The sequence below is a fragment of the Paralcaligenes sp. KSB-10 genome (assembly GCF_021266465.1).
Taxonomy (GTDB): domain Bacteria; phylum Pseudomonadota; class Gammaproteobacteria; order Burkholderiales; family Burkholderiaceae_B.
Genome location: NZ_CP089848.1, coordinates 1,373,396 through 1,431,066, shown reverse-complemented (window position 1 = coordinate 1,431,066; position 57,671 = coordinate 1,373,396). Strand labels below are relative to the sequence as shown.

Sequence of the window (57,671 nt, the reverse complement as noted above, 5' to 3'; positions counted from 1 at the left end):
ACACATATCGTCGAGTGCGGCCCCGGCAAGGTGCTTAACGGCTTGACCAAGCGGATCGACCGCGACCTGACGGGCCTGGCCATTACGGACCCGGCGTCTCTGCAGGCCGCTTTGGAAATTTTACAGGGGTAAGGGGCTATGCAAGACAAACAACTCGAGGGCAAGCTGGCCCTGGTAACGGGCGCCACGCGTGGCATAGGCAAGGCGATTGCCCTTGAATTGGCCGCCCGCGGCGCATGCGTCGTAGGCACGGCGACTTCGGCGGCGGGCGCTGAATCCATTTCCGAGATGCTGGCGGCGACGGGCGGACGCGGTGTGGTGCTCAATGTGACCGAGCCGTCCGCGTGCGAAGCCTTGATCGACGAGCTGGGCAAGCAGGATGGCGGCGGCCCTCATATCCTGGTGAACAATGCCGGAATTACTCGCGATAACCTGGCCATGCGCATGAAAGACGATGACTGGAACGCCGTTCTCGATACAAATCTTTCGGCGGTATTCCGTTTGTCGCGCGCCGTCATGAAAAGCATGATGAAGGCCCGCTGGGGGCGTATCATCAATATAACGTCGGTAGTCGGCTCCAGCGGCAATCCGGGGCAAGCCAACTATGCGGCGGCCAAGGCCGGGGTAGCGGGCATGGCGCGTGCTTTGGCACGCGAATTGGGCAGCCGCAATATTACCGTCAACTGCGTCGCCCCCGGTTTTATCGAAACCGACATGACCCGGGCGTTGAACGAGACGCAAACCGCGGCCATATTGTCACAAATACCGTTGGGCCGCCTGGGGGCGTCCAGCGATATTGCCAATGCGGTGGCTTTTTTGGCCAGCCCGCAAGCGGGGTATATCACCGGTACTACGCTGCATGTCAATGGCGGTATGTATATGTAATCAGCTGAACGGGGTAAAATCCGTTCAATCGAGAGGTATTGCCGATGGGGTAGCTTGGGCGGTACACGGCCAAATACCTTTTTTATCCGGGAATGCCGTTTTTTTATCATGGCCAGCAACTATAAATTTTTCGTTTGGCTATAATTCGCGGGAATTTTCCCAACTTGGAGATCTGCATGGAAAGCATCGAACAGCGCGTCAAGAAGATCGTCGCTGAACAACTTGGCGTCAACGAAGCCGAGATCAAAAACGAATCTTCCTTCCTTGACGACCTCGGTGCCGATTCGCTCGATATGGTCGAGCTCGTGATGGCACTTGAAGATGAGTTCGAAACCGAAATTCCGGACGAAGAGGCCGAAAAAATCACGACGGTCCAGCAAGCTGTTGACTATATTTCGTCGCATAGCAAGCAATAGTTTTAACTTTCGTGGCGCGGGTTCGATACTTGATCGAACCACGCCAGGGCGGTTTCTAGAGGGTATCCCTGCCGCGGCGCCAAATCCTGGCGCAGGCGGTGGTGTATCCGCTTTGAGCCGCCTTTGTCTTTATATGAGGAGCCATCCTTGAAACGACGTGTCGTCATCACTGGACTTGGCATTATTTCGCCGGTCGGCAACGATGTTGATAATGCCTGGGACAATATCGTCAACGGGCGCTCGGGCATACAGCGTATTTCGCGTTTTGATCCGTCGGCGTTCACTGCCCAGATAGCGGGTGAGGTCAAAGATTTCGACGTTACGCAGGTCATGTCCTCCAAAGAGGCCAAGCAAATGGATACGTTTATCCATTATGGCGTGGCTGCGGGAACCCAAGCCTGGCGCGATTCCGGCCTGGAAGTCACCGAGGCGAATGCCGAACGCATAGGCGTGATCGTCGGCTCGGGCATTGGCGGTTTGCAGCGCATTGAAGAAACCCAGACTGAATACCTCGAGCGCGGCCCTCGCCGGATTTCGCCTTTCTTCGTGCCGGCTTCCCTCATCAATCTGATTTCCGGCCAGTTGTCGATCATGCTGGGCATGAAAGGGCCGAGCTATGCCGTGGTCTCCGCCTGCACGACCGGTCTGCATTCCATAGGCGATGCGGCCCGTCTGATCGAGTATGGCGATGCCGATGTCATGCTGGCCGGCGGGGCCGAATCGACGGTTTCACCTTTGGGTATAGGCGGCTTTGCGGCAATGCGGGCCTTGTCCACGCGCAACGATGATCCCACCACCGCCTCCCGCCCCTGGGACGTCGACCGCGACGGTTTTGTGCTGGGCGAAGGGGCGGGCGTGCTGGTGCTCGAAGAGTACGAGCATGCGCGCAAGCGCGGCGCACGCATTTATGGCGAATTCGCCGGCTATGGCATGAGTTCCGATGCCCATCACATTACTTCGCCTGATCGCGATGGCCCGCGTCGTGGCATTGTCAATGCCTTGCGCAACGGGGGGATCAACCCCGACCAGGTCGATTACGTCAATGCGCATGGCACATCGACGCCGCTGGGCGACAAAAACGAAACCGAGGCGCTCAAGCTGGCCTTTGGCGACTATGCCAAGAAGCTGGTCGTCAACTCCACCAAATCCATGACCGGCCATTTGCTGGGCGCGGCGGGCGGTATTGAGGCGGTCTTCACGACCCTGGCGGTTTATCATCAAATTTCACCTCCAACGATCAATATCTTCAACCAGGACCCGGCTTGCGATCTGGATTACTGCGCCAATCAGGCGCGCGATCTCAAGATCGACGTGGCTTTGTCGAATTCCTTTGGTTTTGGTGGAACGAACGGATCGATGGTGGTTCGACGACTGTAGGCCGGAGCGCATCATGGCCCGCATCAGGCAATGGCCGGCCCAGCGGCGCCCTCGCTGGGTAGCCGTGATTGCTGCGGGAGTCATCCTGGCTGCCGCGCTGGGCCTGGCGCATAGCCTGGCCTTGTTCTTCATGGCGCCCCTGGCGATGGTCGGCGGGTGGATGTTCTGTTTCAATTATTCATCCCGGTCTTGTCCGCCAGATGCGCAATTGCGGCTGGACGACAGCCAGGGCTGGCTGCTCGACAAGGCTGGCGCGCAAAGGCCTTTGCATCTGGCGCATGCCTGGCCGGCTTTCGCGTGGATGAGTTTGCGTTTCAATGACCCGGGGGCTGCCAATCCAAAGGAAACCATGCTGGAGTTAACCGTTTGGAAATCGAGTGTATCGCCCGAGGCGTGGCGCCAGCTGTGTGTGCTGGTAGCCAGGCAAACGGCGATGCCCGAACCGTTGGCGATACAGGAGCCGCGATGAGCGAACGCGACGTCGACGCTGAGCTGGTTGCCCGTGTGCAACAGGGCGATAAACGCGCATTCGATTTGCTGGTCTTGAAGTACCAACGCAAAATCATGCGACTTTTGTCGCGCATGATACGCGACTCGTCCGAGGTCGAAGATGTGGCCCAGGAAGCCTTTATCAAGGCTTATCGCGCCTTGCCGCAGTTTCGCGGCGACAGTGCGTTTTACACCTGGCTTTATCGCATTGCCATCAATACCGCGCGCAATTGGCAGGTGGCCAATGGACGCCGCCCAAGCACCCCAAATGCAATTGAAACGGAAGATGGTGAAACTTTTAGTCAAATCGACAACCTAACCGATATCAGTACACCAGAATCCATGATGGCAAGCCGTCAGATCGTCGAGACAGTCAATGCTGCGATCGATGCCTTGCCCGAGGAATTGCGTACGGCTATCGTTTTGCGTGAAATAGAAGGCATGAGCTACGAAGATATCGCCCAAAGCATGAATTGTCCCATCGGGACTGTGCGTTCGCGCATATTTCGTGCCCGAGAGGCGATTGCAACGCAGTTGCGCCCTGTTTTGGGCACCGACGCCGAACGTCGCTGGTAAGGAGAGAAAAATGCAAGTAGCGGCTACAAACAGGCAGGACCCGGAGCAGCTTTCCTGGGAGTCTTCCGTTTCGGTATGGATCGACGGTGAAGGCAGCGATATCCGCCCCGAAGATCTCGAATCCCCTTACGGACGCCAAGTGTGGGATACCTACCACCTTATCGGCGATGTGTTGCGTAGTGAAGACCTGGCGTTGAAGCCCTCCGATTTCTTTTACGCCCGGCTCTCCAAGGCTATTGATGCGGAGCCTCCCATAGTGGCGCCGTATCGCCGAAAATTCTCCTCGATGCGGCTGGGGCTGTCTGGCCTGGCTGTTGCGGCGGCGGTCGTGTCGGTCGCATGGGTTGCCCTGCCTTACTTTTCGGGTACCGGTTCCGCCCCGAGCCAAGGTGCGACGCAAGTGCTTGCCAGCGCGGGCGACGATGCGGGCTTGCGTGACTATCTCGAAGCACATCGTCAAATTGCCGGGGTCAGCCCGGTGCGGCAGGTTTCGTTCGACGCCGGAGACCAGCAGTAATGGGCACAGCGGTTCATCTTGCCGCCGCCCTGAGCGAAGGGCGCGTCCCCAGAGCGGCCGCCATGGGCCGGATTTCAGGATTTTTAATGGCGGCCGCATGTGCCCTGGCGCAACCCGCCTGGGCCGAAACCTCACCCGCTGCCGACCCGATCGTGACCCTGCTGCAAAAAGTGCAGACTGCGGCCCGTGAAAATGATTACTCGGGCGTATTCACTTACCAGCAGGGTTCCGTGATGCAATCCACGCGAGTGGTCCATGTGATCGACGGCACCGGCGAGCGTGAGCTGCTGGATATGCTCGACGGGCCCGCGCGCGAGTTCGTCAGGCACAACGATACCGTGCAGTGCCTGATCCCCGAAAAGAAATTGGTTATTCTCCAGCGTCGGCGTGGCGATCGTTTCCCGGGCTTGTTATTGGGCGATGGCAAGGAAATTCCCGCGCACTATGAGGCCAGGGTGGGCAAGGATCCGAATCGCGTTGCCGGCCGCGAATGCACGATGCTCGAACTGGTTCCCAAGGACAAAGTGCGCTACGGCTTTCGGTTCTGCATCGATACGGCAAGCAATTTATTGCTCAAGGCCCAGACGCTGGGCTTGCATCATCAAGTGGTTGATCAGGTTTCGTTTACATCCTTGCTCATTGGCCCGGGGATTTCCGCCGACCAACTGGCCTCTCGCTGGAAAACCCAGGATTGGCGTGTGCTGGAATCACCCATGGTTTCCATAGACTTGAAAAAAATGGGCTGGCGTATTCCCGCGCCCGCGGGTTTTCAGACAGTGACGCAGGTGTCCCGCCTCATGAAGGCGGACAGGCAAGTGAATCAATTGGTTTTGTCGGATGGTTTGTCGGCTATTTCGGTATTTATCGAGCCTATGGATCGTGCGCACAAGATAGCCCCACCCAAAGGGGCTGTACATAAGGGAGCAATGAATATTTTTGGCACAAGAATCGGTGATCACTGGCTTACCGCCATTGGTGAAGTGCCGGTCGACACGCTGCGCGATATTGCGCAACATGCCGAGTATGTGCCGTTGATTGCTCCTCGGTAATTTCAGATTTTGTCAAAGGAGTTTTACGATGTTTTCAACACTTGTAGCCGACAGCAAAATTAGACGAATCATGGCATCGGCATCGGTGAGCGTATTACTTGCGTTTGCTGCGTTAGGCGGAGCCCATGCCGAAACGGCCGTCCCAACGATGGGGCTGCCCGACTTTACCTCGGTGGTTTCCAAAACCGAAGGATCTGTGGTCAATATCCGCACAACCGAAGCCGTCCCCATACGGGCGCAAGGTGTGGGGCCCAACAGCAACGATCCCTACGATATGTTCCGCTGGTTCTTTGGCCCCGATTTTCAGATGCCGGGGGCGCCTCCTTCGGCGCGTCATCGGAATACCCCGGCGCCCAAGGGCAAGGAACGTACTGTGCCGCGTGGCGTGGGTTCCGGTTTCTTCATATCCTCGGATGGTTACATTCTCACCAATAACCATGTGGTGGCCGATTCCAATGGTATTTTTGTGACGCTGACCGACGGCAAGGAGTACAAGGCCAAGGTCATAGGCACGGATCCGCGTACCGACGTGGCCCTGATCAAGATCGACGCCAAAAACATGCCGCCGCTGCCTATCGGTGACTCCAACCAGATCAAGAAGGGTCAATGGGTACTGGCCATTGGTTCGCCATTCGGGCTCGACTCCACCGTCACGGCGGGTATTGTCAGTGCCATCAATCGCGATACCGGCGATTACTTGCCCTTCATTCAAACCGATGTGGCGGTCAATCCCGGCAATTCCGGCGGCCCGTTGATCAATCTGGCTGGCCAGGTAATAGGCATCAATTCGCAGATTATTTCGCAAAGTGGCGGCTTCATGGGCATTTCCCTGGCCATTCCCATCGACGAAGTCATGCGAGTGGTCGACCAATTGAAATCTCACGGCAAGGTAACGCGTGGACGTATCGGCGTACAGATCGGCCAGGTGAGCGACGACGTTGCCAAGGCCATAGGCCTGAGCAAGGCGCAGGGCGCCATGGTCAGTAATGTCGAAAGTGGCGGTCCGGCGGCGGAAGCCGGTGTCAAGCCCGGCGATGTGATCACCAAGTTCAATGGCAAGAACATCGCCCACTGGACCGACTTGCCGCGCATCGTGGGTGCGACCCGGCCCGACAGCAAGGTATCCATGGAAGTCTGGCGCAAGGGCAAGACGGTGTCGCTCAACGTCAAGGTCGCCGAACTGACGGCGGCGGCGAGCAAATCCGGCCCCGATGAGCAACAGGCACCCAAGGCAACGCCTACCGATGCCCTGGGCCTGAAGGTTACCGAGGTTCCTGCCGACGTCCGCAAAAAGGAAAAACTGAACGGCGGCGTGCAGGTGACGGAAGTCGAAGAGCCGGCGGCGACGGCAGGCATCAATGTGGGCGATGTGATCCTTACCGTCAATGCCGTCGATGTAACCGGCCCCGAGCAATTTGCCAAGCTGGTTTCGCAGCTGCCCAAAACGCAGGCCTCGGCACTGCTGATTCTGCGGGGCAATGAAACTCAGTGGGTTACCGTCACTCCCGGAAAATAATCCTTAGAAACAGCTAAAATGGCAAGATAGCCGCAAGGAGCGCTACTATGCGCTCCTTTTTTTGTCTGGCCTCCTGTAACATTTATTTCCCGCCTGGCGGGTTTGTCTGGTGTATGGATCATATCCGCAACTTTTCTATTATTGCCCACATCGACCATGGCAAGTCTACCCTTGCCGATCGCCTGATTCATCGTTGCGGGGGCTTGGCGGATCGCGAAATGTCTTCCCAAGTGCTTGATTCCATGGATATCGAACGTGAGCGAGGCATTACCATCAAGGCGCAGACCGTGGCCTTGCACTACAAGGCGCAAAATGGCCGGACCTATGCCCTGAATCTTATCGACACGCCGGGGCACGTCGATTTTTCGTACGAGGTGAGCCGCTCTTTGTCGGCGTGCGAAGGCGCGTTGCTGGTGGTTGACGCCACGCAGGGCGTCGAGGCCCAGACCGTTGCCAATTGCTATACGGCCATCGAACTGGGTGTCGAGGTCATTCCCGTCCTGAATAAAATGGATTTGCCTTCGGCCGACCCCGACGGAGCGCGGCAGGAGGTCGAGGATGTGATCGGCATCGATGCCTCCGAGGCGGTTCTGGCCAGCGCCAAGACAGGCATGGGCATCGACGAGATCCTGGAACAGATTGTCGCCCGGGTGCCCTCTCCCAAGGGAGACCCTGGCCAGCCTTTGCAAGCCCTGATTATCGATTCATGGTTCGATAATTATGTGGGCGTTGTCATGCTGGTCCGGATTGTCAATGGGATCTTGAAGCCCAAAGACAAGTTGTTGCTCATGGCCTCCGGTGCAACGCATCTGTGCGAGCAGGTTGGTGTCTTTACCCCCAAATCCGAGCCGCGCAAAGAACTGTCTGCCGGCGAGGTCGGTTTTGTGATTGCCGGAATCAAACAGCTGGAAGACGCCAAGGTCGGCGATACCGTCACGCTGGCCGGACGTGCCGCTGCCGGGGCGCTGCCCGGTTTCAAAGAGGTCAAGCCACAGGTGTTTGCCGGGCTGTATCCGGTTGAAAGCAGCGAGTACGATCAACTGCGCGACTCGCTCGAAAAGCTGAAGCTGAACGATTCCTCGCTTATGTTCGAGCCCGAGGTTTCCCAGGCCTTGGGGTTTGGCTTTCGCTGCGGCTTTCTCGGCTTGCTGCACATGGAAATCGTGCAGGAACGCCTGGAACGCGAATTCGACATGGATATCATTACCACGGCGCCGTCGGTGGTATACCAGATCGAGCAGCGCGACGGTTCAGTCATATCCATCGAAAGCCCTTCGCGCATGCCGGAAGTGGGCAATATCGTCGAGGTTCGCGAGCCTATCGTCACCGTTACCTTGTTCATGCCGCAGGAATATGTCGGGCCGGTAATGACTTTGTGCACGGTCAAGCGCGGCGCTCAAATCAATATGTCGTATCATGGCCGGCAAGTGCACCTGGTGTACGAAATCCCCCTGGCTGAAATCGTGCTCGACTTTTTCGACAAGCTCAAGTCTGTTTCCCGCGGTTATGCGTCCATGGATTACGAGTTCAAGGAATACCGGGCTTCGGATGTGGTGCGGGTCGATTTGCTGATCAATGGCGACCGCGTCGATGCGCTGTCCATGATTGTGCACCGCGCCAATGCCCGCTATCGAGGCCGTGAAGTCGTCTCGAAGATGCGCGCCCTGATTCCGCGCCAGATGTTCGATATTGCTATCCAGGCGGCCATCGGTGCCGAGGTGATAGCCCGCGAAAACGTCAAGGCCTTGCGCAAGAATGTGTTGGCGAAGTGTTACGGGGGCGATATTTCCCGCAAGAAAAAACTGCTTGAAAAACAAAAAGCTGGCAAGAAACGCATGAAACAGGTTGGCAATGTTGAAATTCCCCAAGAAGCGTTCCTGGCAATTCTGCAGGTCGAGGATAAATAAGAACTCAAGATGAGAGCGAGAAAGGTATGTTTGGTATGAGTTGGGACTTTGCACTGATTTTGTTTGTGCTGTTGGTAATTACCGGCCTGGTCTGGTGTCTGGATTTCTTCGTTTTGCGAGCCCGGCGCCGAGCGGCGGCGCAAGCAGCCGTGGCCAACTCCGACTATGCCTTGGCAGGGGTCGATGCCCAGGAGGCGGCGCGTCTGCGCCAGGAGGCCTACGACAAGGTGAACCGTGCCCCCTGGTGGGTGGAATACTGTGTCAGCTTCTTTCCCGTCATCCTGTTCGTGTTTGCCTTGCGTTCGTTTGTGATCGAACCGTTCCGGATTCCATCGGGTTCCATGCTGCCCACCCTGGAAAATGGCGATCTGATTCTGGTGAACAAATTTCAATATGGCATACGCCTGCCCATCATCGACAAGAAAATCATCAAGATCGGATCGCCCAACCGCGGCGATGTCATGGTTTTTCGTTATCCGGTGGACCCAAGCGTCGATTACATCAAACGCGTGGTTGGCTTGCCCGGCGACGTGGTCTTGTACCAGGATAAAACGCTATCCATCAATGGCAAGGAAGTGGCTCATATGCGCGATGGCGATTATTTCGAGCCTGACCGTTCCGCGTACGTCGGGCGCTACACCGAACAGTTGGGAGCGGTGCAGCACAGCATTTTGCTGAACAAGCAGGCTCCTCAAGACTTTATGCCTATTTCGGATTATCCTTACCGCAAGAACTGCGAATACCTGAGCAACGGCGTGCGTTGCACAGTTCCGCCCGATCACTATTTCATGATGGGTGATAACCGCGACAATAGCCTGGATAGCCGTTATTGGGGCTTTGTGCCCGACCAGAATATTGTGGGACGCGCCTTTTTCATCTGGATGAATTTCAGCGAGCCCAGCCGTATAGGCCGGTTCCACTAATGATCAGTCTCGCCTCTCTAGAATCGGCCCTCGACTATCAGTTTCGCGATATTACCCTGCTTGAGCAGGCTGTCACGCATCGCAGCCATAGTGCGCACCATAATGAACGCCTCGAGTTCCTGGGGGATTCGGTCCTCAATTTTGTCGTAGCCGCGCTACTGTTCAAGCGTTTTTCCAAAATCGACGAAGGCGATTTATCGCGTTCGCGAGCCAATCTCGTCAAGCAGGCCTCCCTGGCCGAGATTGCGCAAAAGCTGTCCTTGTCCCAGTATCTGCGCCTGGGCGAGGGCGAATTGAAAAGCGGCGGGTTTCGCCGTCCTTCGATTCTGGCGGATGCGCTCGAAGCTGTTTTCGGATCGGTGTTTCTCGATTCGGGCTTCGATTCGGCACAGAAGGTGATAGCACGGCTTTATGCGCCCATATTCGTCAATATAGACCCTAAAACACTGGGTAAAGACCCTAAAACTCTGCTTCAAGAGCTATTGCAGAGTCGCAAGATCGCCTTGCCGGTGTATACCGTCATCGCCACGCATGGCGCGGCTCACAATCAGCTCTTTGAGGTCGAGTGCGGCATTCCCAAGCTGGAAATCACGGTGACCGCGGGGGGGGCGAGCCGCCGAGCGGCCGAACAATCCGCCGCCACACTTGCCATTGCGGCTGTCGAAGCGCTGGCGCCGGGCAAAGGCGCCCGCGCCGTTTCGCGCGCACGCAAGGCGACGCAATTATCCTTACCGGTGGCTGTGCCCCAAGAGAACAAATGAACGAAGCTTTCCGTTGCGGTTTTGTGGCGATAGTGGGTCGGCCCAATGTGGGCAAATCCACATTGGCCAACGCACTGATCGGCAGCAAGATATCGATCGTGTCTCGCAAGGCGCAGACAACGCGCCACCGCATACACGGAGTGCTGACGCGCGAGCGCGAGCAGTTTGTGTTTGTCGACACTCCCGGGTTTCAAACGCGCCATGGCGGAGCCATGAATCGCATGATGAATCGCGTTGTAACCCAGGCCCTGGCCGACGTCGACGCCGTAGTCCATGTGGTTGAAGCGGGCAAGTGGTCGGCCGGCGACGCCCAGCTTGTTCCGTTGCTGCCCAGGGATGGCCACACCATCCTGGCCGTCAACAAGATCGACGCCCTGGCCGACAAAAACGAAATGTTCGCGTATGTCGGCAAAATCATGGCGCAGTTCCCGTATACGGCGGTGGTCCCGGTCAGCGCCTTGCGCGGCGTGCAGCTCGAGAACCTCCTGACCGAGATCCGGGCTTTCCTGCCCGAAGGCGAACCCATGTTCGAGGCCGACACGCTGACCGATCGCCCGGTGCGTTTTATCGTCGCCGAACTGGTGCGTGAAAAGATCTTCCGCCTGGTGGGCGATGAACTGCCATATGGGTGCACGGTCGTTATCGAGCAATGGGAAGAAAACGAGAAGGGCGTAAGGATTGGGGCCTGTGTGATCGTGGAACGTGAAAGCCATAAGCCCATATTGCTGGGAACCGGGGGCGTGCACATGAAGCGCATCGCCTCCGAGGCCCGCCAGGACATGGCCAAGTTGCTCGACAAAACGGTTTATCTGGATGTGTATATCAAGGTGCGCAAAGGCTGGTCGGATCGCGAAGGGGCCTTGCGCGAATTAGGGTATGAGTAAACGAGGGCAGCGTGTACATGAGGCGATCGCCTATTTGTTGCATGCCGCGCCGTGGCGGGAAACTTCGCTGATCATCCAGGCCTTTACGCGCGATCACGGCAATGTGGCGCTGGTGGCCAAGGGGGCCAAACGGCCTTTTTCAACCTTGCGTCCGGTGCTGTCGATGTTTCAGCCGCTCGATCTGTCCTGGAGCGGCGGGAGCGAAGTCAAGACCCTCACCCGTGCCGAATGTGCCGGCATCAGGCCTTTGACCGGCCGGGCTCACATGTCGGCCTGGTATATGAACGAACTGCTGCTGCGTTTGTTGCCGCGCGAAGACCCCCACGCCATTTTGTTCGATGCGTACGATGCCGCCTTGCTGCAACTGGCTCAGGGCTCATCCGCGGCGGGTGCGCTGCGGCGCTTCGAATGGACCTTGCTCAATGAAACCGGATACGGAGTGGATCAGCCGACCCCCGATTTTGAGGACGCGCGGCTTGAGCCTGAACTGCGATCGTTTCTGCGTGAGCGGCTGGACGAGTTGCTGGTTGGGCGGCCTTTATTGACTCGCAAGGTCCTGATGGAATTGCAACGATACTAATGAGTGTGCCATGTTGATGACGCTATCGGGGTCGGGGCAAATGAACGGCGGCTTTGGGTTTTGCAAGGCGAGGCACAATGGCGGTTGATTTACCGGACGTCGTGGTCGTCGATACCTGTGTGTTGATTTCCAATATCTTGCGCCGCATGTTGCTGCGGCTGGCGCAGCAGGGGTGCTTCAGGCTGGCGTGGAGCGCGATCATTGGCGACGAATGGCGGCGCAATGCGGGGCGGTTGTGGGATGTCGCCGCGGCGGAAATGCAGACGCAGTGGGATGCCTTGCAGCATGAATTCCCCGATGCCGACCAGGGCGATATAGAGCCGTTCAAGAACGGTTTGCTCCGCAGCGACCCCAAGGACTGGCACGTGATTGCGGCCGCGCGTGCGGCACGGGCCAAGGCCCCCTCTGCCGCGGTAGCGATCCTGACTCGCAATATCAAAGACTTCAATCGCAGCGAGTTGCGCGGGCTTGGCTTGACGCTGTACGACCCTGACCAGTTCTTGCTACAGTGCTGGCTGCAGCATGCCGGGCCGGTACTGGCTGCGCTGGCATGTATTCCGGCCGATCTGCGGGAGGCTGGCAGGGCCGACGAACCGATAGTTGAAATTCTGCGGCGCGAGCGTCTGTTCCGGCTGAGCAAGGCCAGCGCCCCCGCGATCGGATGTGCGGCTTGATATTTGTCCGCGGCCTGGCGGTTCCTGGGCCAAGCACATAAAAAAACAAGAGGTATCGTGAAGCAGGGCATAGCGTTATCGGTTTTATCGTCCGGATTGTTTGCCGCGCTTTATTACTATTCGACGGTGCTTCATCCCTTGACCGGGAGTGAAATTTTTGCCTGGCGCGTTATCCTGGCGCTGCCCGTCCTGGCCATATTGATTTCCCGCGAGCGCTCCTGGAGCGAAATTGGTCTGGCAAACAGGCGCTTGCGCAGCGAGTGGCCGCTTTTTCTTGCCAGTGCCGCACTGATCGGCGTACAGCTTTGGCTGTTCATGTGGGCGCCGCTGCATCAGAGGGCCCTGGATGTGTCCTTGGGCTATTTTCTGCTGCCTTTGTCGATGGTGGTCGTGGGGCGTTTCTTTTATGACGAGCGCCTCAGCAGGGTGCAATGGCTGGCCGTCGGCGTGGCTGTCGTGGGCGTGGCGCATGAATTCATTCGGGCAGGCTCGTTTTCCTGGGCGACGGCTTTGGTGATGTGCGGCTATCCGCCGTACTTCATGTTGCGCCGCGCGATGCGCCTGCGCTCCCTGGCCGGCCTGTGGTTCGACATGCTGTTGCTTGCCCCGATCGCGCTGGCGATTGTGCTGTTTCAAAGCCCCGGCCTGATGGCCCAGTTTACCGGTCGCCCGTCTCTGCTTGCCCTGGTGCCTTTGCTGGGCGTGATCAGTTCGGCCGCCTTGATCGGATATTTATCGGCCAGCCGCCTGCTGCCATTGAGCCTGTTCGGGATTCTGGGTTATGTCGAACCGGTGCTGCTGTTCTGGGTTGCGTTCCTGTTTCTGGGTGAAAACATGACAGCCAGCGCCTGGTGGACGTATCTTCCCATCTGGCTTGCGGTGCTGTTGATGGCCGGCGAAGGCCTGTGGCTGTGGAACAAGGAGGTTCGCAGGCGTACCGGATCCGCGTCGGCGCGTGGGGCCGGGCGGCGTTGATGCGCCGCCCAAGACGGGCGGCCACAAAGGCCGCCCCTGCCGTCACCGCCTATTGATTTCCAGAACGGGGGGCACCAGGCCCCCGTCCCTACTTATTGGAGTTGCCGCCGAAGATGCCCAGCAGCATGAGCAGATTGACGAATACGTTGTAGAGGTCCAGATAAATGGCCAGGGTGGCCGAAACGTAATTGGTTTCGCCGCCGTTGATGACGCGTTGCAGGTCGACCAGCAAAAAGGCCGAGAAAATCACGATGGCCATGACGGAGATGGTCAGCATGAGGGCCGGCAAATGCAAAAAGATATTGGCCAGCGAGGCCACGATCAGCACGATTACGCCGATAAACAGGAATTTTTGCAGATGCGAGAAATCACGCTTGGTGGTGGTGGCAATGCTGGCCATGGCGCCGAAGACGACGGCTGTGCCGCCGAACGCCAGCATGATGAGCTGCGAGCCATTGCCCAGGCCCATGATGTGCCCAAGCAGGCGCGACAGCATGATGCCCATGAAGAACGTGAAGCCCAGCAGCAGGGCGACGCCCAGGGAGTTGTTCTTGTTGCGTTCGATCAGGAACATGAGGCCGAAGGCGCCAACCAGGAAAATGATGGTGCTGGTGCCGGGACTGGCTCCCATGGCCTGGTTCACGCCCGTGTACAGACCTACCAGCGCTCCAAGTACCGTGGGGATCAAGGACAGGGTCAGCAGCCAGTAGGTGTTGCGCAACACGCGGTTGCGTACGACTTCGCCCGGAGCGGCGGCATAACCGTCGTGGGGCGAAAGCGGAGATTGCGGGAAATCGCTCATGGTGAATCCTTTAATATCAATAGACCGGGCGCTAGGTAGCGATCGGGCGCTGCCAGTCAAGCCTTGTACATGGAGCAGAATAACTGACAAATAGCTGAATCTGCAAGTAAGCCGAGTATCTGGCTGGGCAAGTATCAGTATGCTTGACCTATATTGGAGCGGTGCTGGGCCGCTTGGTTCCGAAGACTCATTCTAAGGCATTTATCGGCTGGATACGTCATGGGCATGCAGCGTGTGCCCATCGGCCTGGTATTGGCGCCAGCGCTGGCGCGCGGCCTGCTTGTCTTCGGGCTGGTCAGACACGATTTCCAGCACCCGTTCGAAATGCTCGATGCCTGGCGGGCACTGCGTGTCCAGATTGACCAGCCAGGCGGGCTGCGCCGCATTCGCAGGCGGCTGCGGAGCATTGGAAGTGAGCCAGACCGGCGTGTGGGCGGCAAGCGGGTCGCCGGCCGTTACGTGAGGCACAAACGCCGTGGCATCGAAGCTCCATAGCAGGTGATCGAAGCGGGCCAGCATTTCGGCATCCCCGCTGTATACGATCAGGCTGCGCCCCGACAGATAGTGCTTGCGTGCAACGTCGCACGCCATTTGCAGACGGTCGGAGGCGCCAAAGGCGAAATCGATGCGGGTCATCGACCGCCTAGGCCTGGTCGAGCAGGTATTGCACCAGCAAGGGAACAGGGCGGCCGGTTGCGCCTTTTTCCTTGCCGCTGCGCCAGGCAGTCCCGGCTATGTCCAGATGAGCCCAGGGATAGCTTTTGGTGAAGCGCGAAAGAAAGCAGGCCGCCGTGACTGAACCGGCCGGTGGGCCGCCTATATTGGCAATATCGGCAAAATTGGAATGGAGCTGTTCCTGGTAGGCATCTTCCAGGGGCAGGCGCCATGCCGTGTCGTTGGTATCGCGGCCGGCCCGCAAAAGGCTTTCGGCCAAGGCGTCGTCTTTGCTGAACAGGCCCGAGTTGACATGGCCAAGCGCCACGATGCAGGCGCCAGTCAGGGTGGCGATATCGATGACCGCCGCCGGCTTGAAACGTTCCGCGTAGGTAAGGGCGTCGCACAGGACCAGGCGGCCTTCGGCGTCGGTATTGAGAATTTCTATGGTTTGCCCGGACATGCTGGTGACGACGTCGCCCGGTTTGTTGGCACGGCCGCTGGGCAGGTTTTCGCAGCTTGGAATCAGGCCTATGATTTCCCGATCGAGTCCGATTTCGGCGACGGCACGCAATGCGCCCAGCACGCTGGCAGCCCCGCACATATCGTATTTCATTTCATCCATATTGCCGGCCGGCTTGATCGAAATACCGCCGGCGTCGAAGGTGATGCCCTTGCCTACCAGGACAATGGGAGCCTTGCGCGTTTTACCCGCTGTTTTGGCCGAAGCGGGAGAGTGTCTGAGAATAATGAACGCCGGCGCTTCGTACGAGCCTCGGGCCACGGATAAAAACGAACCCATCTTGAGTGCTTCGATCTGCTTGCGCTCGAGTACTTCGGCCTTGAGGCTTTTGAATTCCTTGGCCAGTTTTTTGGCGGCCTGGCCCAGGTAGGTGGGGGTGCAGATATTGCCGGGAAGATTGCCCAGCTCGCGTGCCAGATTCATGCCGGCGGCGATTGCGCCGCCGCTGGACAAGCCCTGCTGCGCCTGGCCGGCCTGGTTGCGGGCGACCGACAAGATGATTTTCTTGAGTTTCGGTGCAGCGTTGTGCTCGCGTTTGCCGAAAGTGGCATCGTAATAGTAGGTGGCCCGGCCCGCGGCCACGGCCGCAGCCTGCGCACGGCTGCGCATCGTGGAATTGGGGCATTCGATGGCCGCCAGGGTGGAAACCCCTTCGGACAGATGCGCCTGCACGCAGTAATTGGCGAAAACGAATTCGGCATTGGCATGCGTTGCCGCGTTATAACTGTCTTGCTTGCCCAGGCCGATTAAAATGATTCGCGCCGCGACCACGCCGGTCAGGCGGCGCAAGGCCAGATGAGTGCCGGCTTTGGCCAGGAATTCCGATTTAAGTACTTCACGCAGGGCGCCATTGCTGGCATGATCGATAATGTCGGCTGCCGGACTCAGCATTCCGTCGGCGAAAACGCCCACAGCAAGCGCCGCTGTTTTAATTTGATGCAAGGAAGCTGTGGTCTGTGTGCTAAATTCCATTCGAATTTCCCAAAGTGTCTGTAGGATGCTTACGATTATCTCGCATATTTTCTCATGTCACTATTCAAACGTTCTGTAGTTGCCGAAATCTCTAGCCATGCGGGTGTCGTGTTCTCCACGCTGCTTATTGTATGGCTTAGTGTGCTGCTGGTGCGTTTGCTCGGCGAAGCGGCCAACGGAACGATAGGCGCCGATGTCGTGTTGGGCCTGGCGGCGTTTTCAAGCATCACCGCCTTGCCGGTCATTTTGTCGGTCTCCCTGTTTATAGCCGTGCTCACGACAGTGACGCGGAATTTCAGGGAATCGGAAATGGTGGTGTGGTTCGCCAGCGGTTTGTCGCTGAAGGATTGGGTTCGGCCGGTGTTGCGTTGCGCGGTGCCGGTTGCCATCGTGATTGCCGTGTTGACCCTGGTGGCATCGCCCTGGGCATATCGGCAGATTGCGGAATATCGCCAGCGCTACGAGCAGCGTTCCGACTTATCCAAAGTCACCGCGGGCCAGTTCATTGAAACCGAAGACGGAGCCAGGGTGTTTTTCGCCGAAGATCCGACCAAGCCGGGAGACCAGCTGGGCAATGTGATTGCCCGTGTGATCGAACCCGACTGGCTGACGGTGGTGTCGGCCGACAGCGCCCGGGTCCAGACCGAGCCCAACGGCGACCGCTTCCTGGTGCTTAGCCAGGGGCATCGCTACGATTTGAAGCCGGGTACGCCCGAGTTCCGCATGTTCGATTTCAACCGGTACGGATTCCGGCTCGAAAGCAAGAACGATGCCGGCTCGATAAAAGTCGCGCGTGAAATGGCCGAGCGCCAGCTCAAGGCCCGGCCTACCGACCAACTGATTGGCGACAACACCAATAACTCCCGCTCGCAAATGATGTGGCGAATATCCTTGCCCCTGGCGGCGCTGAATCTGGCCTTGCTGGCCATTCCCCTGGGGGCGGTCAATCCCCGGCTGGGACGTTCCGGCGACGTGCTGATCGCGGGCCTGGTCGGTTTGCTTTATATGAACCTGATCAATCTTTCGCGCGGCTGGATCGGTAACGGCAAACTGAGCTTTGGCTTGGGCGTATGGTTGGTGCATGGGGTATTTTCGCTTCTGATGATGTACATGATGTGGCGTAAATTGCGTGTCAAAGCGCCTAAACCGCCCAAGGTGGAAGCCCGGCCGGCTGCGAGTTAGTGTATTGTTGGGTTGAGTGTTTATGGCGTTCTTCGATTGATGGGTATATAAAGACGCCGTCTATCGGGGCTTGGGGTCAGGGCCGGCACGGCGTGCTGGATCCGGATCTACCTCGTCCAGGCGGGCGTCGGGCCAAACTCGCTACGCCGCTGGCGCGGCTGCGCTCAAACATGGCCCGCCGAAAGCCCCCGCCTTCCCTACGGTAGCATCCGGCGCACGCCTTACGCCGGTCCTGACCCCAAGCCCCGATAGACGGCTCGCGTAATGGCATGCCTGGAATGAGCTTGCCGGCCTCAACGTATACCTCGATGCATGACCTCAACGCAAGCCGCAGGGTGGGCGGTGCTGTGCAGTCCGGCGGTAGTCCAGCGCCGGGTGCTGACGAAGGGAAGGCGGGGGCTTTCGGCGGGCCCTGTTTGAGCAGTGCCTCGCACGCGAGGCACTGCGAGTTGGCCCGACGCCCGCCTGGACGAGGCAGACCCGGGCAGTCGGGGTGCGTAGCACCACGACCGCTGGACGTGCCGGACTGCACAGCACCGCCCACCCTGCGGCGTCTTTATAGAAAGAACCGCCGCCCACACAGCAACGCTCAGTCCAAAACCATCGCCCCAGCCAGTACAGGCAGCTCAAAACAAAAGTCACTGAAACGCGCCCACTCCCGTAAACACGTAAATCAAAAATGCGCCAGATCATTCGCCCAACCCGAGCTGGCTTCCCGGTTCCGGCAAGTAGCGCAATCGGTCCGATCGGCCCTGCAGCAGAGGCTCGTTCAACTGCACCGTTTTTTTCAGATAATCCCACAAGGCCATGACCCGCTTCGAACGGCGCAGATCTTCATGGCAGTACATCCAGAAGCTGCGTGTGACCGAGATATCGTTGTCCAGCACAGGCTGCAGCCGCGGGTCCTGGGCCGCCATGAAACAAGGCAGGATGGCCAGCGACTGCCCCTGCAGCGCGGCCTGGTACTGCGCAATCACACTGGTGCTCTTGAAAATGACCCGGCTGCTCGGCAAAATGTCTTCAAGATAGCGCAAGCGGTCGCTGAACAGCAATTCCTCAACATAGCCTATGAACGTATGTCCGGCCAGGTCGCCCTGGCTGAGGATGGGAGCCGAGCGCGCCAAATAGGCGGTGCTGCCGTAAAGTTTGAGCGAGTAGTCGATCAGCTTGGTGCACATGTACGGGCCGCGCTGCGGCCGTTCCAGAGAAATGGCAATATCGGCTTCGCGCTTGGACAGGCTGATAAACCGCGGCACCGGCATGATGTCCAGAGTCGTTGCGGGAAAGCGGCGTTGAAAATCCACCATGAGCGGCGTCAGCACATAATTGCCGAAGCCCTCGGTCGATCCGACCCGCAAATGACCCGACAGGGTTTGACCTACGCCCGAAAGCTCCTCGCGCGCCGAAAACAGCGAGCCTTCAATCTGTTCCGCATGGGCAAAAAACCGCAGGCCATCCTCGGTGAGGGTAAAGCCGGTGGTTTTGGACTTGTCGAACAAGACAGTGTCCAGTTCCTGTTCCAGAGTCTGGATGCGCCGCGAAACGGTGCTGTGCTGAACTCCAAGGCGCAGTGCCGCGGCGCTGACGCGCTGGGTGCGGGCCACTTCCAGAAAATAACGCAAACCATCCCAATCCAGCATTGAAGTCCCCTGAAATCATGGGCGCCCGAGCCCCTGGCGCGTTGTGCATTTTTTAGCAATGAATGTGCAAATATTGTGATAGTAATAAGTTTTTTACACAACTACACTGCATAAGTGCCCCGGCACGCCCAATCATATAAATAAAGAAAGATGAAAACGGAGACGACAATGAAAAACTTTTCCCTGACCCTGATGGCCAGCCTTTGCCTGGGACTGACGTTTGGCGCGCAAGCCAAGACGCCGCCGGTCAAGATCGGCGTCTTGACCGATATGTCCGGCCCCTACGCCTCGATGGGAGGTTCCGGCTCCGTTGTGGCGGCGAAAATGGCCATCGACGACTGCCTGAAAGCGGAATGCAAGGGCATGAGCATCGATCTGCTGTCGGCCGATAATCAAAACAAGGCCGACGTGGGCGCCGCCAAGGCGCGTGAATGGTTCGATCGCGATGGCGTGACTGCCATAGCGGATCTGACCAATTCGGGCGTGGCGCTGGCTGTGCAGGCTGTCGCCAAGGAAAAGAACAAAATTGCCTTGTTTTCAGGCCCGGCCACGACGGCCTTGACCAACGCCAATTGTTCGCCGGTTGGCTTTCACTGGATGTTCGATACTTATTCGCAGTCGGTCGGCGGGGTAAAGGCGACCGTCAATAAAGGCGGCAAATCCTGGTTTTTCATTACCGTGGATTATGCGTTCGGCCATTCCTTGCAAAAAGGTTCCGAAGATATGGTCAAGGAACTGGGCGGCACGGTAGTCGGATCCGTGCTGCATCCGCTGAATACCGCCGATTTCGCTTCCTATCTTTTGCAGGCGCAAAGTTCCAAGGCACAGGTTGTGGCTCTGGCCAACGGCGGCCAGGACACGGTCAATGCCATCAAGCAGGCCCGCGAGTTCGGGATCGTCAAAGGCGGCCAGCGGCTGGTGGCCCTGCTGGTGTTCCTGTCCGACTTGCGCGCGCTGGGCTTGAGCAATGCCCAGGGCCTGACCTATGTCGATGGCTTTTACTGGGACTTTGACGATGCATCGCGCAAGTGGTCGGCGCGTTTCGCCAAGGCTTACAAAGATCTCAAGCCCACCATGACGCAGGCAGGCGTATATTCGAGTGTGTTGCATTACTTGAAGGCCGTTGCGGCATCGGGCTCGACTCAGGGCGATGTGGTGGCCGCCGAAATGCGCAAGTTGCCCATCAAGGATCCGATCATGCACAATGCCTCCATACGCCCCGATGGTCGCGTGATACACGATATGTATTTGTATGAAGTCAAGACGCCGGCGGAATCGAAAAGCCCCTGGGACTACTCCAGGCTGGTGGCGACCATCCCGGCCAAAGACGCGTTCCAGCCATTGTCCAAATCGACCTGCCCCCTGGTCAAGAAATAAGCCGGGCGCAAAGCCCGATAGCCATCGCCAATCCATCACACAGCGCGCATGATGGCATGCGCCAAGGAGACCTTAATGAGTGCCGTACCCCGTATCCCTCTGCTTATCGGAGGCAAATTGGTCCAGTCGAAAACCACCGAGTGGCGCGACGTGATCAATCCCGCAACCCAGGAAGTCGTGGCGCAAGTGCCGTTTGCGACCAAGGACGAACTCGACCTGGCTGTCGCCGACTCGAAAAAGGCATTCCAGACCTGGCGCAATACGAGTCAGGGCGCCCGCATGCGCATCATGCTGAATTTGCAGAAGCTGGTGCGGGACAACACCACAAAACTGGCCGAGCTGATTACTCTGGAGCATGGCAAGACCCTGCCTGATGCCGAGGGCGAAGTCGGTCGCGGCCTGGAAGTCATCGAACATGCCTGCTCCATGGCCAGCCTGCAATTGGGCGAATACGCTGAAAACGCCGCCACGGGTATCGATGTCTATACCTTGATTCAGCCCCTGGGTGTTTGCGCCGGGATTACCGCCTTCAATTTTCCCATCATGCTGCCTTGTTTCATGTTCCCGATAGCGGTGACGGCAGGCAACTCGTTCATATTGAAGCCCTCGGAGCAAGACCCCAGCTCGTCTTTGCTGCTGGCTCAGCTGGCTCTCGAGGCGGGCCTGCCCCCGGGCGTGCTGAACGTGGTGCATGGCGGACCCGAGATTGCCAATGGTTTGTGCGATCATCCCGATATCAAGGCTATTTCCTTCATCGGTTCCACGCATGTCGGGTCGCACATCTATCGTCGCGCGTCTGAAGCCGGCAAGCGCTGCCAGGCCATGATGGGCGCCAAGAATCATTGCGTCATTTTGCCCGATGCCGATCGCGAAGCGGCCTTGAATCAACTTCTGGGCGCGGCTTTTGGAGCGGCCGGCCAGCGCTGCATGGCGATTTCGGTGGCAGTGCTGGTGGGCGAGGCCCGCGATTGGCTGCCCGATTTCATCGAACGCGCCAAAAAGCTCAAGGTCAATGCCGGGCTGGATCGCAAGGCCGACCTGGGCCCGCTGGTATCGCCCAATGCCCGTAAACGGGTCGAGAGCCTGATTCAGAAAGGTGCCGACGAGGGTGCCGCGCTGGTGCTCGATGGCCGCAATATTGAGGTATCGGGCTACGCCAAGGGCAATTTCGTCGGCCCTACGGTGTTCAAGGACGTCAAGGCCGATATGTCGATTTACCAGGAGGAAGTGTTCGGGCCGGTGTTGTGCGTGGTAGGCGCCGAAACGCTCGAAGAGGCCGTTGAGTTCATCAACCAGAATCCGAACGGCAATGGGGTGTCGGTGTTTACGCAGGACGGCGGTTCGGCGCGCTACTTCCAGAATAATATCGACGTCGGCCAGATCGGTATCAATATTCCGATTCCTGTTCCCGTCGCCTGGTTCAGCTTTACAGGCTCGCGCGCTTCCAAGCTGGGCGACCTCGGGCCCAACGGCAAGCAGGCCGTTCAGTTCTGGACGCAGACCAAGACCGTGACGGCACGCTGGTCGGCGCACCATACAGGGGTCAATACAACCATCTCCATGAAGTAAGCTTATAACTAAAAATAATTAATATTTATTCTTATATAACATACAATAGCCCTTCCTAAAGGGCTATTTTTTATGAATCTCCAGCAATTTCGTTTTGTGCGTGAAACCATACGGCGCAATTTCAATTTGACGGAGGCCGCACGCACGCTTTTTACCTCGCAACCGGGGGTGTCCAAGGCCATTATCGAATTCGAAGACGAATTGGGCATCAAGATTTTCGAGCGGCATGGCAAGCGCATCAAGGGCCTGACCAAGCCGGGCGCGGTTGTGTCGCACGTAATCGACCGCATTATGCGCGAAGTCGATAATCTGAAAAAAGTCAGCGATGAGTTCGCGCGCCGCGACGAAGGCGGCCTGGTGATTGCCTGCACGCATGCGCAGGCCCGGTACATTCTCCCGCGGGTCATTCCGGCTTTTCGCGAGAAATTCCCCAAAGTGCGCTTGTCGCTGGCCGAGGGCAATCCTCCGCAACTGGCCCAAATGGTGCTGCATGAACAGGCCGATGTGGCGATCGCGACCGAAACGCTGAGCATGACGGCGGGCCTGGCCGCCTTGCCGGTCTATTCGTGGGAGCATGTCATTGTGGTGCGCCCCGATCATCCCTTGGCCGAGCTTACCTCGAGCGAGGCTAAAAAACTGACACTCGAGCAATTGGCGCAATATCCGATTGTGACGTACGACAGGGCATTTTCGGGCCGCTGCACGATTGACGAGGTTTTTGCCGCAAGCAACGTGACACCGGATATCGTGCTCGAGGCGATTGATGCCGATGTGATCAAGACCTATGTGGATGTGGGCATGGGTATAGGCATTATCGCGGGCATGGCCTTTGATCCGCGCCGCGACAAGGGCCTGGTGGGCTTGCCGGCGGGCCATCTGTTCGGCACGCATGTGACCCGGGTTGCGGTCAAGTCGGGCGTATTTCTGCGTGATTATGTTTTTGTGCTGCTCGAAATGCTGGCGTCCAACCTGACCCGTGAAGTGGTTCAGCGTGCTGTCGACGGTGCCGCGCCTGCTGAGGAATAAGTTGTCCTGTTCGGAAGCTGGGGCAGGGCTTGTGAGCCGCCGTCGGTGCATCTCCGACGAGTGGCTCACAGGGCCCGACGGGAGTCAAAGTCCCAGGTAGGCGCGTTGCAGGGCGGGGTCGTCTATCAATTCCTTGGCGGGACCCTGGCGTACGATTTTGCCGGTTTCCACCACGTAGCCGCGATCGGCTGCGGCCAGGGCCAGGTGAATATCCTGTTCGACCAGCAGGACAGTGACACCTTGGCCCCGGATGCTGACGAGCACATCCATGAGCTGGTCGACAATGATCGGGGCCAGGCCCAGGCTCATCTCATCGACCATCAGCAGCACCGGCCTGGCCATCATGGCGCGCGCCATGGCGCACATTTGCTGTTCGCCGCCGGACATGCTGCCGGCCAGTTGTTTGCGCCGTTCGGCCATGCGTGGGAAGAGCGCGTAGATCTTTTCCAGATCCTGGGCGACTTCAGCGCGGCTGGGGCGGTGATAGGCTCCCATCAGCAGATTGTCCTGCACCGACATGCGGTCGAACAGTTGCCTGCCTTCGGGGACTTGCACCATGCCCAGTTCAAAAACCTGGTCGGGTGTGTATTCGGTAATGAGCGTGCCGTTGAAGCGGATATCGCCTTTGCAGTGCAGCAGGCGGGACAAGACGCGCAACAGCGTTGTCTTGCCTGCACCGTTGCTGCCCACCAGGGCGACGATCTCGGATGGAAAAATGTCGAGATTTATATCGTTGATGACCGACATTTCTCCGTAGCCTGCCGACACGCCGTTCAGCTGCAGCAGGGGGGAGGCGCCAGGGCTGGGATTCATGTTCGTTTTTTTCCTAAATAAGCTTCGATCACGGTCGAGTTTGCAAGAACCTCATCGGGTACTCCGTCGGCAATCTTCTCGCCGTGGTGCAGCACCATGATCCGGTCCGACAGTGTCTTGATGGCTTTGATGACGTGCTCGATGACGATAATGCTGATGCCTTCGCTGCGAACCTTGCGTATGACTTCGATGACTTCATCGATTTCGACCAGGTTCAGGCCGGCCATCACTTCGTCGCAAAGCAGAACGCGAGGCTGCATGGCCAGGGCCTTGGCCAGTTCAAGACGCTTGCGGTCGGGGCCGCCCAGTTCTTCGGCGCGATGATCCACATGTTTGCCCAGGCCCACGAATGTCAGGCATTCACGGGCTTTTTCCCGGGCGACGCTGAGCTTTTTTTCGCCGCCGCCGCGTCCGAACAGTGCGCCTACGGCCACATTGTCCAGCACCGACAGGCCGGGGAAGGGGCGCATGATCTGGAAGGTCCGGCCTATGCCCAGCCGCGCGCGCTGATAGGCGGGCACCGAGTTGATGGGGCGGTCCTGGAAAAAAACCTCGCCTTCGGTGGGAGGCAGGGTGCCGCTGATCAGGCTGATCAGCGTGGTCTTGCCGGCTCCATTGGGGCCGATGAAGCCCAGGATCTCACCTTGGTTGAGCGTGAAACTGACGTTGTTGACGGCCAGCAGGCCGGAAAAGCGGCGTGTCAGATGGCGTGCTTCTAAAATGGGTGTCATAAGCGATTGGCCCGAATATTTTCCACAAAATAGCGCCAGCCCGAGCGGTGAAAGCGCCGTATGACGTCAGCCAGGCCGCGCGGCATCAGGACTACGGCAACGACGATCACCGCGCCAAAGAACAGGCCTGCGATGCTGGTGACTTCGCTGGACAACACTTCCGAGATGGCCGACAGGATGAACGAGCCGACGATAGGTCCCAGGATTGTGCCTGGCCCGCCGAACACCGCCATGATGATCATCTTGACGTTAAGCGTGATGTCGAAGGCGCTTTCGGGGTCCAGGAAGGTGATCCAGTAGGCATGGATGCCGCCGGCCAGGGCGCTGAAGATCCCCGCCAGTGCGAACGCCATGATCTTGTAGCGCGTGGTGTCGACGCCCATGACCACGGCGCCTTCTTCGTTTTCGCGTATCGCGATCAGGCCAAAGCCGAAGCGGCTTCGCGTCAGCCAATAGATCGTCAAGGTGACGAGTATCAGCAGCCCTAGAGAGAGTTCATAGAACAGGGGGTCGTTATTCAGCGGCGGCAACACCAGGCCGATGTTCTGGCCGGCGATCTTGACGTTGGAAACGATGGCGATCATGACCTGGGCGAGCGCCAGGGTGGCGATGGCGAAGTAGTGGCCCTTGAGCCGCAACACCGGAAGCCCGAGGCACAGGGCGAATATCACGGCCAGGATCACCCCGAACGCCATGCCGAAGGCAAATGGCAGGTGCCACTGAACCATGGCTATGCCGACCCCGTAGCTGCCCAGTCCGTAGAAGACCGAGTTGCCGAACGAGGCGTAGCCTGTGTATCCGCCGATGATATTCCAGCCTTGGGCCAGAACCGCCAGCAACAAGGTGCTGATTCCGAATTGAATCACCACGTCGGAGCCGTATTTGGGCAGCAGCACCAAGGCGATGATGACTGCCACGAGCAGGATTGCGCGCATTGTTTTCATGCGGTTCTCCCGAGCAGGCCGCTAGGCCGCACAATCAGAACCAGGACCAGCACACCGAAACTTGCGACATCGGAGAAGGTTGGGCCGATATAGAGTGCGGTCAGTGCTTCGATAAGCCCCAGGAACAGGCCGCCTACGATTACTCCCAGAGGGTTGTCCAGGCCGCCGATAATCGCTATGGCAAAGGATTTGGCGGTGAGCGTGGCTCCGATATAAGGGTTGATTTGCGAGACGGTCCCGTACAGGCCGCCGGCCGCGCCGGCCAGGGCCAGCCCCAGGCCGAAAGTCACGGCATACAAGTGCCTGGGCTCCACGCCGTAAAGGCGCGCGGCAACCAGGTTCTGGGCGGTTGCCCGGATGGCGCGCCCCAGACGGGAGCGCAGCAGGAAATACCACATGGCCAGTGTCAATACCATGGCCACGCCGAACGCGGCCAGCCTGACGGCGGGGATGGTGAGATGGCCCAGGGTAAAGCTGCTGCCGGCATAAACGGGGTTGATGGTTCTGAAGTCGGCGGAAAAGATCAATTGCGCCATATAGGTCAAAACCACTTCAAGCCCGAAAGTAATCAGCAAGGTGTTGAACATCGGCGCGCGGGCGATCAGGTTGAGCAGGCCGCGCTGTATGCCATAACCCACCGCGAACATGACGCAAGCGGTGATGGGCAAGCCAAGAAACGGATCGATGCCCACGTAAGTAAATAAGTACCAGGAGATATAGGCTCCCAGCATAATAAAGGCCCCATGGGCCAAGTTCACAATATTCAACACACCCCAGACAAGGGCGAGGCCGAGCGCCATGATGGCGTACAACCCCCCTTGCAGGATTCCGTTGACGAGGATTTGTAAAAGTAAATCCACGTTAACTCCTTAAAGACGCACTATTTAACGACCAGACCAGGATGGCATGGGATATTTGGCCTGGTTGATGAAGGCTTTGCCGTCAAACACAGGTTTCAGCGCGCCGTCCTGGACTTGGACCACGGTTTGGTCGAGGTCGATCTGCCCGTTCTTGCCAAAAGCGATTTTGCCGTAGAGGCTGTCAAAATTGCTTGCGGCGATGGCATCGCGGACTTTCTTGGGGTCCAGCGAATTGGCTTTTTCAAGAGCGACAACCAAGGCTTCGACATCGGAAGCGCCCGAAGCCGCATGGTAGTCGGGCTCGTAGCCGTATTTGGCCTTGTAGGCGGCGGCAAATTGCTCCGCATCGCCAAACCACTTGTCTTTAAGCGTCGGGCCCGGCAGCCAGGCGGTCATGCCGAAAGCGTAATCGGCATCTTTGCCCAAAGCCTTGCGGAAGTCTTCGCTGGGCACGCCGACCGTAAACGAATACATTTTCGGTGCCACGTTCAGGCTCTTCGCCTGGCGGACAAAATTGAGAATCTCGGTTTCATGGCCGGCGACAAGTACCGCGTCGACTTTCTTGGATTTGATTTGCGACAGCAAGGAGTTGAAGTCGCTGGCGTTGGTGCTGTAGCGTTCGTCCATGACGATGTTCAGTCCGGCTTTTTTGAGCTGGGGCCGTGTGCCGTTGGCCACCGATACGTCGAAGGAATCGTCGGCGTACAGCAACGCCACCGATGCGGGAACCGGCTTGACCTGTTTCAGCATGGCTATGGTGCTGCCGAAGTAATTGCTGGCAGGGGCCAGGGTGCCGAAGATGTATTTGAAATTACGCGCGAAAATCTGATCCGAGGCGCCGCCGCCCTGGACCATGGGGACCTGGTATTTTTCCGAAACCGCCGAGTCGGCCAATGCAAAATTACTGGCGAAGGGCCCGAGCAGCAGATGGATTTTGTCTTGGGAGACAAGTTGTGTGTATTGGCGCACGCTCAGGTTGACGTCGGATTGATTATCGTAGATTTTGAGGGCCAATTTGTACGACTTGCCATCTACCTTGACGCCGCCTTTTTCGTTGATTTTATCGATCGCCAGTTGATACGCGTCCCGATAATAGCGCCCGGTATTGGCACTCGATCCGGTCAATTGCACCGACGCACCCAGAACAATGGTGGGTTCTGCGGCCTGCACGGTTGACAGGGATAGCGCCATGGCGAGTGTGCCAAGAGCGAAGGGTATTGCGTGTAAAGATTTGGAAATCATTATTCGATACCTCCTTTAAAGATATCTTTATTCTCCCTATATCGCTTTACGGCAAACTGAATTGCTTACACTTTGTCAGCTTTTTTTTGCCTTAAAAGCTCTGTTTTCGAAAGCGGTTCTGCGGCTGTGCTCGGGATAGCCGCCAATTTCCGGCACTTCTTGAAATTTCATAAGCCGTTAATTTTTAATTATTTAATTTTTCATACTGGGAGCCATCTTATTTTTTCCCGGGCTGATTATTTTATTGACTATGATAATAGGAATTATTATCATTACCTAAATATTAGCCTATGGAGCCACTATGTCTGGATTTGTCAGTGCTATTGTCGTGGGCGCCGATCGCCTGGGCAATATTCCCGATCTGCTGAAAGGGCACAATATTGCCATCAGGCACCACATCAGCGGACGCGATCCCGCCCACCAAAAAAGAACCCTGCAATTGCCGTCGGGCACGGATCTGCTTATTTTGCTGACCGATTTTCTGGGTCATAACGTCATGAAGACATTCCGGGCCGCCGCCCAGCGCTCGGGAGTGCGCGTTGTGGCGTGCCGCCGTTCAGTCTGCAGCATGAAGCAGGCTTTGAATCAGTGTGGGTACTGCGAGTCCTGCCCGAAGGACAAATCCGGGGCAGAGCAGACCGTGCAGTTTATCCCGCCCCTGAAACAGAAGGCGGGCGGCAGAACACGCTGAGGGCCGGCCCCGGCATGCAGGCCTGCGGCAAACAAAACGGGCACCCGAGAGAGGTGCCCGTTTCAATATGCAAGAACGGTGGGCCGGCTTAGTGCTGCTTGAGGGCCTCGCTGGCCAGTTTTGCGGACGAGTCGTTGGCAGCCAGACGGCGCGCGCCGTTATAGCGTTTTTTCCAGTAGCTCTGGTCCATGTTTTCGACACGGACTACCTGGCCTCTGCGTGGCGCATGAACGAACTTGTGATCGCCGAGGTAGATGCCGACGTGCGAAAAGCGGTGCCCGAGGGTATTGAAAAAGACCAGATCGCCTTTTTTGAGATCGCCAAGCGAAATCCATTTGCCTTCGTGCGCCATGTCGGCGGCGCGGCGCGGTAGTTTGAGCCCCAGGGATTTTTCGGCGGCGTAGGCAACCAGGCCGCTGCAATCGAAGCCGCTTTTTGGGGTGCCGCCGCCATAGCGGTATTTGATGCCCAGGAAGTTCAGTGCGGTCGAGGCCAGGGCCTTGGTGGCGGCGGGGTGTACTGTGGAACTGCTGCTGTTGAAGCTGTCGTCGTTCGGGCTGCCGTCGGCAAGATAGGCGCCGAGCGGATCGGATTGGGTACGTGAAAGGTAGTTGTCGCGAAGATTGCGCGAGCTGGAGTCGGCAAATTTGCTTTGAGCGTTGGTGGCGCAGCCCGCGAGGGCTATTGTGGTGGCGAGTATCGCACACTTGGCCGCGCGCCAGAGAGTCTTGTTATTTATGCATGAATATAGTCGTATCGGGAGTCGATGGGGCGGCATAGTCTTCAATTCGGATGACCGCGCTTCGCCCAGCGTTTTATAACGTTAATATTAACGAAATGTAAACATTCAACCCTGAACTTGGCGCAAATTTGACGAGTAATTTTGGTGTAAGCAGGCCGAGTTTAACTAATCTTGCTTAACACGTAAAGCGCTTGTAACGTTTACAGAGATTCGGTATAGATCTACCCTATAGGGCCTAGCGCTCCTATGGCGAAAGACAAATCGGTGATTGAAACTCTTGTTTTTGAAATAAATTGATACAAATAAATTCGTCTGCCGCGGATGCAAAGAACAGTCGCGGCCGATCACAACTACCCGCCTACCAGGAGACAGAAAATGCAGAAAATCCGCGAGTTTCATCGTCAGTCGATAGAACAGCGCGAGGAATTCTGGCGACGAGAATCGCAGCGTGTCCATTGGGAAACGCCATTTACCGAGGTACTGGATTATTCCAATCCTCCTTTTGCCCGTTGGTTTGTGGGCGGCAGAACCAATCTCTGCTACAACGCGGTGGATCGCTGGCTGGCAACGCAGGCCGACAAGCCCGCGCTGATCTGGGTGTCGACGGAAGTCGATCAAGAGGTGATATACACCTGGGCGGATCTGGCGCGCGAGGTGAACACGGTGGCCGCCATGCTGCGCAGCCTGGGGGTAGGCAAGGGCGATCGCGTGCTGGTATACCTGCCGATGATTCCCGAGGCGGCGTTCATCATGCTGGCTTGCGCGCGTATCGGGGCGATTCATTCGGTGGTGTTCGGCGGCTTCGCCTCGCACAACCTGGCGCAGCGCATCGACGATGCCCGGCCCAAGCTGGTGGTGTCGGCCGATGCCGGCTCGCGCGCAGGCAAGGCAATTGCCTATAAGCCCCTGCTGGACAAAGCGATGGGCGCGGCAAGCTATCCTCCCGAGACTGTTTTGCTGGTCGATCGCGGCCTGATCGGGTTTGAGCCCGTGGCGGGCCGGGATATCGACTATGCAAGCCTGCGCGCCCGCCACGATGGAGTCCAGGCGCCGGTCGAGTGGCTGGAGTCATCCGAACCCAGCTATATTCTCTATACCTCGGGTACGACGGGCAATCCCAAGGGCGTGCAGCGCGACACCGGGGGGTATGCGGTGGCGATGGCGGCTTCGATGCACTATGTCTTTGGCGGCAAGCCCGGCGATACCTACCTGTGTACCAGCGATATCGGTTGGGCGGTAGGGCACTCTTATGTTGTGTACGGGCCTTTGCTCAATGGCCAGGCCACCATTATGTACGAGGGCCTGCCGACTCGTCCCGACGGCGCGATTCTGTGGAAAATGGTTGAAAAATACCGGGCCAATGCCATGTTTTCGGCGCCCACGGCCATCCGGGTTCTCAAAAAGCACGATCCGGCGCTGTTGAAAAAACACGATTTGTCGAGTCTTAAAACCGTTTATCTGGCGGGCGAGCCGCTGGACGAGCCGACGGCCACGTGGATTTCCGAGGGCCTGGACAAACCCATCATCGACAATTACTGGCAAACCGAAACGGGCTGGCCTATTTTATCGGCCCAACCGGGGGTCGAGGAAGTGCCGACCAAGTTCGGCAGCCCCTCGTTTCCGGTCTATGGCTATGACGTGCGCGTGGTCAGCGAAAGCACCGGCGAAGACCTGGGGCCGAATCAGAAAGGCGTGGTGGCGATTGCTCCGCCTTTGCCGCCGGGCGCCATGTCCACGATCTGGGGCGACGACGAACGCTTCGTCCGCACTTATTTCTCGTCCTTTCCGAATCGCATGCTGTATTCGACCTTCGATTGGGGGCTCTACGACCAGGACGGCTACTGGTTTATTTTGGGGCGCACCGACGATGTCATCAATGTGGCCGGCCATAGGCTGGGCACGCGCGAAATCGAGGAATCCCTGAACAGCCATCCCGCCGTTGCCGAATCGGCGGTCGTCGGGGTGGCCGACACCGTCAAAGGTCAGGTCGCCATGGGGTTTGCCGTCCTGAAGGATCCCGCTGCGTTGAGCGAGCAGGCGGTGGCCGACTTGGAAAACGATATCAAGCGCGTCATCGAAGAGCGTATCGGCGCGGTGGCCCGACCCGCCCGGATCCGTTTTGTGGGAGCCTTGCCGAAAACCCGTTCGGGCAAGGTCTTGCGGCGTGCGATTGTGGCATTATGCGAGGGGCGGGATCCGGGCGACCTGACCACGATTGAAGATCCCACTGCCCTGGAACAAATCAAGGATTCTTTATGAAAACCAAACCTGTATTGAGTGCTTCCGACGTCAAAACCATATTGGCCGCTGCCGAGCAACATGCTATTGAGCATCAATGGGCCGTGACCATTTCGGTTGTGGATGACGGGGGGCACTTGCTGGGCTTGGTGCGTCTGGACGGAGCGGCTCCTGTTTCGGCCCATATTTCTCCGGCCAAGGCGCGCACAGCGGCCTTGGGCCGTCGCGAATCCAAGGGCTATGAAGATACCATCAACCAGGGCCGTTATTCGTTTTTGTCGGCGCCCACCCTCGAGGGCATGCTCGAAGGCGGGGTGCCGATTGTGGTGCAGGGAGACGTGGTGGGCGCCGTGGGCGTTTCGGGGGTGAAGTCCTCCGACGACGTGAATATTGCTCGCGCGGGGATAGCCGCCCTGAATCCATGACGAGCAATGTTCCTTCAGGGCAGGATGCTGCCGCGTCCGGTTCCCCTACTGGTTCGGCAGGGTTCCGCGATACCCTGAATCCGGGGGTTGCGAAGCGCGAGGTCTGGGCCTGGGCCATGTACGATTTCGCCAATTCGGGGTATACAACCGTGGTTCTCACCACGGTTTTCAGTGCGTATTTCGTTGGGGTGGTCGCCGCCCAGAAGACCTGGGGTACGCTGGCATTCACGGCCGCCCTGTCGTTTTCTTACCTGATGGTCATGCTGACCATGCCGACCCTGGGCGCTCGCGCCGATGCCAATGCGGCCAAGCGGCGCCTGCTGTTTTCCAGCACGGTCGGTTGTGTTGCCGGAACCCTGCTGCTGGCGCTGATTGGTCCGGGCGACATTGCCTGGGGGCTGATCATACTGGCGCTATCGAATTATTGTTATTGCGTGGGCGAATCGATCATTGCCGCCTTTTTGCCGGAAATCGCCAGGCCGGAAGCGCTGGGCCGTGTTTCGGGCTGGGGATGGAGCTTCGGCTATTGCGGCGGCATGCTGAGCCTGGGCCTGGCACTGGCGCTGGTATCCTGGGCCGCAGGCCGGGGCGAGGGCGCCAGCCAGTATGTACCGCAAGTCATGGTGCTGACGGCGCTTATTTTCGCTTTGGCGGCGATACCGTCTTTCATGCTCTTGCGCGAGCGCTCGGCGGCCACTCACAAACCGGCCGAGGGGCTGTTTGGCCGGCTCCTGGCGGCCTGGCGCGAAACAGGTAAAAATTTCCCCGATTTCCGTCGCCTGCTGTTTTGCGGTGCCTGCTATCAGGCCGGCATCGCCGTGGTCATTACCTTGTCGGCGGTGTATGCCACCGAAGCCATGGGCTTTACCATGGCCCAGACCATGATGCTGGTGTTCACCGTCAATATCGGCGCGGCGGCCGGCGCTTTTTCGTTTGGACATGTGCAGGACCGCATTGGCCACAAACGGGCACTGGCCATTACCCTGTGCGGCTGGATCCTGATGATCGCGGTGGCCTACGTGGCGGTGCAGGTGTGGGTATTCTGGATTGCGGCGGTACTGGCCGGCTTGTGCATGGGTACCAGCCAAAGCGCGGGACGGGCCATGGTGGGCGCTCTGGCCCCCCAGCAGCGCCTGGCCGAATTCTATTCGCTCTGGACGTTCGCCCTGCAATTGGCGGCCGTGATCGGGCCCTTGTGCTATGGCCTGGTTACCTGGGTGACCGGGGGCAATCATCGCATGGCCCTGCTGTTTACCGGCGTGTTTTTCGTGGCCGGCCTGGTGGCGCTGGCACGTGTGGATTTTGCGCGTGGCCTGCGGCAGCGCGATACTATGTCCTGAACGCCCAGGCCAAGGAGATTTGCCGTTTTATCGGTTTTGTCAGCCCTTAGTAAGCCTGATTGGTTACGGTTAGCAAGCAAAGTCTGAATAACATCTGTTCATCAAAATATATAAGGAGCCTATGTCATGTCTGCAGAGATCGAATCGGTTTTAGTGGAAAATCGCGTCTTTCCGCCATTCGCCAACCTGGTCAAAGAAGCCAATATTTCCGGCATGGACGCTTACCAGGCGTTGTGCGACGAAGCCGAACGTTCTCCCCGGGATTTCTGGGGGCGCCTGGCGCGCGAAAATCTGGTTTGGGACACGCCTTTCACCGAGGTGCTCGATGAATCGAATGCGCCGTTTTATCGCTGGTTCGGCGATGGCAAGCTGAATGTGTCGGCCAATTGCCTCGATCGGCATCTGAACACCCCCACGGCCCAAAAAACAGCGATTATTTTCGAAGCCGACGATGGCCGGGTTGAGCAGGTCAGCTATCAGCAGCTGCATGCCCGGGTCTGCCAGTTTGCCAATGGTATCAAGGCCCTCGGATACAAGGCGGGCGATCGGGCGATTATCTACATGCCCATGGCCGTCGAGGCCGTCGTGGCCATGCAGGCCTGCGCACGGCTGGGCATTATTCATTCAGTGGTGTTCGGCGGGTTCTCCTCGAAAAGCCTGCACGAACGGATTGTCGATGTGGGTGCGGCGCTGGTCATCACGGCCGACGAGCAGGTGCGCGGCGGTAAAAAGATTCCGCTCAAGCCCGCCGTCGACGAGGCCCTGACCATGGGCGGGTGCGAGGCGGTCGGCAAGGTCATTGTGTACAAGCGCACTGGTGGCTCAATCGCCTGGCAGGCGGGCCGCGACCTGTGGATGCACGATGTTTCGGCCAAGCAGGCCAGCACCTGCGAGCCGGTTTCCCTGAGCGGCGAGCATCCGCTGTTCATTCTTTACACCTCCGGCTCCACCGGCAAACCCAAAGGCGTGCAGCATGCCACGGCGGGATTCCTGTTGTGGTCCCTGTTGACCATGAAGTGGACCTTCGATGCCAAGGATACCGATGTGTATTGGTGCACGGCCGATGTGGGCTGGGTCACGGGCCATACCTATATCGCATACGGGCCGCTGGCGGCGGGCCTGACCCAAGTGATGTTCGAAGGGATTCCTACCTATCCGAACGTGGGCCGTTTCTGGGACATGATCCAGCGCCACAAGGTCAGCGTGTTCTACACCGCGCCCACGGCCATCCGTTCCCTGACCAAGGCAGCCGAGGCCGCGCCTGAGTATCATCCGCGTCAATACAATCTGGACAGTCTGCGCATCATAGGTTCGGTGGGCGAACCCATCAATCCCGAGGCCTGGATGTGGTACTACACCAATGTGGGCCGCGAGCGCTGCCCCGTGCTGGATACCTGGTGGCAAACCGAGACGGGTGCCCACATGATTACCCCCTTGCCCGGCGTCACGCCGCTCAAGCCGGGGTCGTGCACCTTGCCCCTGCCGGGCATCGCCGCCGCAGTCGTCGACGAAGTCGGCGAAGAGGTCGAACGTGGCAAGGGCGGGTTCCTGGTCATGAAACGGCCCTGGCCCGCCATGGTGCGCACCATATGGGGTGATCCGGAACGTTTCAAAAAGAGCTATTTCCCTCCCGAACTGAAAGGCTATTACCTGGCCGGCGATGGCGCGCAGTGCGACAGCGACGGCTATTTCTGGATCATGGGCCGTATCGACGATGTCCTGAACGTCTCGGGTCATCGTCTGGGCACGATGGAAGTCGAGTCGGCGCTGGTGTCGCACGAGCTGGTGGCCGAAGCCGCGGTGGTTGGGCGTCCGGACGCCACTACCGGCGAAGCCGTGGTGGCGTTTGTGGTACTGAAGCGCTCCTTGCCCGAAGGTGCCGAAGCGGTGGCTATTGCCAAGCAGTTGCGCGACTGGGTGGCCAAGGAAATCGGACCCATCGCCAAGCCGAAAGACATTCGATTCGGCGAGAACCTGCCCAAAACCCGTTCCGGTAAAATCATGCGCCGCTTGCTGCGCGTGGTGGCCAAGGGCGAAAAAGTGACGCAGGATGTATCGACTCTTGAAAACCCGCAAATCCTCGATCAGTTGTCGCAGTCGGTGTAGCGGGGACAATGAATCGCCATGGCGCCAGGTGTCGTCATGGCGACGGGAATCGCGGCGGCGGTGTAAATTACTGTGTGCCAGCCCGTTTTCCCGGGTTGCAGCGGCACCCCGGGCGGGTGCCATTTCTTTTGTGGAGCCTTTTCTTGAAAACGAACCAGCCGGATCGCGGTGCTTTCCTGTTGATGGCGCTGACGGTGCTTTTGTGGGGTTTCAGCTGGATCGTCATGAAAGATCTGTCGCACTATATTGGTCCGTTCGATCTGGTGGCCCTGCGCTACGCGACTGGATTCCTGGCCTTGTTCGTCATACTGCTGGGATCGCGGCAATCGCTGCGCTTCCCGCCGTTCTGGCTGACCATCGGAATCGCCTTGTTTCAGACAACCGCTTTCCAGTGCCTGGCGCAGTTCGCGTTGGTGGCCGGGGGGGCGGGGCATGTGGTGATGCTGTCCTATACCATGCCGTTCTGGGTGTTGATATTCGCGTGGCTGTTGCTGGGTGACCGGCCCACGAGCCGTCATGCGCTGGGCTTTGCGCTGGCGGCATTGGGCCTGCTGGCCGTGATTGCGCCCTGGGAGGGTTTGGGCGGCGTGCTCAGTTCTTTGCTGGCTTTGGCCGGTGGGGCGAGCTGGGGGCTGGGCGTGGTGCTGGCCAAAATGCTGTTCCAGCGCCATTCGGTCAATGTCCTGAACGTAACGACCTGGCAGATGCTCCTGGGCGCCTTGTTTACCTTGCCGCTGTCCATGGCAGTGCCCCAGATGAATATTCAATGGGGGACGCATCTGGTGCTGGGGGTGCTTTACATGGGCGTCATGGCTTCGGCGCTGGGCTGGGTCATGTGGATGATGGTGGTGCGCCGGGTAAGCGCCACCATCGCCGGCATGTCCAGCCTGGGCGTACCGGTATTGACGATCCTTCTTGCCTGGCTCTTGCTGAGCGAGCGGCCCACGCCTCTTGAGCTTGTCGGCGTTGCCTTCATGCTTGCCGGCCTGGTCGTCGTAACCATCGCACCGGCGCGCAGACAGACGTAAGGGTGGGCCTTATGCCCCTTTGTGCGGAGGGGCAGCGCTGCTGAAGTCGCCTACATGCCGCTGTAGACAGGGCCTTCGCCGCCTTGTGGCGCCACCCAGACGATGTTCTGGGTGGGATCTTTGATATCGCAGGTTTTGCAATGCACGCAGTTCTGTGCGTTGATTTGCAGCCGGTCGTCGCCGGTATCGGTTTTGACGAACTCATAGACTCCGGCCGGACAATAGCGCGTTTCCGGGCCGCCGTACTTGGCCAGATTGACCGAGACGGGAATCGAAGCGTCTTTCAGCGTCAGGTGCACGGGTTCGTTTTCGTCGTGGTTGGTATTCGAAATGAATACCGAACTGAGGCGATCGAAGGTGAGCTTGCCGTCGGGCTTGGGATAATCGATGCGCGCGCATTCGGCCGCAGGCTGCAGGCTGGCGTGGTCGGGCTTGCTGTGGTGCAGCGTCCAGGGCATTTTCCCTTTGAACAGCCACTGTTCGATGCCGGTCATGAGCGTACCCATGGTGCGGCCCTTCTTGAACCATTGCTTGAAATTGCGCGATTTGTTCAGCTCGGCATACAGCCAGGATTTCTCGAAGGCGGCCGGGTAGGCAAGCAGTTCGTCGTGGCGGCGATCGGCCTGCAGTGCGTCGAAAGCCGCTTCGGCGGCCAGCGCGCCGGTTTTGATGGCCGAGTGGCTACCCTTGATGCGCGAGGCATTCAGGAACCCCGCCTCGCAACCGACTATGGCCCCGCCCGGGAAACAGAGTTTGGGCAGCGACAACAGGCCGCCGGCCGTCAAGGCGCGAGCCCCGTAGGCGATGCGCTTGCCGCCCTCGAAGATGGGGCGTATGGCCGGATGTGTTTTATAGCGCTGGAATTCTTCAAAGGGAGAGAGCCAGGGGTTGGCGTAGTCCAGGCCCACCACCAGCCCGACCGCGACCAGGTTGTGGTTCAGGTGGTACAGGAACGAGCCGCCATAGGTATCGGCGTCGAGAGGCCAGCCGGAAGTGTGCATGACCAGGCCGGGTTGCGATTGAGCCGGGTCGACCTCCCACAATTCCTTGATGCCGATGGCGTAGCTTTGCGGGTCGCGGCCGGCGTCCAGTTTGTAGCGTTCGATCAGTTGGCGCCCCAATTGGCCGCGCGAGCCTTCGGCAAAGATGGTGTAGCGGGCCAGTAGTTCCATGCCAGGCTGGTAATGGGATGTATGCGAGCCGTCGCGCGCAACCCCCATGTCGCCGGTGGCTACGCCTTTGACGGCTCCTGAATCGGTATACAGGATTTCACCGGCGGCGAAGCCGGGAAATATTTCCACACCCAGGGCCTCGGCCTGTTCACCCAGCCAGCGTACGAAGTCGCCCAGGCGCACTATGTAGTTGCCGTGGTTTTGGAAGCATTGGGGCAGTAGCCAGTTTGGCGTGGCGCGCGCGCTTTTTTTCGTCAGGAAAAGGAATTTGTCTTCGGTGACCGGAGTTTCAAGCGGAGCGCCTTTTTCTTTCCAGTCGGGAATCAGCTCGGTAAGCGCCTGCGGATCCATGACGGCGCCCGATAGAATATGAGCGCCCAACTCGGCGCCTTTTTCCAGGACACAGACACTGACTTCCTGGTTACGCTCGGCGGCCAGTTGTTTCAGGCGAATTGCCGTAGCCAGGCCTCCCGGCCCTCCGCCGACAACGACTACATCGTATTCCATCGATTCGCGCTCAGCCATTTATAAAGTTCTCCCTGTAATGTATTTGTGTTGAAGCGATTCGCCGTGGATGGCTCTGGATTTATTAATCCGGATTGTATTGCAGTCTGCGGCCGGCCTGACAATATGTGGTGGGGCGATTGTGTAACCCGCCGCCGCGGCGGCGCGCCGATCCTATTTGTTACCGTTATACTTGGTGCTCGACATCGAATAAAACCAAGCAGGAGGCACGGAGCACATGCAGGTTGCGGATCAATCGGGACTGCCGCGTATTGGCGGCGTCTTTTCTTGTGTCATGCCCTTGCGCTGGGGTGATCTCGATGCCTTGAACCATGTCAACAATACGCTTTATTTTCGCTATGCCGAAGAGGCGCGTATTCATCTGTTTGCCGCCGCTGGAATCGTCCTGCCGTCGGCTCGAGTGGGCGTGCTGGCGCACGCTTCCTTCGATTTTCTCAAGCCCCTGCTTTACCCCGCCACCGTGGTGATCAGCCTGGTCCTCACCCGCCTGGGGCGTTCGAGCATGGAATTCGAAGTGCTGGTCGAATGCCGGGAAGACCCCGGGGTGGTGTATGCCAAAGGCAGGAATGTCATGGTCGGAACCGACTCGGCCACGGGCAAGTCCCTGGCCTGGACGCCCGACGAGCTGGCGGGGTTTGCACCATGCTTTGTGGCATGAACCGGAATTTAGTCGATGCTGTTTCAAGTGAATTCTTTTTATTTTTAATCAGAAGGATGGAGTAATGGATAAAGTCTATGCAAGTGCCGCAGAAGCACTTAAAGGCGTCGTTGCCAACGATCAGACCATTGCCGTAGGAGGCTTCGGGCTTTGCGGCATTCCCGAAGCATTGATCGCTGCCTTGCGCGATTCAGGCGTGCAAAACCTGACCTGCATCAGCAATAACGCCGGGGTCGACGGTTTCGGTTTGGGCCAGTTGCTCAATACTCGCCAGGTCAAGAAAATGATCGCGTCCTACGTGGGCGAAAACAAGGAGTTCGAGCGCCAGTTCCTGGCGGGCGAACTCGAGCTCGAATTCACGCCGCAAGGCACTCTGGCTGAAAAGCTGCGTGCCGGCGGCGCCGGGATTCCCGCGTTTTTCACTAAAACGGGTGTCGGCACGGTGGTTGCCGATGGCAAGGAAATTCGCGAATTCGATGGTGTCAAATATGTCATGGAACGTTCGCTCGCGCCCGATGTGTCGCTGGTCAAGGCCTATATGGCCGATCGCAGCGGCAACCTGGTTTTCCGCAAGACGGCGCGCAACTTCAACCCCAATGTGGCCATGGCCGGCAAAATCACCATCGTCGAAGTCGAAAAACTGGTCGACACGGGAACCTTCGACCCCGATGCCGTGCACTTGCCGGGAATCTACGTACACCGGATTGTGGTCAATGCCCATCCCGAGAAACGTATCGAACAACGTACCGTCAGCAAAGCGTGAGGAGATGAATAATGGCTTGGAATCGTGATGAAATGGCGGCGCGCGCCGCTCGTGAATTGCAGGATGGGTTTTATGTGAATCTGGGCATAGGCCTGCCCACGCTGGTGGCCAACCATGTGCCCAAAGGCGTCGAGGTCTGGCTGCAGTCTGAAAACGGCTTGCTGGGCATAGGCCCGTTTCCCACCGACGACCAAATCGACGCTGATCTGATCAACGCCGGCAAGCAAACGATTACGACTTTGCCGGGGTCGTCGATTTTTGCCTCGGCCGACTCCTTTGCGATGATACGGGGCGGCAAGATCAACCTGGCCATTCTGGGTGCCATGCAGGTGTCCGAGAAGGGCGATCTGGCCAACTGGATGATTCCGGGGAAAATGATCAAGGGCATGGGAGGCGCCATGGATCTGGTCGCGGGAGTCGGCAAGGTGGTCGTGCTCATGGAACATGTGGCGCGTAAAAAAGACGGCACCGAAGACATCAAGCTGCTGCCCGAATGCAATCTGCCCCTGACCGGGGTGGGTGTGGTCGACCTGATCATTACCGATCTGGGGGTGATGGAAGTCACCGAGAATGGCTTGAAGCTGACCGAGGTCGCCCCCGGCGTCACGGTCGCCGAAGTACAAGCCAAAACCAAGGCTCGGCTCGACGTCTCCGCCGTGGCGTAACGGCCCTCGGATCGTTGTATCATGGCTGTGCCACTCCTGTACGGGATGGCACAGTTTTTTTATAAGGAATCGTTGTGGGTAATTCCGTTTATGCCGAACGTATCGGGGCCTTGCGGGCGGCCATGTCCGCACACAAAATCGATGCCTGCGTGGTGTTGTCGTCGGACCCTCATTTGTCCGAATACCTGCCCGGGCATTGGCAGGCGCGCAGCTGGCTGAGCGGCTTCGAAGGTTCGGCGGGAACGCTGGTCGTGACGGCGCAATTCGCTGGCCTGTGGACCGACAGCCGCTATTGGGTGCAGGCCGAACACGATCTGGACGGAACGGGCATACAGACCATGCGCGCCGGCGCCGATGGGGTGCCGAGCTTTATCGATTGGCTGGCCGCGGAGCTGCCCAAGGGCAGCCGGGTCGGGGTCGACGGCCAGGTTGTGAATGTGCAGTCATATCGGCAATGGCAGGCGGTGCTCGGCAAGCGGGACATAAGCCTGGCTGGGGATCTCGACCTGCCCGGCGCCGTCTGGGCCGGTCGCAGCCCGCTGCCGGCGGAGGCCGTCTACGAGCACACCGCGCCGTTCGCGTGCCGTACCCGGGCGGAAAATCTGGCCGCGATCCGGGCGGGCATGGCCTTGCACAAGGCCGACTGGCACTGGGTATCGTCGCTCGATGACATCGCCTGGATTTTCAATCTGCGCGGCAACGATGTTTCGTACAACCCGGTATTCCTGGCGCATGCCCTCATAGGCCGCGATTCGGTGCGCTTGTTTGTCGCCCCCGAAAAAATTGATGCCGCGCTGCGCGCAAGGCTGCAGCGCGACGGTATCCAGATCGAACCCTACGATGCGGCGGGCGCCGCCCTGGCAGCCCTGGCGCAAGGGCAGACTCTGCTCATCGACCCGGCACGCACCACGGTGGGTGTGCTGGCCGCCGCGGCCTATGTCGAGAAGGTCGAGGCGGTCAACCCTTCGCACTTGCTCAAGTCCCGCAAGACCGACGCCGAGCTGGCTCACGTCCGGCTTGCCATGGAACAGGACGGCGCGGCCTTGTGCGAGTTCTTTGCCTGGTTCGAGTCGGCGCAAGGCCGGGAAACCGTGACCGAGATCACGGTGGATGAAAAAATATGCGCGGCGCGCGCGCGCCAGAAAGATTTCGTTTCTCCCAGCTTTGGCACGATTGCCGCGTTCAACGCCAACGGTGCCATGCCGCATTACCATGCCACCGAACAATCGCATGCCCTGATCCAGGGCGACGGCCTTTTGCTGATCGATTCGGGTGGGCAATATTATGGCGGCACCACCGACATCACCCGCGTGGTGCCGGTGGGCCAGCCCAGCGTTGAGCAGCGGCGCGATTACACGGCCGTGCTCAAGGGCATGGTGGCGCTTTCGCAGGCGGTGTTCCCGCGCGGCACGGCTGCGCCTTCGCTGGATGCCATTGCCCGCCTGCCGATCTGGCAGGCTGGCGTCGAGTACGGGCACGGCACGGGCCACGGTGTGGGCTATTTTCTGAATGTGCATGAAGGGCCGCAAGCCATTTCCTACCGTACCCCGATCAATCCCAATATGGGTATGGAACCCGGCATGATCACTTCCAACGAGCCTGGCTTGTATCGGCCCGGGCGCTGGGGGATCCGCATTGAGAACCTGGTGGTCAATCGTGCGGCCATGACGACCGAATTCGGCGAATTCCTGAAATTTGAAACGCTCACCTTGTGCCCCATCGATACGCGCTGCATCGAGCGCGGCTTGTTGACCGAAACCGAGACCGCCTGGTTGAACGCCTATCATGCCGAGGTTCGGCAACGCTTGCTGCCGCGAGTCCAGGGCGATGCCCAAGCCTGGCTGCTGCGTCGCACCCAGGCATTGTAGGAGCGGTTAAAAAACAACGGCCGCCGAAAAAAATAATCCTGCCAAAACGCCGCCCTGTCTGGATATGGACAGAATTCCGCGGCGGATTTCGGCGGCTGGCCGGAAACAAGTCCTGGCCTGCGGCTATAATCCAAATTTCCTGCTCATGCCCGGCGGCCCCGGGCGCGAATTACAATGACCAAATATGTGTTTGTTACAGGTGGGGTAGTGTCCTCCCTGGGTAAGGGCATTGCTGCTGCTTCGCTGGCTGCGATTCTTGAATCTCGCGGTTTGCGCGTCACACTTCTTAAGCTGGATCCCTACATTAACGTCGATCCGGGCACCATGAGCCCGTTTCAGCATGGCGAGGTTTTCGTGACCGAAGACGGCGCCGAAACCGATCTTGACCTGGGCCACTACGAGCGTTTCATTTCGCCCCGCATGCGCAAGGTCAACAACTTCACCACGGGCCAGATCTACGAATCGGTGCTGCGCAAAGAGCGCCGCGGCGATTATCTGGGTAAAACCGTACAGGTGATCCCACACATTACCAACGAAATCCAGGACTTCATCGCGCGCGGCGCCACCTCGGCATGGAACGGTTCCACCGATGTGGCCATTGTTGAAATCGGCGGCACCGTGGGCGATATCGAGTCCTTGCCGTTTCTTGAGGCGGCGCGCCAAATGAGCCTGCGCCTGGGGCGCAATAATGCCGCATTCGTGCATCTGACGCTGGTGCCGTTCATTGCCACGGCGGGCGAACTCAAAACCAAGCCTACCCAGCACTCGGTGCAAAAATTGCGCGAAATCGGCATTTACCCCAACGCCTTGTTGTGCCGCGCCGATCGGCCCATCCCCGACGACGAGCGCGCCAAAATCTCGCTGTTTTCCAATGTGCCGCTCGACGCGGTGATTTCGGTCTGGGATTCCGATTCGATCTACAAGATCCCGTCCATGCTGCACAAGCAGGGCCTGGACAATCTGGTTTGCGATGCGCTGGCCATTACTCCGCCGCCCGCCGATCTGACCATGTGGGATCGTCTGGTCGAAGCCATCGAGCACCCCAAACACGAGGTTCGCATCGGGATGGTCGGCAAGTATGTGGACCTGACCGAATCATACAAGTCCCTGAGCGAAGCGCTGGTGCATGCTGGCATTCATACCCATTCGCACGTGACGATTGAATACCTGGATTCCGAAACCATTGAAACCGAAGGCACCGATTGTCTGAAATCCCTCGATGCCATTTTGGTGCCGGGGGGCTTCGGCAAGCGTGGCATCGAAGGCAAGATTGCCGCTATCCGCTACGCACGCGAAAATGGCATTCCGTATCTGGGTATTTGCCTGGGAATGCAGTTGGCCGTTATCGAATTCTCACGCGATGTGGCCATGCTGGGCGGGGCCAACAGCACCGAATTCGATCCGGCGGCGCCTCATCCGGTCGTTGCGCTGATTACCGAATGGCAGGATCGTGAAGGCAAAATCGAAAAGCGCGATTCGTCTTCCGATCTGGGCGGCACAATGCGCAAGGGTGCGCAGCGCTGCCCGGTCAAGCCGGGGACGCGCGCCTATGAAATCTATGGCAGCGAGGTCAACGAACGCCACCGCCATCGCTACGAAGTCAATAACGTGTATGTGTCGCGCCTCGAAGAGGCCGGCCTGGTGATCAGCGCCCGCACGCCGACCGAGAATCTGCCGGAAATCATGGAGCTGCCCGGCCATCCCTGGTTCATGGGGGTGCAGTTCCATCCCGAGTTCACCTCGACCCCCCGCGATGGGCACCCTCTGTTTTCGAGCTATATTCAAGCGGCGATCAAACACCAGGAACAGCGCGTCGAGCATTCCGGCGCTTGACGTCCGGAGCCCCCTGGAACAGAAGGGCATACGCCGGGCCCTGGCCTTAATCCTCATTAGCCCCGCCCGCTGGCCATTCAGCACCGGGGGCGGCATTGCACAAAGGCATCGGTATGAAACTATGCAGCTTTGAAGTCGGCCTCGATCAGCCCTTTTTCCTGATAGCGGGCCCTTGCGTGATCGAGTCTCGTCAAATGGCTTTCGACACGGCGGGGCAACTGAAGGAAATCACGCACAAGCTGGGTATTCCGTTTATATACAAAAGCTCGTTCGACAAGGCCAATCGCAGCTCGGGCCGTTCGTACCGCGGCCCCGGCATGGACGAAGGCTTGAAGATTCTTGCCGATGTGCGCGCCGAACTGGGCGTGCCCATACTGACCGATGTGCATGATATCGGGCAGGTGCCCGAGGTGGCTGCCGTGGTCGATGTATTGCAGACGCCCGCTTTCCTGTGTCGCCAGACCGATTTCATTCAGGCTTGCGCTGCCAGCCTGAAGCCGGTCAACATCAAGAAGGGCCAGTTTCTGGCCCCGCACGATATGGTGCAGGTAGTGGCCAAGGCGCGCGCGGCGGCCATCGCGGCCGGCGGCGACGGCAATACGATCATGGCGTGCGAGCGGGGCGCATCGTTCGGCTACAACAATCTGGTGTCCGATATGCGCTCGCTGGCTATCATGCGCGAAACCGGTTGCCCGGTCGTTTTCGACGCGACTCATTCGGTGCAGTTGCCGGGCGGGCAAGGCACTTCGTCGGGCGGACAGCGCGAGTTCGTACCGGTGCTGGCGCGCGCCGCCGTGGCGGTGGGTGTGGCGGGTGTGTTCATGGAAACGCATCCCAGGCCCGACGAGGCCTTGTCCGATGGCCCCAATGCCGTGCCTCTGCATCATATGGCGGCATTGCTGGAATCCCTGATTCAAATAGATCGCAGCGTCAAACAGAACGGGTTTATTGAAGATCAGTTCAATTGAAGCAGCCTGCCGGCGCCGAACGCAGGGTGTCGACGAGACCCGTTAGAATATAGGCATCGCAGCGCCGGGTCGCGCGTGCTTGCGCACCGCCCAGGCCTGGTTCAATCATATTCCATGAGACACACATGACTGCCTATCTTATCGCCAATATCCATGTCACCAAGCCCGAGAAATACGAAGAATACAAGCGTTTTTCGTCGCTTGCGATGCAGGCGCACAACGCCAAGGTTCTGGTGCGCGGCGGGAAAACAGAAGGGCTGGAAGGCGACACTCCCAGCCGCACGGTAGTGCTGGAATTTCCTTCCATTGCCGCGGCCAGAACGTTCTACAACTCGGCCCAGTATCGCCGCGCCCGCAATGTGCGCGAGGGCGCCGCCGTCATGACCATGTATATCGTCGAGGGTGTGTAGTCGGCGGGGGTTTCTTTTGTAGGCTTTTGTAGAGGTGGTTGCCTAGGGGGCTGTCTTATCGCGACTATCCGTGTTCATCCGTGTTCTTAAGAGGCGAGGGTGGGGGGCCAATGGCCGTCGCCAATGCTGGTGGCATGATATGCGTTCTTAAGGCGCGGGGGTGGCGGCCCAGGCAGGGTGGTGCTCGCCTCGTCCGGTCCTGGCTGCGCCAGGACTGCCCGCGGCCGGCGCCTGGATCGGGCGGTCGCGGAACTCGCGTCGTCCACAGCCCCCCGGGCTGTGGACACCCTTGACGCTCAAACAGCCGCTCCCTTGCCTCCCGATCCAGGCGCCGGCCGCGGCGGACTCAAGCTCGCTCACCCTGCCTGGGCCGCCACCCCCGCTCGCGTTGAAGTTTTTGTACCGTTGCAGGCCTGTTTTTACGTGCCTATGAGCCAGCGCAAGCCAATGCGACCATGAGATCGCGTGGGCACTTGGTGAGCTTGCCTGGGTTTGTGTGCAAGTGGCAGGTCTTGTTTGTATATGCCTGACATGAAAATATCGAAAACCGCCACGAGGCAACCTTCAGGGCGGGGGCGTTGCAAATTCATCGAATATTAGGGTAATCCCTTGTGTTTGGAGGGCAATCGGCCTAAAATTATTGACTTGTCAATGATTGTGGTATCAAGGTATTTAATGGCGCCGGTAGCTGCTCCTGGTATGACCGAAAGCGGTCGCGTATTGTCGGTGCGTCAGTCGTTCATGGCGATGCTGGGTTTGTGTTTCGTCACTATGATGGTGGCGGTCGATCAGACGGTGGTGGGCACGGCCTTGCCGACCATTGTTGCAGAGCTCAACGGCTTCGAGCTGTACGCCTGGGTTGCCACTTCGTATCTGCTGACCTCGGTGATTACCGTGCCGATATTCGGCCGGCTCGGCGATTACTACGGGCGCAAACGGTTTGTGGTTGCGTCGATCGTGGTGTTCACCGCTGCCTCGGCTTTGTGCGGCATGTCCAATTCCATGCTTCAGCTGGTACTGGCGCGCGCCCTGCAGGGCGTGGGCGGCGGCATGCTGGTGGGCACGGCTTTCGCCTGCATTCCCGATCTTTTTCCCGATTCGTATGTACGCTTGCGCTGGCAGGTGCTGATGAGCGCGGCATTCGGCATTGCCAACGCGGTTGGACCCTCGCTGGGCGGGTTTCTGACCCAGTACGCGGGCTGGCGTTCGGTATTTTATGTGAACCTGCCCATAGGCCTGCTCAGCCTGTGGTTCGTATGGCGTTATTTGCCCTTGATACGCCAGGTTCAGAAGGGCGTCATCCGGCTGGATTGGCCGGGTGCCCTGATGGTGGCTTTAGGGCTGGGCAGCCTGCAGCTGTTTGTTGAGTTGCTGCCCTCGCGTGGCCTGGGCCTGTCGATGATCTTGCTGTGCGTGTTCAGCCTGCTGGTGTTTGTGGCCCTGTTTTATTGGGAGAAGCGCTGTCCCGAACCCTTGCTGCCATTCGAGATGTTCCGCAACAAAAGCCTGGCGGCCCTGTTTTCACTGTCGCTGCTTGCCGGCTTTTCCATGTTTGCGGTCTTGTTTTATGTTCCCCTGCTGTTGCAGGGCGGGTTTGGGCTGACCCCGCAAGAGGCCGGTGTGCTTATTACGCCACTGGTGGTGTGTATTACCATCGGCAGTATTATCAACGGTCGAATAATTACACGCCTTCCCAATCCGAATGGCATGCTTTATGCCGGATTCTCGCTGCTCATCCTGTCCTGTCTGGGGATTATCAGCATGGGCCAGGGCACGCCGGGCTGGATCGTCATCATCTATATGATGCTGGGCGGCCTGGGCCTGGGATTTGTCATGCCGAATTTGACTGTCTTCGCTCAGGAAACGGCGGGGCGATCGCACCTGGGGATTGCCACAGCCTTGCTGCAGTCGGTGCGCATGATAGGCGGCATGCTCGGCACCGCCATAGTCGGGACCCTGGTCACTCACTATTACATCAGCGGGGTGCGGCAGGCGGCGCAGGGTCATCAGTCGGCCGTCTGGTTCAAAACCCTGGAAGATCCTCAGATATTGGTGAATATTTCAGTGCAGAACCGTTTTCTGACACAATTGCACCATCTGGGGCTGGACGGAGGCAGTTTCATTGAAGCGGCCCGGCTGTCGTTGGTCGGCGCGGTTCACTCCGGCGTTGCCCTGGCGTTGCTGGTGGCGATTATTGCCTTGGTGTGGGTGCGCCGAGTCCCGTTCATAAGCTTGTCGCGTCGCGCGACCGTCACTGTTCCGGCTGGAGAATAGTATGCCCGATGACGATTTTCCGCAGATCAGGGTGATGCAGAAGCTGGGGCGGACGTATCGCACCCTGCTGGCGGCCTTCAGTGCCAGTATCGGCCAGCCCATGCCCCGCTGGAGGGTAATGCTGATGCTTTATCAGCAGGGGGAAATGTCGCAGAAGCAGTTGTCTGAGTTGCTGCGCATGGACCCTGCCGCCCTGACCCGGCAAATCAAGGTCATCGAGCATCTGGGATGGGTGCGGCGCCATAACGATGCGCTCGACAACCGCCTGACCAATGTCGCGCTGAGTCCGGTGGGAATCCAGGTGGTGGAACAGGCCATGCCCGCACGGAAAGCCTTCATACAAAGGGCGCTTTCCGATTTGTCGGATGCCGATCTCACGGCCCTCAGCGGTACGCTTGATACGCTCGAGCGGCGTCTGCGCGACGAGCTGGCCGCAGGCAATGCGGACAAGCCCTGAGACTTTGAGGGCATTCCATAATTGTGGAAGTGTGCGTTTTGGTAACGCCCGATAACAGGAGTTTGACCCTTGGCCTTGGATGTTTCTGGCGGCCATCCCTCGCGCAGTCAAGGATTTTGGCTTATCCAGTGGCCTGAGTTGTGGTCAAATTTTAGCGTGGCGCATTAAAATTCATGGCCTGTGAATTCAAACCGGGCCTCATCGGGCCTGGCGCAGGTACAATCGAACCTTTATCCGATTTTTCGCCTGGGCATGGTGCCCGGGTGAATGCCAAACCCATTAATTCAGGCAGGACAGTCAATATCATGAGTGCAATCGTAGATATCATTGGGCGCGAAATTCTGGATTCGCGTGGTAACCCGACCGTTGAATGCGATGTGTTGCTGGAGTCCGGGGCGATGGGCCGCGCGGCTGTGCCTTCGGGGGCTTCCACCGGTTCCCGCGAAGCGATCGAGCTGCGCGACGGCGATGCCGCACGGTATTCGGGCAAGGGCGTTTTGCGCGCCGTTGAAAACCTCAACACCGAAATATCCGAAGCCCTGATGGGGCTCGACGCACAAGAGCAAACCTTTGTCGACCGTACCCTGATCGATCTGGACGGCACTGAATCCAAGGGGCGCCTGGGTGCCAATGCCATTCTGGCGGCCAGCATGGCCGTGGCGCGCGCGGCGGCTGACGAATCCGGCCTGTCCCTGTACCGTTATTTCGGCGGCAGCGGCCCCATGCAAATGCCGGTGCCCATGATGAATGTCATCAATGGCGGCGCTCACGCCAATAACACGCTCGATCTGCAGGAGTTCATGATCCTGCCTCTGGGGGCCGGCAGTTTCCGCGAGGCTCTGCGTATGGGCGCCGAGGTTTTCCACGCTCTCAAGACGCTTATCAATAAACAAGGGATGTCTACGGCGGTTGGCGACGAAGGTGGCTTTGCGCCCAGCGTGGCCAATCATGAAGCGGCAATCCAACTGATACTGCAGGCTATTGCCGATGCGGGCTACGAGGCCGGCTCCCAGATTGCGCTGGGCCTGGATTGCGCCAGTTCCGAGTTCTACCGCGACGGCCGCTATCATCTGGCGGGCGAGGGCGGCGTAGTCCTGACTTCGCAAGACTTTGCCAATTTGCTCAGCACCTGGTGCGATAAATATCCCATCATCTCCATCGAAGACGGCATGGCTGAAAACGATTGGGAAGGCTGGAAAATCCTTACCGACCAGCTTGGCAAAAAAATACAATTGGTGGGCGACGATCTGTTCGTGACCAACACCAAGATCCTCAAGCAGGGTATCGATCAAGGTGTTGCCAATTCCATTCTGATCAAAATCAACCAGATCGGCACCCTGACCGAAACCTTTGCAGCCATCGAAATGGCCAAACGTGCCGGCTATACCGCCGTGATTTCCCATCGCTCGGGCGAAACCGAAGACTCCACCATTGCCGATATTGCCGTGGGCACCAACGCCATGCAGATCAAAACGGGCTCATTGTCGCGTTCCGACCGCATGGCCAAATACAATCAGTTGCTGCGTATCGAGGAAGAGCTTGCCGAAGTGGCTACCTATCCCGGACGCGACGCCTTTTATAATCTGCGCTAGGCTTGTGCGCCCGGCCTGGCCGCCGGGCGATCCCGGTTCCAGGCAGGCCACGTTTGTTCCGGATTGATATTTCGAGAAACCCGTTATACCGAAGCTCCATTTTCTAAACACAATGCGATTGCTATTTCTCGTTTTGCTGCTGCTGGCGCTTGCCGTCCAATACCCGCTCTGGTGGGGCAAGGGAGGGTGGTTGCGTGTGCACGATCTGCAAAAACAGGTCGCCAGCCAACATGAAACCAACGATGCATTGCTGGCACGCAATAATGCGCTGCAGGCCGAAGTCCAGGATCTGAAATCGGGGACACAGGCCATCGAAGAACGCGCGCGCGGCGAGCTTGGCATGATTAAAGACGGCGAGATCTTTGTGCAGATCCTGGCTCCTCATGAAAAAGAGCCCACTGTCAATACCCCCGTACTCGCCTCTCCCGAGCAAAAGAAGGGCAACTGAGCCTGTATGCCTTCACGGCTTGTTCAAGGCATGCCGCCCGGCCGAACGCCGGAACAGTCAGGGGAAAATGTCGCGAGTTTCAGCCGCTTCCATTTGATCCGCGGCGGATGTGGCCCGGCTGGCCGTCGATACGGTTTGAGTGCTCAGGAAGTTATTGGCGATATGCTTGCCCAGGCGGTGCGATAAGGCCATGATCGTCAAGGTAAGATGTTTGTCGGGGAGCACGGGTATGACACCGCCGTCGCAGACGAACAGATTGTCCATGTCGTGCACTTTGAGATTCGCGTCGACGATGCCTTCGCCTTCGCGGGCAGAGATTGGGGTTGTGCCTGCATAATGTATACCGGTGCCGCTATTGTCGCGCGAGGTGTGCAAGGCGGTCGCCGAGGCTGAGCGCAGCACTTTGCGGCCCCAGGCCATCATGGCGTCCATTCTGGAAACCGCGCCGGGCGGTGTCGAGAAGTCGACATGCACCTGTGGTACGCCATAGCGATCCACGGTGTCGCCAGGGCGCACGCGGTTGCCTGATGTGGCTTCCCCTGCGCAGAACAGGCCAAGCGTCGCATAGCTGTGAAACATCATTCGCGCCAGCCGCTCTTTCAGGAACGGGGGAAATGGCTTCAGGCCTCCCAGATAATGGGGTACGTCGGGCAGCCCGTGGATGGCGTGGCCGATGAATGGAAACGATGAGCCGTCGGGAAGCTTTCCACGCGACAGGAGTATGAGGAGATCTCCGTAGCCGATATCGTAATTGCGCCGCTTGCCCCACAAACGCCACAAGGAAGTCGACAGCACCACTTTGGGATTATCCTGCAGGCCGCGGCCCAGCAGCCCATTGCGGTTGCCCAGGCCAGCCGGATTTTGCTCATCCGCGGAATTGAACAGAATGCGGGGTGTTTCGACGGCGCCTGCGGCCAGTACCACGATTTTGGCCCGCAGCACCCGCCGCTCGCCGGTGGCTGTATCCAGGTATTCCACGCCCGAGATGCGCTGTGTGTCGGGCTGGCGGATCAGCCGTGTCACTTTGGCGTGGGTGCGCAATTCATAATTTGGCAGGTCCGCAATTTCCGGCAGGAGCCGGGACGAGAATTTATAGACGGAACCCACCGGGCAACCTGAAGTGCATATTCCGGTCGATATGCACGACGTTGCCATGCCTGCCCGTGTATTGATTGCCTTGCGGTTCGGGATGGCATGGGAATCGGGGTCGTTCAGTCTGTCGACCGCGGCGACTATCATTTTGTCGACTGGCCGCAAGGGTTTGGGCGGCACAAAAATGCCGTCCGGCAATTCCGCAATGCCTTCAGCGGTCCCGCATACGGTGATGAGCCGCTCGACCGCCGAATAATTCGGGGCAAGCGTGGCGTAGCCTATCGGCCAGTTGCTGAAGTCGCTTTCTCCAAACCGGACGCTGACTCCGTTCCAGAGGTTCTGCAGGCCGTTGACGGCCAGGATCTGGAAGTGCTGGAAGCCGCCTTGCGGACGTTGGGTCGAACCGATTGAACCATCCGCGAACAGGGCGTGCGTGAACAGGCTGTCGTGAGGGTCGTTCGGCCATACCGTATGCGGGTCGATGCCGAAATTCTGCGCGCCGGTGAGCGGCGATATGGCCTTGAACTGGTCGGTGGGCAGCATGCCGCCTTGTTCCAGGGACACTACCCTGAACCCCGCCTGGGCCAGCTCATAGGCAAGAATGCCGCCGCCGGCCCCGGTCCCGACGATACAGACGTCGCAATCCTGGATTTTATCCACGCTTGCCTCCCGCGGGCAGTTCGCCGACCGACTCCAGAAATGCGGGAGAGGCAAAGCGTACGTGCTCCAGAAAAGCTTTGAGGGTGGCGGCTTCCGAACCCAGGTCTGTGGCGCTTAGCCGGCCTGTGTTTTCAAAGTTGGTGCGTATCGAAACCGATTGGAGCGCGCCTCGGACCTGATGGTTTTCGAGTGCGATCCGGGTGACCTGGTCGGCCAGGGGCATGAGCACGGATTGATAGGGGCCAAGAGATATCAGGGCGCGTATCAGCATCCCGGTGTCGTGGCGCGGCGCCAGGCCGCCCGGACTCGCGCCAGTCGTGCCGGCTTGGTCGCCGCGGTCGTGCGGAGCCTGGCCAAGCAGACGCAAGGGCCGGCCTGATTTCAGGTGGCGTTCGATTTCCTCGAGTGAGACGCCGTTGGTTTCAGGAACCAGCTTCAAGGTGAAGAGGATCCCAATAAGGCATGCCAGGGTGTATATCGCGAAGACACCGCCCAGGCCTAGCGAGGAGACCAGGACCGGGAAGGAAAACACCACGATGAAGTTGAAGCCCCAGTTGGCGAGCGAGGCAACGCTCATGCCCAGGCCGCGGGCGTGCAAAGGGAATATTTCCGACATCATGACCCATGGCAAGGGGCCGATACTGGCGGCAAAGGCGGCGATGTAAAGCACGAGGCCCCCCAGTGCCAGCATGTCCAGCGACTTCGCCTCGGTTACCGCTCCGACGGCAATCAGGCCCAGGCTGAGTGCCGTGCCGGCAAAGCCGATGAGAAGCAGGCGCCGGCGTCCGATGCGGTCGATCAGCATCATTCCCACGACCGTCATGGCGACGTTCACGACGCCCACGCCTATGGTTGCGAGGATTTGCGTGGCATGTGAGTCGAATCCGGTTTCCTTGAAAACGGTGGGCGCGTAATAAATGACAGCGTTGATGCCGCTGAGCTGTTGCAGCAGGAACAAGCCCACGCTGACGATCAAGGCGGGGCGGACCGAGGGTGTCAGCAAGTCGGCCCAGGAAGCGGCATGCCTGTCGCTCTGGGCGGTGCGGTTGATGTCGGCCAGCTCGGCGGTGATGGCTGGCGCATCGGGCGAGACGCCATGCAGGCGGGCCATGGCCGCCCTCGCCTCCGGCTGCCTGCCTTTGAGGGCAAGCCACCGTGGCGTATCGTGCAATACATACATGCCGAAAAACAGGGCGATCCCGGGCAGCGCGCCCATCATGAACATCAGGCTCCAGGAGTGATCGAAAGCGAAACTGACCAGATAGGCGCTCAGGATGCCCAGCGTGATTGCCAATTGATAAATGGAGACCAGCATGCCGCGCTTGGCGGGCGGCGCGCTTTCGGAGATATACAGCGGCGCCACCAGGGCGGCAACGCCTACCGCCACGCCCAGCATCAGCCGTGCCAGGCTTAGCATCCATATTGCGGTAATCAATGCGGAAAACACCGCTCCGAGTATGAACAGTATGGCCGCCCAGAGCAAAAGGGCGCGGCGGCCGAAGCGTTCCGATGCCCGTCCGGCAATGAGTGCGCCAAAAAGCGCGCCGAAGGGCACAGCGGCCGTCATCAGCCCCTCGTCCAAAGGGGTGATGCCAAATTCCCCCCGCAGCAGGCTGAGGGCGCCGGCTATGATGCCTTCGTCAAAACCAAACAGAATGCCGGCTATGCCGGCGACAGCCGCAACAAAATAAATCATCTGGAGCCTCCCTCGGGGATCAGGACAGAGCGTTTCATCGCAGAATGCTGTTGGCGACTTTGCGGGCGGCGGTGATGATATCGTCGACATCCTGATCGGTGAGTGTCGACGCAATGGCGAGCAGGGCGCCGCGGGCATGGAATTCATCGCATTTGGCCAGCGCCCCGTGCCGGTAGTCGTAGCCGGCCGCAAAGGCATTCTGCGGATGCGTCCAGGGATAGCCGTCCCGGCTATTGGAACGGCGGTGAACCAGGCTTGGAATATTTGAATACCAGTGCATGCCCCATTCGCGCATGGTGATGCATGCCAGGCTGCCTTCAGGCCCTGCAATGCCCTCGGCTTTCAGCGCATCGATAAACCGCCGGGCGGTGGCTTCGTCGGGCAGCGTCATCAGCAAGGCGGGCCCGGTGTCGCCGGCGGGATCCGGGATGTGGCGCCAACCCAGGCCCGGGATGTCTTTGAGCGCATTGCGGATTTTCCATTTCGCGCTGCGCATTGCATGGGTGATTTTGGGCAATTTGCGCATCTGGGCAAGCACCATGGCGCCTGTAAGTTCCGACATCCGGGCTCCGATGCCCCAGAGCTGGCAGTCCTCGACAGTGGTATCCAGGCGGCCTGCCTCGTTTCGCGGGTAGCCGAGGTCATGCAGGGCGACGATACGACGAAAGAGCGCGTCGTTTTCGCAGACGATGAGTCCGCCATCGCCCGACGTCATGTTTTTGTTGAGCTGGAAGCTGAAGATGCCGATATCGCCGAATCGGCCCACCGCACGCCCATTTTGGCTGGCCCCCGCAGCCTGTGCGCAGTCTTCGACGAGAAATAGCTTGTGCTCGCGGCAGATGGCGGCGATTTCGGCAATATTGCCGGGAGCGCCGCTCATGTGGACACACAAGACCGCCCGGCTTTGCGGCCCGATCTTGCGTTTCAAATCTTCCGGGTCGATGCAGAATGTATCATCAATGTCGATCAGTTTCGGTATGGCTCCTGTCCGTACGACGGCTGACACGCAACTCACCCAAAGATATCCGGGAACCAGGACTTCGTCTCCCGGTCCGATATTCAGCGCCGACATGGCGATAGTCAGGGCCGCGGTGCCCGACGACACCCCCAGCGCATGGCGATGGCCGTAAACCTGGCACCATTCGTTTTCGAACGTGTCCACCATTTTTTGCGGATCCAGTCCGTAATAGCGAAATGGGCTGCGGGCGCTTATGACGCGATTGACCAGTTCACGCTCTTCTTCGCCGATCCAGTAGGCGCCGGGCAGTTCCCAGGGCAGGGGCGTGGTGCGCACCGGCTGACCGCCATCAATGGCGAGCCGAGTGTCGATTTCCGAATTTATCGGCTGATCGGCGGTCATTGAAATAGCCATGGCTTGTCTCCTGGACGGTTGTTGGTGTTGCTGCGACAGTCAGCGCGAACCCGCACCGGGATCGGCTTCCGGATGATAGTCACAAATTGTAAATTCAGCGTAGGCGCCGCGTTAGGTAAAGCGTCTCAAGGTTTAGTCTATTTGTTGCATCGTGCGCTCTTTTCCGCCCCCCTGCGCGAAGCTATCGTCATGATGCGTTTGTAATGTGGCAAGATGCCCAATTCGGCCGTTTCCCGACTGTGCGTGTTCAGCGAGGTATCCCGAGTTGTCATTTTCAGGCCCGATCTTACGCAGCCCAACCTTACGCATATCGCTTCTTGTGGTTTGCTTCGGGATGCATTTTGGATTCAGCATCACCTCCATTACCGGGGTTCTGGATGCTCTTGCCCGAAATTTCCAGCTCACGCTGCAGAGTGAGCAGATTCTAGTTGCGTCCCTTGTTATTTCGTGTTTTTTTGGAGCCGCCCTGGCCGGGCCGGTGTCGCTCAGGGCAGGGCGCCGATTTACGATATTCCTTACTGTGGCGCTTGCCCTGGCCGGCTACGCCATCAAGCTCGCCGTACCCGATTATGGCTGGCTTATAGTCTCGCGCATGCTGGTCGGACTGGCCACGGGGCTTTCGTCGATGGTCATTCCCATGTATGCCGCCGAGACGGCACCCGCTCGCCATCGCGGTGCGATCGTTGCGCTGTTCCAGCTTGCGATCACCGCCGGAATACTGGCCGCTTACGGTATCGCGCTGGCCTTTGCGTCAACCGTCCCCTGGTCCCGGATTCTTGCCGCCGGAGCCGTACCCATGCTGCTGGGCCTGGTGGCCATTCTGCTGTTGCCGGAGAGCCCGCGCTGGCTGGCCGCGCGGGGCGATTTCAAGCGGGCGCGGAGCGCGGCGGCTAATCTGGACTTGTTGGGCGACTGGGCCGAAATTTCCGCCACGGCCATGCATGGCCGCAAAGAAACAGCATGGGCGTGTTTGAGGCACGGCAGCACGGCAGCCGTGCTCGCGCTGTGCAGCCTGTTGTTCATATTGCAGAATTTGAGCGGCATCGACGGCATTCTCTACTATGCGCCCCGTATATTTCATACGCTGGGTTTTTCTCCCGGCACGGCGGCGCTTTCCGCGACCTTTGGTCTCGGGTTCGCCAATTTCGTGGCGACGCTGGTGGCGCTTGCCGTTGTTGACCGAGCCGGACGGCGGCCACTGCTGATTTGGGGATCGGCCGTAATGATCCTCGGGCTGGCAGCCGTCGTGGCGGCGGCGACTTTCGATTGGCCGTGGGTGGGGCTTGGCGGCCTGTGTCTGTACATTACGGCTTTTGCCGTCAGCCTCGGGCCTTTACCTTATGTCTTGATGTCGGAACTCTTCCCCACGCCTATCCGTGAGCAGGGGATCGCCGTGGCTTCCGCCGTCAGCTGGCTTTTTAACGCACTGATCGCTTTTACATTCCTGTCCATTGTCGAGAGTATCGGGCTTGCCGCGGCCATTGCGCTGTTTCTGGCGGTATGCGTGTTGTCCCTGGTGGTCTGCGTCCTGTTCGTGCCCGAGACACGGGCGAAACCCCTGGAACTGATCGAAGCCGATGTATTGGCCGGCCTGCCCTTGCGTCAGTTGGGTTCTACCCAGCAAGAAACCGGTTTCGACACGATTCCCGGCATGGCTCGCGAGTGCAGAACAGGCCCCGCACAATAATTTGATTCGGTATTTTTTTGGGGTAATCGGTGTCGAAAAAGAATAGAATGGGCCACTGCCAGTAATTTCGGCAGGCGGGCTGGCTGTTTGCCAAGGATCGACACAATGTCTATACACGACCATTCTTCTCCGGACAGCCATAGTCCGGACGGGTTTGAAGAAGGGCATATGCCGGCTTTTGTTGCGTGCCCGAAACCCGCAAACGAGAATTACCGGTACTACAGTGCCGACATATCCGATTTCAGTCCTCGAGATCGTTTTGAAGCATGGCGCCAGACCGCCTTTCAAACCGTCGACCTCCTGCGGCCCGTAGAAAAAGGCAAGGAGTTTCAGGGAAAAACAAGCTGGGTAAATGGCGTGTCGGGAAGTTTTCGCAGTTATGCCGGATCGGCGCATCAAACACATGCCAAGCGTCATTACGACTGGCATGACGGGGTGATGGTATTAATGCTGCTTGAAGAAGGGGCGGTGGATTTTCAAAGCCGGACGGGCGGCTGGCTGCACATGGAGGCGGGCTCGCTGGGTTTGTTCGATTGCATGCGGCTCGAGCGTTTCCGCTGGAGCGATTCGCGGGAAATTCATCTTATGCTGCCGCGGGCGCTCGTTGCCACGGCATTTGGCCGGGATCCAGGGCATTTCAGCGATGCCATTTCCTTGAACTCGGCGGCGCTGTCGCCTTTTCTGCAGGCGCAAATGATCGCCCTGCATCAATGCGCGGGCACTCTGGACAAGGAAAGCCTGGCCAGCATGCTGAACCTTACCATCGACATGGCCTTGATGCTGCTCGGCACCATGTCGGCGCACGGCCATCTGGATCGGGATAAATCGCCTTCCATTTGCTATGCCAGTGCAATCCGTTTCATCGAGGCAAATTACCATCAGCCCGGTCTGGATGCGGATGTCATTGCTCAGGCTTTGGGGGTTTCGCGCGCCAAGCTGTACCGTTTGTTTGCCGGCCAGCAGGCAACGGTCGGCGCCGTGTTGCGCGATATCAGGCTTGATCGGGCACGGCGGCTCATCGAAAATTCGGGGCCAGGCGCGAATATCGGCGCGCTGGCATATGCCTGCGGTTTTGCCGATCACTCAGCCTTCGGAAA

At 58.8% G+C, this 57,671-nt stretch carries 53 protein-coding genes (2 of these 53 running past the window's edge); 39 read left to right on the top strand and 14 right to left on the bottom strand.

Annotated features, from left to right (window positions below):
- The 16 genes from fabD to rarD all read left to right on the top strand — a co-directional run.
- Positions 1-132 carry the end of an ACP S-malonyltransferase gene (fabD, locus tag LSG25_RS06515; RefSeq protein ID WP_232743881.1) on the top strand. Its footprint begins 801 nt before the window's first position, so only the last 132 of its 933 coding nucleotides appear in the window; the start codon falls outside the window, past its left edge; its stop codon occupies positions 130-132.
- A 6-nt stretch (positions 133-138) separates the two neighbouring features.
- Positions 139-885 (top strand): 3-oxoacyl-ACP reductase FabG, encoded by a 747-nt coding sequence (gene fabG, locus LSG25_RS06510; RefSeq protein ID WP_232743880.1) that lies wholly within the window; start codon positions 139-141, stop codon positions 883-885.
- A 176-nt stretch (positions 886-1,061) separates the two neighbouring features.
- Positions 1,062-1,301, top strand: coding sequence for an acyl carrier protein (gene acpP / locus LSG25_RS06505; RefSeq protein ID WP_013742768.1), 240 nt, complete (start codon positions 1,062-1,064; stop codon positions 1,299-1,301).
- Positions 1,302-1,448: 147 nt separating this feature from the next.
- Positions 1,449-2,678 carry a beta-ketoacyl-ACP synthase II gene (gene fabF / locus LSG25_RS06500; RefSeq protein WP_232743879.1) on the top strand — a complete coding sequence of 410 codons (1,230 nt, stop codon included), beginning with the start codon at positions 1,449-1,451 and terminating at the stop codon, positions 2,676-2,678.
- A 13-nt stretch (positions 2,679-2,691) separates the two neighbouring features.
- Entirely contained in the window at positions 2,692-3,147 is a 456-nt protein-coding gene (locus LSG25_RS06495) for a hypothetical protein (protein ID WP_232743878.1), read from the top strand.
- Positions 3,144-3,743, top strand: a complete 600-nt coding sequence (gene rpoE / locus LSG25_RS06490; RefSeq protein ID WP_232743877.1) for an RNA polymerase sigma factor RpoE — start codon at positions 3,144-3,146, stop codon at positions 3,741-3,743. Before LSG25_RS06495 ends, rpoE begins: the two co-directional genes overlap by 4 nt.
- A gap of 10 nt (positions 3,744-3,753) precedes the next feature.
- The gene (locus LSG25_RS06485; protein WP_232743876.1) at positions 3,754-4,260 is read left to right on the top strand and encodes a sigma-E factor negative regulatory protein; all 507 of its coding nucleotides are present in this window, start codon (positions 3,754-3,756) and stop codon (positions 4,258-4,260) included.
- Positions 4,260-5,309 (top strand): MucB/RseB C-terminal domain-containing protein, encoded by a 1,050-nt coding sequence (locus tag LSG25_RS06480; RefSeq protein WP_232743875.1) that lies wholly within the window; start codon positions 4,260-4,262, stop codon positions 5,307-5,309. The genes LSG25_RS06485 and LSG25_RS06480 overlap by 1 nt, the downstream gene beginning before the upstream one ends.
- A 28-nt stretch (positions 5,310-5,337) precedes the next feature.
- On the top strand, positions 5,338-6,825 hold the full coding sequence (locus LSG25_RS06475; protein ID WP_232743874.1) for a Do family serine endopeptidase: 1,488 nt from the start codon (positions 5,338-5,340) through the stop codon (positions 6,823-6,825).
- 113 nt (positions 6,826-6,938) lie between these two features.
- The gene (gene lepA, locus LSG25_RS06470; protein ID WP_232743873.1) at positions 6,939-8,732 is read left to right on the top strand and encodes a translation elongation factor 4; all 1,794 of its coding nucleotides are present in this window, start codon (positions 6,939-6,941) and stop codon (positions 8,730-8,732) included.
- Positions 8,733-8,767: 35 nt separating this feature from the next.
- Complete coding sequence (gene lepB, locus LSG25_RS06465; RefSeq protein WP_232743872.1) at positions 8,768-9,655, top strand: signal peptidase I; 888 nt, start codon at positions 8,768-8,770, stop codon at positions 9,653-9,655.
- Between the two features lie 2 nt (positions 9,656-9,657).
- Positions 9,658-10,416, top strand: coding sequence for a ribonuclease III (gene rnc, locus LSG25_RS06460; RefSeq protein WP_232744591.1), 759 nt, complete (start codon positions 9,658-9,660; stop codon positions 10,414-10,416).
- A complete protein-coding gene (era, locus tag LSG25_RS06455; RefSeq protein ID WP_232743871.1) occupies positions 10,413-11,300 on the top strand; it encodes a GTPase Era in 888 nt (295 codons plus the stop codon). The genes rnc and era overlap by 4 nt, the downstream gene beginning before the upstream one ends.
- Positions 11,293-11,880: a DNA repair protein RecO gene (gene recO / locus LSG25_RS06450; RefSeq protein ID WP_232743870.1), complete on the top strand. Its 588-nt coding sequence runs from the start codon at positions 11,293-11,295 to the stop codon at positions 11,878-11,880. Before era ends, recO begins: the two co-directional genes overlap by 8 nt.
- Positions 11,881-11,957: 77 nt before the next feature.
- The gene (locus LSG25_RS06445; protein ID WP_232743869.1) at positions 11,958-12,554 is read left to right on the top strand and encodes a PIN domain-containing protein; all 597 of its coding nucleotides are present in this window, start codon (positions 11,958-11,960) and stop codon (positions 12,552-12,554) included.
- A gap of 57 nt (positions 12,555-12,611) precedes the next feature.
- Positions 12,612-13,529 (top strand): EamA family transporter RarD, encoded by a 918-nt coding sequence (gene rarD, locus LSG25_RS06440; protein WP_232743868.1) that lies wholly within the window; start codon positions 12,612-12,614, stop codon positions 13,527-13,529.
- 88 nt (positions 13,530-13,617) lie between these two features.
- Here the strand turns inward: rarD and LSG25_RS06435 are convergent, their stop codons facing one another.
- The 3 genes from LSG25_RS06435 to LSG25_RS06425 form a co-directional block, all read right to left on the bottom strand.
- The gene (locus LSG25_RS06435; protein ID WP_232743867.1) at positions 13,618-14,331 is read right to left on the bottom strand and encodes a Bax inhibitor-1/YccA family protein; all 714 of its coding nucleotides are present in this window, start codon (positions 14,329-14,331) and stop codon (positions 13,618-13,620) included.
- A gap of 201 nt (positions 14,332-14,532) precedes the next feature.
- Positions 14,533-14,967: a DNA polymerase III subunit chi gene (locus LSG25_RS06430; protein ID WP_232743866.1), complete on the bottom strand. Its 435-nt coding sequence runs from the start codon at positions 14,965-14,967 to the stop codon at positions 14,533-14,535.
- Between the two features lie 7 nt (positions 14,968-14,974).
- Complete coding sequence (locus LSG25_RS06425; protein ID WP_232743865.1) at positions 14,975-16,480, bottom strand: leucyl aminopeptidase; 1,506 nt, start codon at positions 16,478-16,480, stop codon at positions 14,975-14,977.
- 54 nt (positions 16,481-16,534) lie between these two features.
- Here LSG25_RS06425 and lptF point away from each other — a divergent pair, with 54 nt between their 5' ends.
- Positions 16,535-17,662, top strand: coding sequence for an LPS export ABC transporter permease LptF (gene lptF / locus LSG25_RS06420; RefSeq protein WP_232743864.1), 1,128 nt, complete (start codon positions 16,535-16,537; stop codon positions 17,660-17,662).
- A gap of 689 nt (positions 17,663-18,351) precedes the next feature.
- On the opposite strand, the gene LSG25_RS06415 is transcribed toward lptF, so the two are convergent.
- Positions 18,352-19,302: a LysR family transcriptional regulator gene (locus LSG25_RS06415; RefSeq protein ID WP_232743863.1), complete on the bottom strand. Its 951-nt coding sequence runs from the start codon at positions 19,300-19,302 to the stop codon at positions 18,352-18,354.
- Between the two features lie 168 nt (positions 19,303-19,470).
- On the opposite strand from LSG25_RS06415, the gene LSG25_RS06410 reads away from it, so the two are divergent.
- The 3 genes from LSG25_RS06410 to LSG25_RS06400 all read left to right on the top strand — a co-directional run bounded on the left by LSG25_RS06410 (position 19,471) and on the right by LSG25_RS06400 (position 23,274).
- On the top strand, positions 19,471-20,679 hold the full coding sequence (locus LSG25_RS06410) for an ABC transporter substrate-binding protein (protein ID WP_370635964.1): 1,209 nt from the start codon (positions 19,471-19,473) through the stop codon (positions 20,677-20,679).
- 75 nt (positions 20,680-20,754) lie between these two features.
- A complete protein-coding gene (locus LSG25_RS06405; RefSeq protein ID WP_232743862.1) occupies positions 20,755-22,248 on the top strand; it encodes a CoA-acylating methylmalonate-semialdehyde dehydrogenase in 1,494 nt (497 codons plus the stop codon).
- Positions 22,249-22,320: 72 nt separating this feature from the next.
- Positions 22,321-23,274, top strand: coding sequence for a CysB family HTH-type transcriptional regulator (locus LSG25_RS06400; RefSeq protein ID WP_232743861.1), 954 nt, complete (start codon positions 22,321-22,323; stop codon positions 23,272-23,274).
- Positions 23,275-23,358: 84 nt separating this feature from the next.
- On the opposite strand, the gene LSG25_RS06395 is transcribed toward LSG25_RS06400, so the two are convergent.
- The 5 genes from LSG25_RS06395 to LSG25_RS06375 are packed head-to-tail and all read right to left on the bottom strand — an operon-like array spanning position 23,359 to position 27,864.
- A complete protein-coding gene (locus tag LSG25_RS06395; RefSeq protein ID WP_232743860.1) occupies positions 23,359-24,087 on the bottom strand; it encodes an ABC transporter ATP-binding protein in 729 nt (242 codons plus the stop codon).
- Entirely contained in the window at positions 24,084-24,818 is a 735-nt protein-coding gene (locus LSG25_RS06390; RefSeq protein ID WP_232743859.1) for an ABC transporter ATP-binding protein, read from the bottom strand. Before LSG25_RS06390 ends, LSG25_RS06395 begins: the two co-directional genes overlap by 4 nt.
- Positions 24,815-25,762 (bottom strand): branched-chain amino acid ABC transporter permease, encoded by a 948-nt coding sequence (locus tag LSG25_RS06385; protein WP_232743858.1) that lies wholly within the window; start codon positions 25,760-25,762, stop codon positions 24,815-24,817. Before LSG25_RS06385 ends, LSG25_RS06390 begins: the two co-directional genes overlap by 4 nt.
- Positions 25,759-26,622 carry a branched-chain amino acid ABC transporter permease gene (locus LSG25_RS06380; protein WP_232743857.1) on the bottom strand — a complete coding sequence of 288 codons (864 nt, stop codon included), beginning with the start codon at positions 26,620-26,622 and terminating at the stop codon, positions 25,759-25,761. The genes LSG25_RS06385 and LSG25_RS06380 overlap by 4 nt, the downstream gene beginning before the upstream one ends.
- 24 nt (positions 26,623-26,646) lie before the next feature.
- Entirely contained in the window at positions 26,647-27,864 is a 1,218-nt protein-coding gene (locus LSG25_RS06375) for an amino acid ABC transporter substrate-binding protein (protein WP_232743856.1), read from the bottom strand.
- Positions 27,865-28,165: 301 nt separating this feature from the next.
- Between LSG25_RS06375 and LSG25_RS06370 the strand changes: the two genes are divergently transcribed.
- The gene (locus LSG25_RS06370; protein ID WP_232743855.1) at positions 28,166-28,555 is read left to right on the top strand and encodes a DUF2325 domain-containing protein; all 390 of its coding nucleotides are present in this window, start codon (positions 28,166-28,168) and stop codon (positions 28,553-28,555) included.
- Positions 28,556-28,643: 88 nt separating this feature from the next.
- Here the strand turns inward: LSG25_RS06370 and LSG25_RS06365 are convergent, their stop codons facing one another.
- Positions 28,644-29,333, bottom strand: coding sequence for a C40 family peptidase (locus LSG25_RS06365; RefSeq protein ID WP_232743854.1), 690 nt, complete (start codon positions 29,331-29,333; stop codon positions 28,644-28,646).
- Between the two features lie 285 nt (positions 29,334-29,618).
- On the opposite strand from LSG25_RS06365, the gene LSG25_RS06360 reads away from it, so the two are divergent.
- From LSG25_RS06360 to LSG25_RS06340, 5 genes are all read left to right on the top strand, one after another.
- Complete coding sequence (locus LSG25_RS06360; RefSeq protein WP_255696649.1) at positions 29,619-31,556, top strand: propionate--CoA ligase; 1,938 nt, start codon at positions 29,619-29,621, stop codon at positions 31,554-31,556.
- Entirely contained in the window at positions 31,553-31,960 is a 408-nt protein-coding gene (locus tag LSG25_RS06355; protein WP_232743852.1) for a heme-binding protein, read from the top strand. Before LSG25_RS06360 ends, LSG25_RS06355 begins: the two co-directional genes overlap by 4 nt.
- The gene (locus LSG25_RS06350; RefSeq protein ID WP_370635963.1) at positions 31,957-33,300 is read left to right on the top strand and encodes an MFS transporter; all 1,344 of its coding nucleotides are present in this window, start codon (positions 31,957-31,959) and stop codon (positions 33,298-33,300) included. Before LSG25_RS06355 ends, LSG25_RS06350 begins: the two co-directional genes overlap by 4 nt.
- Before the next feature lie 126 nt (positions 33,301-33,426).
- Positions 33,427-35,406, top strand: a complete 1,980-nt coding sequence (acs, locus tag LSG25_RS06345; protein ID WP_232743851.1) for an acetate--CoA ligase — start codon at positions 33,427-33,429, stop codon at positions 35,404-35,406.
- A 143-nt stretch (positions 35,407-35,549) separates the two neighbouring features.
- Positions 35,550-36,434, top strand: a complete 885-nt coding sequence (locus tag LSG25_RS06340; RefSeq protein ID WP_370635962.1) for a DMT family transporter — start codon at positions 35,550-35,552, stop codon at positions 36,432-36,434.
- A 50-nt stretch (positions 36,435-36,484) separates the two neighbouring features.
- Here LSG25_RS06340 and LSG25_RS06335 read toward each other — a convergent pair whose 3' ends face one another.
- The gene (locus tag LSG25_RS06335; protein ID WP_232743850.1) at positions 36,485-38,131 is read right to left on the bottom strand and encodes an electron transfer flavoprotein-ubiquinone oxidoreductase; all 1,647 of its coding nucleotides are present in this window, start codon (positions 38,129-38,131) and stop codon (positions 36,485-36,487) included.
- 217 nt (positions 38,132-38,348) lie between these two features.
- On the opposite strand from LSG25_RS06335, the gene LSG25_RS06330 reads away from it, so the two are divergent.
- The 11 genes from LSG25_RS06330 (at position 38,349) to ftsB (ending at position 50,067) form a co-directional block, all read left to right on the top strand.
- Complete coding sequence (locus LSG25_RS06330; RefSeq protein ID WP_232743849.1) at positions 38,349-38,789, top strand: thioesterase family protein; 441 nt, start codon at positions 38,349-38,351, stop codon at positions 38,787-38,789.
- Between the two features lie 64 nt (positions 38,790-38,853).
- Positions 38,854-39,552 carry a CoA transferase subunit A gene (locus LSG25_RS06325; RefSeq protein WP_232743848.1) on the top strand — a complete coding sequence of 233 codons (699 nt, stop codon included), beginning with the start codon at positions 38,854-38,856 and terminating at the stop codon, positions 39,550-39,552.
- Between the two features lie 11 nt (positions 39,553-39,563).
- Positions 39,564-40,217, top strand: coding sequence for a 3-oxoacid CoA-transferase subunit B (locus LSG25_RS06320; RefSeq protein WP_232743847.1), 654 nt, complete (start codon positions 39,564-39,566; stop codon positions 40,215-40,217).
- Positions 40,218-40,291: 74 nt separating this feature from the next.
- Positions 40,292-42,085 (top strand): aminopeptidase P family protein, encoded by a 1,794-nt coding sequence (locus LSG25_RS06315; RefSeq protein ID WP_255696647.1) that lies wholly within the window; start codon positions 40,292-40,294, stop codon positions 42,083-42,085.
- Between the two features lie 174 nt (positions 42,086-42,259).
- Positions 42,260-43,918: a CTP synthase gene (locus LSG25_RS06310; protein WP_232743846.1), complete on the top strand. Its 1,659-nt coding sequence runs from the start codon at positions 42,260-42,262 to the stop codon at positions 43,916-43,918.
- Positions 43,919-44,031: 113 nt separating this feature from the next.
- The gene (kdsA, locus tag LSG25_RS06305; RefSeq protein ID WP_232743845.1) at positions 44,032-44,886 is read left to right on the top strand and encodes a 3-deoxy-8-phosphooctulonate synthase; all 855 of its coding nucleotides are present in this window, start codon (positions 44,032-44,034) and stop codon (positions 44,884-44,886) included.
- A 125-nt stretch (positions 44,887-45,011) separates the two neighbouring features.
- Entirely contained in the window at positions 45,012-45,296 is a 285-nt protein-coding gene (locus tag LSG25_RS06300) for a DUF1330 domain-containing protein (protein ID WP_232743844.1), read from the top strand.
- 699 nt (positions 45,297-45,995) lie between these two features.
- A complete protein-coding gene (locus tag LSG25_RS06295) occupies positions 45,996-47,570 on the top strand; it encodes an MDR family MFS transporter (protein WP_232743843.1) in 1,575 nt (524 codons plus the stop codon).
- Between the two features lies 1 nt (position 47,571).
- Positions 47,572-48,027, top strand: coding sequence for a MarR family winged helix-turn-helix transcriptional regulator (locus LSG25_RS06290; RefSeq protein ID WP_232743842.1), 456 nt, complete (start codon positions 47,572-47,574; stop codon positions 48,025-48,027).
- 305 nt (positions 48,028-48,332) lie between these two features.
- Positions 48,333-49,619, top strand: a complete 1,287-nt coding sequence (eno, locus tag LSG25_RS06285) for a phosphopyruvate hydratase (RefSeq protein WP_232743841.1) — start codon at positions 48,333-48,335, stop codon at positions 49,617-49,619.
- Positions 49,620-49,731: 112 nt separating this feature from the next.
- The gene (gene ftsB / locus LSG25_RS06280; protein ID WP_232743840.1) at positions 49,732-50,067 is read left to right on the top strand and encodes a cell division protein FtsB; all 336 of its coding nucleotides are present in this window, start codon (positions 49,732-49,734) and stop codon (positions 50,065-50,067) included.
- A gap of 57 nt (positions 50,068-50,124) precedes the next feature.
- Here the strand turns inward: ftsB and LSG25_RS06275 are convergent, their stop codons facing one another.
- The 3 genes from LSG25_RS06275 to LSG25_RS06265 are packed head-to-tail and all read right to left on the bottom strand — an operon-like array spanning position 50,125 to position 54,887.
- Positions 50,125-51,819, bottom strand: coding sequence for a GMC oxidoreductase (locus tag LSG25_RS06275; protein ID WP_232743839.1), 1,695 nt, complete (start codon positions 51,817-51,819; stop codon positions 50,125-50,127).
- Positions 51,812-53,515 carry a sugar porter family MFS transporter gene (locus LSG25_RS06270; RefSeq protein WP_232743838.1) on the bottom strand — a complete coding sequence of 568 codons (1,704 nt, stop codon included), beginning with the start codon at positions 53,513-53,515 and terminating at the stop codon, positions 51,812-51,814. Before LSG25_RS06270 ends, LSG25_RS06275 begins: the two co-directional genes overlap by 8 nt.
- Before the next feature lie 34 nt (positions 53,516-53,549).
- Positions 53,550-54,887, bottom strand: a complete 1,338-nt coding sequence (locus LSG25_RS06265; RefSeq protein ID WP_232743837.1) for a DegT/DnrJ/EryC1/StrS aminotransferase family protein — start codon at positions 54,885-54,887, stop codon at positions 53,550-53,552.
- A 205-nt stretch (positions 54,888-55,092) separates the two neighbouring features.
- Here LSG25_RS06265 and LSG25_RS06260 point away from each other — a divergent pair, with 205 nt between their 5' ends.
- Both LSG25_RS06260 and LSG25_RS06255 read left to right on the top strand, forming a co-directional pair.
- Complete coding sequence (locus tag LSG25_RS06260; protein ID WP_255696646.1) at positions 55,093-56,574, top strand: sugar porter family MFS transporter; 1,482 nt, start codon at positions 55,093-55,095, stop codon at positions 56,572-56,574.
- Between the two features lie 105 nt (positions 56,575-56,679).
- Positions 56,680-57,671, top strand: partial view of an AraC family transcriptional regulator gene (locus LSG25_RS06255; protein ID WP_232743835.1) — the 5' portion only. Its footprint extends 199 nt past the window's final position; the window shows 992 of its 1,191 coding nt (coding positions 1-992); it begins with the start codon at positions 56,680-56,682; the stop codon falls past the right edge of the window.

Bases quoted from the DNA above. Each gene is read 5' to 3' on its own strand.
- LSG25_RS06355 (WP_232743852.1), top strand. From the start codon at position 31,553: ATGAAAACCAAACCTGTATTGAGTGCTTCCGACGTCAAAACCATATTG.
- LSG25_RS06375 (WP_232743856.1), bottom strand. From the start codon at position 27,864: ATGATTTCCAAATCTTTACACGCAATACCCTTCGCTCTTGGCACACTC.
- LSG25_RS06475 (WP_232743874.1), top strand. From the start codon at position 5,338: ATGTTTTCAACACTTGTAGCCGACAGCAAAATTAGACGAATCATGGCA.
- LSG25_RS06310 (WP_232743846.1), top strand. From the start codon at position 42,260: ATGACCAAATATGTGTTTGTTACAGGTGGGGTAGTGTCCTCCCTGGGT.
- acpP (WP_013742768.1), top strand. From the start codon at position 1,062: ATGGAAAGCATCGAACAGCGCGTCAAGAAGATCGTCGCTGAACAACTT.
- LSG25_RS06270 (WP_232743838.1), bottom strand. From the start codon at position 53,515: ATGATTTATTTTGTTGCGGCTGTCGCCGGCATAGCCGGCATTCTGTTT.
- ftsB (WP_232743840.1), top strand. From the start codon at position 49,732: ATGCGATTGCTATTTCTCGTTTTGCTGCTGCTGGCGCTTGCCGTCCAA.
- acs (WP_232743851.1), top strand. From the start codon at position 33,427: ATGTCTGCAGAGATCGAATCGGTTTTAGTGGAAAATCGCGTCTTTCCG.
- LSG25_RS06360 (WP_255696649.1), top strand. From the start codon at position 29,619: ATGCAAAGAACAGTCGCGGCCGATCACAACTACCCGCCTACCAGGAGA.
- LSG25_RS06410 (WP_370635964.1), top strand. From the start codon at position 19,471: ATGAAAAACTTTTCCCTGACCCTGATGGCCAGCCTTTGCCTGGGACTG.
- LSG25_RS06435 (WP_232743867.1), bottom strand. From the start codon at position 14,331: ATGAGCGATTTCCCGCAATCTCCGCTTTCGCCCCACGACGGTTATGCC.
- LSG25_RS06400 (WP_232743861.1), top strand. From the start codon at position 22,321: ATGAATCTCCAGCAATTTCGTTTTGTGCGTGAAACCATACGGCGCAAT.
- rpoE (WP_232743877.1), top strand. From the start codon at position 3,144: ATGAGCGAACGCGACGTCGACGCTGAGCTGGTTGCCCGTGTGCAACAG.
- LSG25_RS06335 (WP_232743850.1), bottom strand. From the start codon at position 38,131: ATGGCTGAGCGCGAATCGATGGAATACGATGTAGTCGTTGTCGGCGGA.
- LSG25_RS06295 (WP_232743843.1), top strand. From the start codon at position 45,996: ATGACCGAAAGCGGTCGCGTATTGTCGGTGCGTCAGTCGTTCATGGCG.
- LSG25_RS06390 (WP_232743859.1), bottom strand. From the start codon at position 24,818: ATGACACCCATTTTAGAAGCACGCCATCTGACACGCCGCTTTTCCGGC.
- LSG25_RS06415 (WP_232743863.1), bottom strand. From the start codon at position 19,302: ATGCTGGATTGGGATGGTTTGCGTTATTTTCTGGAAGTGGCCCGCACC.
- LSG25_RS06300 (WP_232743844.1), top strand. From the start codon at position 45,012: ATGACTGCCTATCTTATCGCCAATATCCATGTCACCAAGCCCGAGAAA.
- LSG25_RS06325 (WP_232743848.1), top strand. From the start codon at position 38,854: ATGGATAAAGTCTATGCAAGTGCCGCAGAAGCACTTAAAGGCGTCGTT.
- LSG25_RS06290 (WP_232743842.1), top strand. From the start codon at position 47,572: ATGCCCGATGACGATTTTCCGCAGATCAGGGTGATGCAGAAGCTGGGG.
- lepA (WP_232743873.1), top strand. From the start codon at position 6,939: ATGGATCATATCCGCAACTTTTCTATTATTGCCCACATCGACCATGGC.
- LSG25_RS06405 (WP_232743862.1), top strand. From the start codon at position 20,755: ATGAGTGCCGTACCCCGTATCCCTCTGCTTATCGGAGGCAAATTGGTC.
- era (WP_232743871.1), top strand. From the start codon at position 10,413: ATGAACGAAGCTTTCCGTTGCGGTTTTGTGGCGATAGTGGGTCGGCCC.
- LSG25_RS06330 (WP_232743849.1), top strand. From the start codon at position 38,349: ATGCAGGTTGCGGATCAATCGGGACTGCCGCGTATTGGCGGCGTCTTT.
- LSG25_RS06370 (WP_232743855.1), top strand. From the start codon at position 28,166: ATGTCTGGATTTGTCAGTGCTATTGTCGTGGGCGCCGATCGCCTGGGC.
- LSG25_RS06480 (WP_232743875.1), top strand. From the start codon at position 4,260: ATGGGCACAGCGGTTCATCTTGCCGCCGCCCTGAGCGAAGGGCGCGTC.
- LSG25_RS06365 (WP_232743854.1), bottom strand. From the start codon at position 29,333: ATGCCGCCCCATCGACTCCCGATACGACTATATTCATGCATAAATAAC.
- recO (WP_232743870.1), top strand. From the start codon at position 11,293: ATGAGTAAACGAGGGCAGCGTGTACATGAGGCGATCGCCTATTTGTTG.
- LSG25_RS06485 (WP_232743876.1), top strand. From the start codon at position 3,754: ATGCAAGTAGCGGCTACAAACAGGCAGGACCCGGAGCAGCTTTCCTGG.
- LSG25_RS06350 (WP_370635963.1), top strand. From the start codon at position 31,957: ATGACGAGCAATGTTCCTTCAGGGCAGGATGCTGCCGCGTCCGGTTCC.
- lptF (WP_232743864.1), top strand. From the start codon at position 16,535: ATGTCACTATTCAAACGTTCTGTAGTTGCCGAAATCTCTAGCCATGCG.
- kdsA (WP_232743845.1), top strand. From the start codon at position 44,032: ATGAAACTATGCAGCTTTGAAGTCGGCCTCGATCAGCCCTTTTTCCTG.
- eno (WP_232743841.1), top strand. From the start codon at position 48,333: ATGAGTGCAATCGTAGATATCATTGGGCGCGAAATTCTGGATTCGCGT.
- LSG25_RS06495 (WP_232743878.1), top strand. From the start codon at position 2,692: ATGGCCCGCATCAGGCAATGGCCGGCCCAGCGGCGCCCTCGCTGGGTA.
- LSG25_RS06445 (WP_232743869.1), top strand. From the start codon at position 11,958: ATGGCGGTTGATTTACCGGACGTCGTGGTCGTCGATACCTGTGTGTTG.
- fabG (WP_232743880.1), top strand. From the start codon at position 139: ATGCAAGACAAACAACTCGAGGGCAAGCTGGCCCTGGTAACGGGCGCC.
- LSG25_RS06385 (WP_232743858.1), bottom strand. From the start codon at position 25,762: ATGAAAACAATGCGCGCAATCCTGCTCGTGGCAGTCATCATCGCCTTG.
- LSG25_RS06265 (WP_232743837.1), bottom strand. From the start codon at position 54,887: ATGGCTATTTCAATGACCGCCGATCAGCCGATAAATTCGGAAATCGAC.
- LSG25_RS06320 (WP_232743847.1), top strand. From the start codon at position 39,564: ATGGCTTGGAATCGTGATGAAATGGCGGCGCGCGCCGCTCGTGAATTG.
- LSG25_RS06430 (WP_232743866.1), bottom strand. From the start codon at position 14,967: ATGACCCGCATCGATTTCGCCTTTGGCGCCTCCGACCGTCTGCAAATG.
- LSG25_RS06395 (WP_232743860.1), bottom strand. From the start codon at position 24,087: ATGAATCCCAGCCCTGGCGCCTCCCCCCTGCTGCAGCTGAACGGCGTG.
- lepB (WP_232743872.1), top strand. From the start codon at position 8,768: ATGAGTTGGGACTTTGCACTGATTTTGTTTGTGCTGTTGGTAATTACC.
- LSG25_RS06425 (WP_232743865.1), bottom strand. From the start codon at position 16,480: ATGGAATTTAGCACACAGACCACAGCTTCCTTGCATCAAATTAAAACA.